This is a genomic window from Aliihoeflea aestuarii (genome assembly GCF_024105665.1).
In the GTDB taxonomy this organism is placed as follows: domain Bacteria; phylum Pseudomonadota; class Alphaproteobacteria; order Rhizobiales; family Rhizobiaceae; genus Aliihoeflea; species Aliihoeflea aestuarii.
The window spans coordinates 1-42,921 of sequence record NZ_JAAAMK010000015.1 but is presented as its reverse complement, the minus strand read 5'-3'; the positions used below and the strand labels follow the sequence as shown (position 1 = coordinate 42,921).

Annotated in this window: 48 protein-coding genes; 27 read left to right on the top strand and 21 right to left on the bottom strand. The window is 62.8% G+C overall.

Going from position 1 to position 42,921, the window contains the following annotated elements:
• Positions 1-338 precede the first annotated feature (338 nt).
• Both GTW25_RS19545 and GTW25_RS19540 read right to left on the bottom strand, forming a co-directional pair.
• A complete protein-coding gene (locus GTW25_RS19545) occupies positions 339-635 on the bottom strand; it encodes a hypothetical protein (RefSeq protein ID WP_252913964.1) in 297 nt (98 codons plus the stop codon).
• Positions 636-776: 141 nt separating this feature from the next.
• Positions 777-1,667 (bottom strand): branched-chain amino acid aminotransferase, encoded by an 891-nt coding sequence (locus GTW25_RS19540; RefSeq protein WP_252913963.1) that lies wholly within the window; start codon positions 1,665-1,667, stop codon positions 777-779.
• Positions 1,668-1,934: 267 nt separating this feature from the next.
• Here GTW25_RS19540 and GTW25_RS19535 point away from each other — a divergent pair, with 267 nt between their 5' ends.
• The 4 genes from GTW25_RS19535 to GTW25_RS19520 all read left to right on the top strand — a co-directional run bounded on the left by GTW25_RS19535 (position 1,935) and on the right by GTW25_RS19520 (position 5,140).
• Positions 1,935-2,468 carry a MarR family winged helix-turn-helix transcriptional regulator gene (locus tag GTW25_RS19535; RefSeq protein ID WP_252913962.1) on the top strand — a complete coding sequence of 178 codons (534 nt, stop codon included), beginning with the start codon at positions 1,935-1,937 and terminating at the stop codon, positions 2,466-2,468.
• 3 nt (positions 2,469-2,471) lie between these two features.
• Positions 2,472-3,203 (top strand): response regulator, encoded by a 732-nt coding sequence (locus GTW25_RS19530; RefSeq protein ID WP_372493256.1) that lies wholly within the window; start codon positions 2,472-2,474, stop codon positions 3,201-3,203.
• Positions 3,200-3,673 (top strand): Rid family hydrolase, encoded by a 474-nt coding sequence (locus tag GTW25_RS19525; RefSeq protein WP_252913960.1) that lies wholly within the window; start codon positions 3,200-3,202, stop codon positions 3,671-3,673. Before GTW25_RS19530 ends, GTW25_RS19525 begins: the two co-directional genes overlap by 4 nt.
• Positions 3,674-3,820: 147 nt before the next feature.
• Positions 3,821-5,140: an ATP-binding protein gene (locus GTW25_RS19520; RefSeq protein ID WP_252913966.1), complete on the top strand. Its 1,320-nt coding sequence runs from the start codon at positions 3,821-3,823 to the stop codon at positions 5,138-5,140.
• Between the two features lie 195 nt (positions 5,141-5,335).
• Here the strand turns inward: GTW25_RS19520 and GTW25_RS19515 are convergent, their stop codons facing one another.
• The 4 genes from GTW25_RS19515 to GTW25_RS19500 form a co-directional block, all read right to left on the bottom strand.
• Positions 5,336-5,695 carry a tRNA-binding protein gene (locus tag GTW25_RS19515; RefSeq protein ID WP_252913959.1) on the bottom strand — a complete coding sequence of 120 codons (360 nt, stop codon included), beginning with the start codon at positions 5,693-5,695 and terminating at the stop codon, positions 5,336-5,338.
• A gap of 5 nt (positions 5,696-5,700) precedes the next feature.
• Complete coding sequence (locus tag GTW25_RS19510) at positions 5,701-6,201, bottom strand: type III secretion system chaperone family protein (RefSeq protein ID WP_252913958.1); 501 nt, start codon at positions 6,199-6,201, stop codon at positions 5,701-5,703.
• A 359-nt stretch (positions 6,202-6,560) separates the two neighbouring features.
• Positions 6,561-6,833, bottom strand: a complete 273-nt coding sequence (locus GTW25_RS19505; RefSeq protein ID WP_252913957.1) for an accessory factor UbiK family protein — start codon at positions 6,831-6,833, stop codon at positions 6,561-6,563.
• 95 nt (positions 6,834-6,928) lie between these two features.
• On the bottom strand, positions 6,929-8,911 hold the full coding sequence (locus GTW25_RS19500) for an oleate hydratase (RefSeq protein WP_252913956.1): 1,983 nt from the start codon (positions 8,909-8,911) through the stop codon (positions 6,929-6,931).
• A gap of 194 nt (positions 8,912-9,105) precedes the next feature.
• Here GTW25_RS19500 and lgt point away from each other — a divergent pair, with 194 nt between their 5' ends.
• The 7 genes from lgt to GTW25_RS19465 all read left to right on the top strand — a co-directional run bounded on the left by lgt (position 9,106) and on the right by GTW25_RS19465 (position 15,557).
• The gene (gene lgt / locus GTW25_RS19495; protein ID WP_252913955.1) at positions 9,106-9,942 is read left to right on the top strand and encodes a prolipoprotein diacylglyceryl transferase; all 837 of its coding nucleotides are present in this window, start codon (positions 9,106-9,108) and stop codon (positions 9,940-9,942) included.
• Positions 9,939-11,012: a class I SAM-dependent methyltransferase gene (locus GTW25_RS19490; RefSeq protein WP_252913954.1), complete on the top strand. Its 1,074-nt coding sequence runs from the start codon at positions 9,939-9,941 to the stop codon at positions 11,010-11,012. The genes lgt and GTW25_RS19490 overlap by 4 nt, the downstream gene beginning before the upstream one ends.
• A gap of 93 nt (positions 11,013-11,105) precedes the next feature.
• Positions 11,106-11,900 carry a peptidoglycan editing factor PgeF gene (gene pgeF / locus GTW25_RS19485; RefSeq protein WP_252913953.1) on the top strand — a complete coding sequence of 265 codons (795 nt, stop codon included), beginning with the start codon at positions 11,106-11,108 and terminating at the stop codon, positions 11,898-11,900.
• Positions 11,901-11,903: 3 nt separating this feature from the next.
• Positions 11,904-13,055, top strand: coding sequence for a M24 family metallopeptidase (locus GTW25_RS19480; protein ID WP_252913952.1), 1,152 nt, complete (start codon positions 11,904-11,906; stop codon positions 13,053-13,055).
• 32 nt (positions 13,056-13,087) lie between these two features.
• Complete coding sequence (locus GTW25_RS19475) at positions 13,088-13,612, top strand: hypothetical protein (RefSeq protein ID WP_252913951.1); 525 nt, start codon at positions 13,088-13,090, stop codon at positions 13,610-13,612.
• A gap of 109 nt (positions 13,613-13,721) precedes the next feature.
• Entirely contained in the window at positions 13,722-14,654 is a 933-nt protein-coding gene (locus tag GTW25_RS19470) for a ribose-phosphate pyrophosphokinase (RefSeq protein WP_252913950.1), read from the top strand.
• A 102-nt stretch (positions 14,655-14,756) separates the two neighbouring features.
• On the top strand, positions 14,757-15,557 hold the full coding sequence (locus GTW25_RS19465; protein ID WP_308206275.1) for a glycosyltransferase family 8 protein: 801 nt from the start codon (positions 14,757-14,759) through the stop codon (positions 15,555-15,557).
• Here GTW25_RS19465 and chrA read toward each other — a convergent pair.
• Entirely contained in the window at positions 15,547-16,860 is a 1,314-nt protein-coding gene (gene chrA / locus GTW25_RS19460; RefSeq protein WP_252913949.1) for a chromate efflux transporter, read from the bottom strand. The two genes, GTW25_RS19465 and chrA, sit on opposite strands and share 11 nt — an antisense overlap.
• A 47-nt stretch (positions 16,861-16,907) precedes the next feature.
• Entirely contained in the window at positions 16,908-18,500 is a 1,593-nt protein-coding gene (locus GTW25_RS19455) for an ABC-F family ATP-binding cassette domain-containing protein (protein ID WP_252913948.1), read from the bottom strand.
• Positions 18,501-18,689: 189 nt separating this feature from the next.
• On the opposite strand from GTW25_RS19455, the gene GTW25_RS19450 reads away from it, so the two are divergent.
• Entirely contained in the window at positions 18,690-20,012 is a 1,323-nt protein-coding gene (locus tag GTW25_RS19450; protein WP_252913947.1) for an alpha/beta hydrolase family protein, read from the top strand.
• Between the two features lie 52 nt (positions 20,013-20,064).
• Here the strand turns inward: GTW25_RS19450 and GTW25_RS19445 are convergent, their stop codons facing one another.
• Positions 20,065-20,865, bottom strand: a complete 801-nt coding sequence (locus GTW25_RS19445) for an AraC family transcriptional regulator (RefSeq protein ID WP_252913946.1) — start codon at positions 20,863-20,865, stop codon at positions 20,065-20,067.
• A 91-nt stretch (positions 20,866-20,956) separates the two neighbouring features.
• Between GTW25_RS19445 and GTW25_RS19440 the strand changes: the two genes are divergently transcribed.
• The 11 genes from GTW25_RS19440 (at position 20,957) to GTW25_RS19390 (ending at position 30,282) form a co-directional block, all read left to right on the top strand.
• Positions 20,957-22,168, top strand: coding sequence for an MFS transporter (locus GTW25_RS19440; RefSeq protein ID WP_252913945.1), 1,212 nt, complete (start codon positions 20,957-20,959; stop codon positions 22,166-22,168).
• A 57-nt stretch (positions 22,169-22,225) separates the two neighbouring features.
• Entirely contained in the window at positions 22,226-23,338 is a 1,113-nt protein-coding gene (locus GTW25_RS19435; protein WP_443592674.1) for an LBF_2804 family protein, read from the top strand.
• Between the two features lie 25 nt (positions 23,339-23,363).
• Positions 23,364-24,233, top strand: coding sequence for an NAD-dependent epimerase/dehydratase family protein (locus GTW25_RS19430; RefSeq protein ID WP_252913943.1), 870 nt, complete (start codon positions 23,364-23,366; stop codon positions 24,231-24,233).
• Positions 24,234-24,313: 80 nt separating this feature from the next.
• Positions 24,314-24,793 carry a GNAT family N-acetyltransferase gene (locus GTW25_RS19425; RefSeq protein WP_252913942.1) on the top strand — a complete coding sequence of 160 codons (480 nt, stop codon included), beginning with the start codon at positions 24,314-24,316 and terminating at the stop codon, positions 24,791-24,793.
• 193 nt (positions 24,794-24,986) lie between these two features.
• Complete coding sequence (locus GTW25_RS19420; RefSeq protein ID WP_252913941.1) at positions 24,987-25,682, top strand: 50S ribosomal protein L25/general stress protein Ctc; 696 nt, start codon at positions 24,987-24,989, stop codon at positions 25,680-25,682.
• Between the two features lie 30 nt (positions 25,683-25,712).
• Positions 25,713-26,423, top strand: a complete 711-nt coding sequence (gene pth, locus GTW25_RS19415; protein ID WP_252913940.1) for an aminoacyl-tRNA hydrolase — start codon at positions 25,713-25,715, stop codon at positions 26,421-26,423.
• 107 nt (positions 26,424-26,530) lie between these two features.
• Complete coding sequence (locus tag GTW25_RS19410) at positions 26,531-27,133, top strand: exopolysaccharide biosynthesis protein (protein WP_252913939.1); 603 nt, start codon at positions 26,531-26,533, stop codon at positions 27,131-27,133.
• 74 nt (positions 27,134-27,207) lie between these two features.
• On the top strand, positions 27,208-28,311 hold the full coding sequence (gene ychF / locus GTW25_RS19405) for a redox-regulated ATPase YchF (RefSeq protein WP_252913938.1): 1,104 nt from the start codon (positions 27,208-27,210) through the stop codon (positions 28,309-28,311).
• Between the two features lie 9 nt (positions 28,312-28,320).
• Positions 28,321-29,286, top strand: coding sequence for a magnesium transporter CorA family protein (locus GTW25_RS19400; protein ID WP_252913937.1), 966 nt, complete (start codon positions 28,321-28,323; stop codon positions 29,284-29,286).
• A 64-nt stretch (positions 29,287-29,350) separates the two neighbouring features.
• A complete protein-coding gene (locus GTW25_RS19395; RefSeq protein WP_252913936.1) occupies positions 29,351-29,818 on the top strand; it encodes a MaoC family dehydratase in 468 nt (155 codons plus the stop codon).
• On the top strand, positions 29,815-30,282 hold the full coding sequence (locus tag GTW25_RS19390; protein ID WP_252913935.1) for a MaoC family dehydratase: 468 nt from the start codon (positions 29,815-29,817) through the stop codon (positions 30,280-30,282). The genes GTW25_RS19395 and GTW25_RS19390 overlap by 4 nt, the downstream gene beginning before the upstream one ends.
• Position 30,283: 1 nt before the next feature.
• On the opposite strand, the gene GTW25_RS19385 is transcribed toward GTW25_RS19390, so the two are convergent.
• The 11 genes from GTW25_RS19385 to GTW25_RS19335 all read right to left on the bottom strand — a co-directional run bounded on the left by GTW25_RS19385 (position 30,284) and on the right by GTW25_RS19335 (position 39,731).
• Complete coding sequence (locus tag GTW25_RS19385) at positions 30,284-30,910, bottom strand: FMN-binding negative transcriptional regulator (RefSeq protein ID WP_252913934.1); 627 nt, start codon at positions 30,908-30,910, stop codon at positions 30,284-30,286.
• Positions 30,911-30,980: 70 nt separating this feature from the next.
• Positions 30,981-31,490 (bottom strand): GNAT family N-acetyltransferase, encoded by a 510-nt coding sequence (locus GTW25_RS19380; protein ID WP_252913933.1) that lies wholly within the window; start codon positions 31,488-31,490, stop codon positions 30,981-30,983.
• A gap of 5 nt (positions 31,491-31,495) precedes the next feature.
• Positions 31,496-32,041: an adenine phosphoribosyltransferase gene (locus GTW25_RS19375; RefSeq protein WP_252913932.1), complete on the bottom strand. Its 546-nt coding sequence runs from the start codon at positions 32,039-32,041 to the stop codon at positions 31,496-31,498.
• A gap of 115 nt (positions 32,042-32,156) precedes the next feature.
• A complete protein-coding gene (locus GTW25_RS19370) occupies positions 32,157-32,981 on the bottom strand; it encodes a cytochrome c1 (protein ID WP_252913931.1) in 825 nt (274 codons plus the stop codon).
• A gap of 33 nt (positions 32,982-33,014) precedes the next feature.
• Positions 33,015-34,319 carry a cytochrome b gene (locus GTW25_RS19365; protein WP_252913930.1) on the bottom strand — a complete coding sequence of 435 codons (1,305 nt, stop codon included), beginning with the start codon at positions 34,317-34,319 and terminating at the stop codon, positions 33,015-33,017.
• Between the two features lie 21 nt (positions 34,320-34,340).
• Positions 34,341-34,904, bottom strand: coding sequence for a ubiquinol-cytochrome c reductase iron-sulfur subunit (gene petA, locus GTW25_RS19360; protein ID WP_252913929.1), 564 nt, complete (start codon positions 34,902-34,904; stop codon positions 34,341-34,343).
• A 216-nt stretch (positions 34,905-35,120) separates the two neighbouring features.
• On the bottom strand, positions 35,121-35,429 hold the full coding sequence (locus GTW25_RS19355) for a DUF6665 family protein (protein ID WP_252913928.1): 309 nt from the start codon (positions 35,427-35,429) through the stop codon (positions 35,121-35,123).
• 5 nt (positions 35,430-35,434) lie between these two features.
• On the bottom strand, positions 35,435-37,324 hold the full coding sequence (locus GTW25_RS19350) for an ABC transporter ATP-binding protein (protein WP_252913927.1): 1,890 nt from the start codon (positions 37,322-37,324) through the stop codon (positions 35,435-35,437).
• Positions 37,321-39,186: an ABC transporter ATP-binding protein gene (locus tag GTW25_RS19345; RefSeq protein ID WP_252913926.1), complete on the bottom strand. Its 1,866-nt coding sequence runs from the start codon at positions 39,184-39,186 to the stop codon at positions 37,321-37,323. Before GTW25_RS19345 ends, GTW25_RS19350 begins: the two co-directional genes overlap by 4 nt.
• A gap of 14 nt (positions 39,187-39,200) precedes the next feature.
• Positions 39,201-39,458 (bottom strand): hypothetical protein, encoded by a 258-nt coding sequence (locus GTW25_RS19340; RefSeq protein WP_252913925.1) that lies wholly within the window; start codon positions 39,456-39,458, stop codon positions 39,201-39,203.
• A 60-nt stretch (positions 39,459-39,518) separates the two neighbouring features.
• Positions 39,519-39,731 carry a hypothetical protein gene (locus tag GTW25_RS19335; RefSeq protein ID WP_252913924.1) on the bottom strand — a complete coding sequence of 71 codons (213 nt, stop codon included), beginning with the start codon at positions 39,729-39,731 and terminating at the stop codon, positions 39,519-39,521.
• Positions 39,732-39,827: 96 nt separating this feature from the next.
• On the opposite strand from GTW25_RS19335, the gene soxR reads away from it, so the two are divergent.
• Together soxR and GTW25_RS19325 are read left to right on the top strand one after the other, a co-directional pair.
• Positions 39,828-40,274, top strand: a complete 447-nt coding sequence (soxR, locus tag GTW25_RS19330) for a redox-sensitive transcriptional activator SoxR (RefSeq protein ID WP_252913923.1) — start codon at positions 39,828-39,830, stop codon at positions 40,272-40,274.
• Positions 40,271-40,759 carry a tRNA (cytidine(34)-2'-O)-methyltransferase gene (locus GTW25_RS19325; RefSeq protein WP_252913922.1) on the top strand — a complete coding sequence of 163 codons (489 nt, stop codon included), beginning with the start codon at positions 40,271-40,273 and terminating at the stop codon, positions 40,757-40,759. Before soxR ends, GTW25_RS19325 begins: the two co-directional genes overlap by 4 nt.
• Positions 40,760-40,939: 180 nt before the next feature.
• Here the strand turns inward: GTW25_RS19325 and GTW25_RS19320 are convergent, their stop codons facing one another.
• Complete coding sequence (locus GTW25_RS19320; RefSeq protein ID WP_252913921.1) at positions 40,940-41,197, bottom strand: hypothetical protein; 258 nt, start codon at positions 41,195-41,197, stop codon at positions 40,940-40,942.
• 115 nt (positions 41,198-41,312) lie between these two features.
• Between GTW25_RS19320 and GTW25_RS19315 the strand changes: the two genes are divergently transcribed.
• Positions 41,313-41,726, top strand: coding sequence for a (R)-mandelonitrile lyase (locus tag GTW25_RS19315; protein WP_252913920.1), 414 nt, complete (start codon positions 41,313-41,315; stop codon positions 41,724-41,726).
• A gap of 102 nt (positions 41,727-41,828) precedes the next feature.
• Positions 41,829-42,743, top strand: coding sequence for an oxygen-dependent coproporphyrinogen oxidase (gene hemF / locus GTW25_RS19310; RefSeq protein ID WP_252913919.1), 915 nt, complete (start codon positions 41,829-41,831; stop codon positions 42,741-42,743).
• The last annotated feature ends 178 nt before the right edge of the window (positions 42,744-42,921 follow it).

The following is a 42,921-nucleotide window of genomic DNA, read 5'->3' as shown; positions in this document are numbered from 1 at the left end:
GTTCAGGTTGACGGTGGCAATGCGGGAAGGGACCCGGCCAAGCCTCGGTCTCGCCAGCAGGCGGATCAGGATTCCGACGGTATCCTTCCCGCATTCACTCTACACCACCCCGAACACACAGGATTCCGGTGACGAGCACAGGAATGACGATGGCAAAGGCGATACTGCAATTCTCCGGCGTCGAGGTTGGCATAACCCTCGATGCCGTCATTCCTGTGCTCGCCTGCCCCCGTGCTTGTCGCGAGGGTCACAGGAACCCAGGCCTCACGGTCTCAACATCGCATCCGGCATCGACATGCGGGCCAACCGTTCCGGCCAATTCAAAGGGCGTTGACCCTCTAGCTGCGTCCTTTGAGGATCGCGCCGACGATGCCGGTCAGGATCGCGCCGCCGCCGGCGCCGCCGAGGGCGCTGCCCAGCAGGCCGCCCATGCCGCCCGTCGCGCCGCCAGCGGCAACATCCGCGCCACTGCCGAGTAGAGCCCCGAGCAACTGACCGCCCGCCACTCCGCCGATGGCGCCGCTGAGAATTTTGGGCAACTGGCCCATCGCCGCCTGCTTGAAGGCCGCACCGACCGCTTGTCCGCCGACCACGCCGGCGATTACCTGTATGAGGATTGGGAGAAGAGCTTCCACGTCATTTCCCTCCATACGTCCGGCACGAAACGCCGACACGAAGATGGAGCGCGCGAATCAAGGCAAAGTCAAAAGGACGACACGTCCCCCGCCAATAAAAGCGGGGGAAAAGCTACCTGTCGCGGAGTAGAGCGGGAACGCTTACTCGGCTGCGACGCGCTTTGGCTGTACTTCCGCCGCGTAGTCGTTCATCAGCGTGGCCGAAATTTCGCCCGGCGTGAAACGGTACGGCCCGACTTCCGAAACCGGTGTGACTTCCGCCGCCGTTCCGGTCAGGAAGCATTCCGAAAATCCGTCCAGTTCCTCCGGCATGATCACGCGCTCGTTGATCTTGAGGCCGCGCCGACGCGCAAGTTCGATCACTGTGCGGCGCGTAATGCCATCGAGGAAGCAGTCCGGCGTCGGCGTGTGCAACTCGCCATCCTTGACGAAGAAAACGTTCGCGCCGGTCGCCTCGGCGACCTGTCCGCGCCAGTCGAGCATCAGTGCGTCGGCATAGCCCTTCGCCTCGGCGGCGTGCTTGGAGAGCGTGCAGATCATATAGAGACCGGCGGCCTTGGACTTCGACGGCGCGGTGCGCGGATCGGGCCGGCGATATTCGGCCAGATCGAGGCGGATGCCCTTGAGCTTCTGCTCGGGATCGAAATAGCTCGGCCACTGCCAGATCGCGATCGCGCAATTGATGCGGTTCGACTGCGCCGACACGCCCATCATTTCCGATCCGCGCCATGCGATCGGTCGGACATAGGCGTCGGAAAAGCCCTGCTTGACCAAGAGTTCACGGCACGCACCATCGATCTCCGCAACCGAATAGGGAATCTTGAAGCCTAGGAGCCGTGCGGATTCGTGCAGGCGCTCGGTGTGCTCGGTCAGCTTGAAAATCTCGCCGCCATAGGCGCGCTCACCCTCGAATACGGCGCTCGCATAGTGCAGACCGTGCGTCAGAACATGCACCTTGGCATCCGCCCATTTGACGAATTCGCCGTTCATCCAGATATGGCCGTCCAGTTGGTCGAAAGGAACGGATGCCATGAAAACCTCCCGCGGGCCGGCGGCCCTTTCGGTCTAGAGCTGAAATCGCAGTCCTTGGCTGCACTTCTGCCAGAATGATCCGATGCCGGGGCAAAATGAAGGAAATTCCGTGGAAATCCGCTCTCACTTGCCTTTTCGTTCGTCAATTGGCGAAAAGATTGGCAAAAGTTACAAGCCCGTGCAATTTATGTCAACAAAGCTGACATAAATTTTGCACTGGGTTACGCTCGACGCGACGAAAACCAATGCCGCATGGAAAACGATCTCATGAACGATGAACTCGAACAGGCGATCCGTACGCCGCTGACCGCCAACGACGGCATCGATTTTTCCCTGATCGAACTCTTCTTCTTCGCCTATCGCGACTTCACGTCCGATCCAGACCAGATATTGGAGACCTACGGCTTCGGCCGCGCGCATCATCGCGTGGTCCACTTCGTCAACCGGATGCCGGGCCTCACCGTGGCCGAACTTCTCGACGTGCTGAAGATCACCAAGCAGAGCCTTGCGCGCGTGCTCAAGCAGCTTATCGACATGGGATATGTCGTCCAGATCCAGGGGCTGCGGGACCGGCGGCAGCGCGAGCTTTATCCGACGTCGAAGGGGCGCGAACTGGCGCTGGCGCTGGCCGCGCCACAGTCCCGCCGCATCGCAGGCGCACTCGATGATCTTGAAGCGGACGATCGTGCCGTCATCGAAGCTTTCCTGAAGTCGATGGTCGACCCGCATCTGCGCCCGCAGATCGACAAGCTTCCCGGAAGCGTAAGCGGGCAGGATGGAAATGCCACGCGGACGAACTAGGTTATGGGCGGATTATCGAAGGAAACATCCATGAGCGAACCCTCTTCCATCCCCGACGACGACGCCCCGCATCTTCTCGTCGTCGACGACGACACGCGTATCCGAAACCTGTTGCAGCAATTCCTCGGCGAGAACGGCTTTCGCGTGACCGTTGCCGATTCGGCCGACGAGGCGCGGCGCAAGCTGGCGGGGCTCGATTTCGACTTGATCATTCTCGACGTGATGATGCCCGGCGAAACGGGCGTGGAACTGACGAAGTCGCTGCGCGAGGAAAAGGACGTTCCGATCCTCATGCTGACCGCGCTGTCCGAGACCGACAGCCGCGTCGAGGGCCTGGAAGCGGGTGCCGACGATTATCTGCCCAAGCCGTTCGACCCGCGCGAACTGATCCTGCGCGTCAACGCGATCCTGCGCCGCGGCGGCCCGCAGACGACGCCCAAGGTCGAGCAGATCGTGTTCGGACCCTACACATTCCAGATCACGAGGCGCGAGTTGAAGCGCGGCGGCGAGCTTTTGCGCCTTACCGACCGCGAACAGGAAATCCTCGTCATGTTCGCCGAGCGCGCGGGCGAGACGATCCCACGCTACGAACTGGTCGGCGACGGCTCCGAAGTGGGCGAGCGCACCATCGACGTGCAGATCAACCGCCTGCGCCGCAAGATCGAAAAGGACCCGTCGAACCCGATCTGGCTGCAGACCGTGCGCGGGGTCGGCTACAGGCTGAGCGTGGAATGACGCGGCGAACGATCGTTCCGGCCGCACTGCGCCCGGTATACGACCAGTGGCACTTCGCGCCCGCCGTCGTCGCGAACGGCTTCGTCTTCTGTTCGGGCATCGTGGGCACCAGCATCGACGGCGAAGCACCGGATCTTGCAGGTCCCGGCGCGCTTGCCGGAGCGAAACGATCCGCCGATGCGAATGCACCTTTGGCTGCGCTCGTCGCGGTCCGCGACCCGCAAGCCCAGTTCGCGACAGCCTTCGAGGCACTACGCGCGATCCTCGCCGAGGCAGGCGCGACGCTGGGCGACATCGTCGAACTGACGAGTTATCACGTCGATATCGGGACGCACATGGGCATTTTCATAAAGGTCCGCGATCTCTATCTCGCCGACCCCTACCCGGCCTGGACGGCGATCGGCGTATCCGAACTCATCGTACCCGGCGGACTGGTCGAACTGCGAGCGGTCGCGGCTGCGCCAAAGTGACGTTTGAGCTTGGCCGCGCCGTGGCCTAAAGTCGGCACCGAGACAGGGACCGGCATGGCAAGTTCTGACATTACCCAACAGACGAATGAGACGGCGGATCGCCCCGATCCGACCTTCAGGGAAAGCGCATCTTCCTTGTGGCGTCACATGTCCCGCCGTTTTGCGCGCTATATGCCCAAGCGCCTTTATGCGCGCTCGCTCATCATCGTCATCGCGCCGATGATCCTGTTTCAGTCGGTCGTCGCCTTCGTCTTCATGGAGCGTCACTGGCAGACGGTCACGCAGCGCCTGTCGGCAGCCGTCGTGCGAGACATCTCGGCCATCATCGACATGATCGAGACCTATCCGCCGGGCGACAATTACGCCAATGCGATCCGAATCGCGCAGGACCGGCTGGGCCTGAAGATCGACTTATTGCCACTCGACCCTCTGCCCGCACCGGGGCCGAAGCCGTGGTTCTCCATCCTCGACAATTCGCTGAGCCAGGAGATCAACCGGCAGATCAGCCGGCCCTTCTGGCTCGATACGGTCGGCAATTCCAACGTGGTCGAAATCCGCGTGCAATTGCAGGACAGGGTTCTGCGCGTTTTCGCACGGCGCAGCCAGGCCTATGCATCGAACACGCATATCTTCCTTTTGTGGATGGCCGGCACCTCGCTCGTGCTGCTTTCGATCTCGGTGGCCTTCCTGCGCAACCAGATCCGCCCGATCCTGCAACTGGCCGAGGCTGCCGAAAGCTTCGGCAAGGGACGACCGATGCCGACCGACTTTCGTCCGCGCGGGGCCGACGAGGTGCGCCGCGCCGGTACCGCCTTCATCCAGATGCGCGAGCGCATCGAGCGCCAGATCGAGCAGCGTACGACGATGCTGACCGGCGTCAGCCACGATCTGCGCACCATCCTGACACGCTTCAAGCTGCAACTCGCGCTTGCCGGATCGAAGATGGACACCGCCCCGATGGAACGGGACATCGACGATATGCAGTCGATGCTGGAAGGCTACCTCGCCTTCGCACGCGGCGACACTTCGGAAGAAACCGGCTTTTTCGACTTCGAGGAATTCCTTGAAAAGCTGGAGGCCGAAGCAAAGCTCAGGAAGCGCAAGCTCACCACCAAGCTGGTCGGCAGACCGTCGATCACCGTGCGCCCGATCGCGTTCTCACGCCTCATGAACAACATCGTCGGCAACGCTTTCCGCTATGCCAAAAAGGTCGAGGTGACGGCGACGCATTCGGCCGGCTCCCTGCGCATCGTCGTCGACGACAACGGACCGGGCATCCCTGAAGCGCGCCGCGAGGACGTGTTCAAGCCGTTCGTGCGTCTCGACGAAGCGCGCAATCAGGATGCGAGCGGCACCGGTCTCGGCCTGTCCATCGCCCGCGGCATCGCGCGCACGCATGGCGGCGACATCACGCTTACCGACAGCCCGCTCGGAGGATTGAGGGCGGTGATCCGACTGCCGGCGTAAGCGACCGGATGCTTTGCCTTACGATCAGCCGTAAAGGCCTGGATTCCTGTGACGAGCACAGGAATGACGGATGCTGTTATGTTCGTGCAAATCGCGAAGGCTGACGGTTGGCCTTAAACGTTGCGCCGTCATTCCTGTGCTCGTCACAGGAATCCAGGCCTCGACAGTTCGGCCAAGCGCAACGATCCCGAAAAATCAGAACAGCCGGCCGCCGTCAGGCACCCTCTTATCGATCGCACCCAGCACGACCTCGCCGTCCTCGTCGGGAAAACCCAGCGTCAGCACCTCGGACATGAATTTGCCGATCTGGCGCGGCGGGAAGTTGACAACCGCCATGACCTGCCGTCCGACGAGCTCGTCCGGTTCATAATGTTTGGTGATCTGCGCGGACGTCTTCCTGATGCCGATCTCGTCACCGAAATCGATGCGAAGCTTGAACGCGGGCTTGCGCGCCTCGGGAAAGGGCGCGGCCTCGATGATCGTGCCGACACGGATATCGACCTTGTCGAAATCGTCGAAAGTTATCTCGGGTTTGCGCTCGGTGCCGCTCGACATGGAACTCAGGCATTGCCCTTGGTTTCGAACAGCACGTTCGCCAGCGCATCCCTGGCGCTCGACCCGGACCAGACGACGAACTGGAACGCGGGAAAATAGCACTCGCAGGCTTCGAGCGCGGAGTGAAGCAGTACCTCGACCTGCTGGCTGGTCGGCTCCGCGCCGCCCGAAAGCAGCAGCGACTGGCGGAACATGATCGCGCCTTCCTGCTCCCAAAGATCGAAATGGCCGAACAGCATCTGCTCGTTGATCAGCGACAGGAGCCGCATGACTTCCAGCGTGCGGTTTTCCGGCACCTTGATGTCGAACGCGCAAGCCAGATGAAGCGCCTCGAAATCCTCCATCCAGGAGAACGAGACGTGGTAATCCGTCCAGCTTCCGGCCACCGAGATCGCGATCTCATCCGATCCCGTGCGCTCGAACGACCATTCGTTGGTGTTCGCGACATGCTCGATCACATCCACCGGATGCAGATCGCGGGCGATATCGAGTTCAAGAAGGCTCATCAAAATCTTTGCTTTCCCGTTCTGCCCCGCCGCGCGTCGCGCCGCCGGAACCCGCCCCAAAGCGGACTGAAATCTCATGTTCGGCCGGACGATTCACACCCGCCCCGCCGCCTGCGCGTGACCGCAGCGCTCGAAGGCGCTTCCGAATCATGCTGTAGATTCAGTCTATTGAAGCCGAGTCCCGTGAACAGCCCCTTTCGGGTTCAGGGCCAGAGCAAGATGTGGATAGTCGGCGGGAGGCAAAAATGAAGGAAGGCTTAAGCGATTCACGGAAAAGGTGTTTTCAGGCTTTGCGCCTGTGGAGAACCACGCCCGCAATCCTTGTGCGAAACTTGCGCCACCGTGACGCAAGGGCAATTTCAGACCGCAGGATCGGACGGCTTGTCGCCGAAACGCGCTTCGAGCGCCTCGATTCGCGCGGCGAGCTTTTCGTTTTCGGCCCGCGCTTTCAGCGCCATTTCGCGTACCGCCTCGAATTCTTCGCGCTGGACGAGGTCCATCGAATTCAGGATTCGTTCGGCTTGGCCGCGAAATGCCGTCTCGAATTCACGGCGCACGCCCTGCGCGGCGCCTGCCGCATCCGTCATAAGCTTGGCGAATTCATCCAGAATGCGATTAGGGCCGGTCGACATGATCTCAACTCCGCTCGAATGTTTGGTTTGAGGTAGTCGCCGCCCGGCCCGATTGCAAGCGCAAGCGATATGCTCGTCAGACCGACAAGGTCATCTCAGCCGCCCGTTTTTCGGCGGCCGAAATTTTCACGGACTTTTTCCATCCAGTCGAAGACACGGCCGACCGCTTGCTCACCGCCGCCCAGCCAGCCCGACAATTCGCTTTGCGCCTTGTCGCGCCCGGAACCGTCTCGCTCGGGAAGCGGCGGCAGGATATGCGCGAAATAGGTATTGTCGAGAAGCCGGTGGAGAAGGCGCTCGCCCGGAAACGGCTCCTCATTGTTGAGCGCCCGTGCAGCCTTGAGAAGCGTTCTGATATCGTATTGAACGGGGCTGATGTCCGGCACCTGTTTGCGAAGGCCAAGCAGAGTGTAGACGCCTACGCGCGCGGTCCGGATCGAACTGTCCATCGTGAAGATGATGTCGTTCGACGTTTCCACGAACTGCCCCATCAAAGCCAGATTGGTGCAGCCCGCCGGCACGACATGCGGCCGGTCGCCCGCCGCACGCGGCATGAACATCGCGGTGATGTAGGGCATGAGCGCAAGACGCGCCTTGGTGTTGGCGACAACGGCGTCGACCTGATCCTCGATACCGAGGTGGTAGCAAAGTTCGGCGATGATTTCCCGCCCGGTGCAGGCCGGCATCGGCTTCTTCACATGGTTTCCGTCCTTGTCCATCAGCAGTGCGTAGACCCATACGACGAGAACGTCGCCCGGCTGATCCGGGAAGTGCGGCTGGCGGTTGCAGGTGAAACTGAGGACCCAGTTTGAATCCGTGAACGTTATGATGCCGCCGGTCGCGGTCTTGCCCGAATAGGGATCGTTCACCGACAATTCCTTCAGCCTGTCCACGAATGGCGAGGGCTTGCAAGTGAGCGTGACCGACTCCCACATCGACTTTTCGGTGTCGCCGTAGAATTTTTCCGGTTTACCGAAGACCGGCGATTTCTTCGCCAGATTCTTCCACAGCATCCAATCGCTCGCCTCGCCGGGTTCGTGGCGACCGCGCTCAAGCTTCGGAGCCGTTTCCATATCGCCATAGGCAGTGCCTTCGGTCATCGAGCCGGTCAGGGCGAAAACGACGTCATGCGCCCCGACGGCGATCACTTCGTCCTTGCCGTCGATATTGGCCCGGATACCCGTAACCGTTCGCGTATCGCCCTCGGTGCTGAAATCGAGATCGTGGGCGCGGGTGCCGAACCGAACCTTGACACCCTTTTTCTTCAGATGCTCGACCAGCGGCCGCACGAAGCTGTCATATTGATTGTATTTCGGGAAGATCAGGGCCGACATGTCCGTGAGCCCATCGAGAGCGTCAAGGAAGCGGTGCATGTAGAGCTTCATTTCGAGCAGGCTTTGCCAGTTCTCGAAGGCGAACATGGAGCGCCACAGATACCAGAAATTGGTTTCGAGGAATCCGGCGCTGAAATATTGCTCGATGGTGATGTCGTCGAGTTCTTCCTTGCGCTTCAAGAGCAGCTTGATGAGTTCCCATTGCTGCGAACGCGACAGACCCAGCGTCGAGAAATCGCGAATCTGGCCCTGCTTGTGCATCAGACGGGCTTTTGAATAGTTCGGGTCGTTGTCGTTGACGAGCCGATACTCGTCGAGGACGCTGTAGCCCTCGGGCAGTTCCAGCGCCTGAACGTCCTGGAACATGTCCCACAGATTGTCGTAATTCCAGTTCATCTCCCGGCCACCCCGGATGATGTAGCCGTCATCGGGATTGCCCGCGCCGTCAAGCGAGCCGCCCTCGATGTTCATCGCATCGAGAATGGTGATGTCCTTGCCGTCCATGCCGCCATCGCGGATCATGTAGAACGCTGCTGCAAGGCCGGCGATGCCGCTGCCGATAATCCACGCCTTGCGGCCCTCGACCTTGTTTTCGATCACGGGACGATTGCGCATATAGGCGCCCATCATGTCCGGCGGCGGCAGGGTGTTTTCGGGCCGGTGATGCCAGTAGCCGGAGGTGGTGTCGTTCTCGACGTTGAAAGGTTTACGATCGTCAGAGAAGGAAGATTTCGCGCTGGTCATGCAAATTCACCTTTCGAGCAATTTTCCCCACCACAACATTTGCAAGCAACTCACCAGATTTCTACTGTCGTTTTCGTGACAGCGTTAAAAATTCTTGGCGAACATCCTGGCGAAAACGCACCGCATGATCTTCGCCTTGACCGGCGCGACACCCCCGCGCCATATGTGCCGACGCATCCACCGGGGAGCATCTCTTGCCCGACTATCTCGCCTTGCCGATTTCCGCCCTCGCCTTTCCGAACATCGACCCGGTCATCGTCCAGGTCGGGCCGCTGGCGATCCACTGGTACGGGCTGGGCTATGTCGTCGGCATCCTGTTCGCCTGGTGGTATGCCCGCCGCCTGATCGCGACGCCCGATCTGTGGCCGAACGACACCGCGCCGATCAAGCCGGTCGACATCGACGATTTCCTGATCTGGGCGGCGGCGGGTGTCGTTCTCGGCGGGCGGATCGGCTACATGCTGTTCTACGACTTCGCGCGCTATGCCGCCAATCCGCTCGAGGCGCTGGCGATCTGGCAGGGCGGCATGTCCTTCCATGGCGGGCTGGCCGGTGTCACCATCGCCATGATCCTCTTCGCGCGACGCAGGGGTTTTTCCACCTTCAGCCTGTTCGACGTAATCGCCGCAGGTGCGCCGGTCGGCCTTGGGCTGGTGCGCGTGACGAACTTCATCAATTCCGAACTCTGGGGTCGTCCAACCGACGTGCCGTGGGCCGTCGTGTTTCCCAATGGCGGGCCGTTCGCGCGTCATCCGAGCCAGATCTACGAAGCGATTCTCGAAGGGCTGGTGCTGTTCGTCGTTCTCTTCGTGCTTATTCATAAGGGCAAGGCGCTGAAGCGGCCGGGCACCGTCGCGGGCGTATTCATCGCCGGCTATGGCCTGTCGCGCATCATCGTGGAGTTCTTCCGCGAGCCGGACGCCCATATCGGGTATCTCGCGGGCAACTGGCTGACGATGGGCATGGTGCTTTCGGTGCCGCTCGTTCTCGTCGGACTGTGGGCGATCCTGCGGGCGCGCAAGGCCGCGTGAGCCTCGAGCGCCGCATCGCGGAATTGATCGCCGAAACGGGACCGATCCCCGTTTCGCAATTCATGGCCATGTGCCTGTTCGATCCGACCGACGGTTATTACACGACACGCGAGCCGTTCGGCGCAAAGGGTGATTTCATCACCGCGCCGGAAATCAGCCAGATGTTCGGCGAACTGGTCGCCATATGGCTCTACGCGGCGTGGCAGGCGCAGGGCGCGCCGAGCAATGTGGTCCTTGCCGAGATCGGTCCGGGACGCGGCACGCTTATGCGCGACATGAAGCGCACATGGGCGCGGCTGCCGGGCGCGGGCGACGTGCGGACGGCGCTGATCGAAACCAGCCCACGCCTCACCGCGATCCAGAAGGAGACGCTGGGCGAAACTTCGGCGAAATGGCATCGTGACATGGCCGAACTGCCGGACGCACCGCTCCTCATCGTCGGCAACGAATTGTTCGACGCCGTGCCGATCCGCCAGTTCGTCAGGACGGCGCAAGGCTGGCGCGAGCGCTGCATCGGGCTTGGCGAGAACGGCGATCTTGCTTTCGTCGCGGGTGCAGGAACCATCGAGGCCGATCTGCTGCCACCGGACGCGGCTGAGGCGAAAGACGGCGCGATCTTCGAGGTTGCGCCGGCACGCACGGCGTTGATGCAAGGTATTTGCGAACGAATCGCCGCACAAGGTGGAGCCGGGCTTTTCATCGACTATGGGCACCTTGCTCCCGGAATCGGCGACACGTTGCAGGCCATGCGCGCGCATTCCCATGTCGAGATGCTTGCAAATCCCGGACAGGCCGACCTGACGAGCCATGTGGATTTCGCGGCGCTCGCGCTCACCGCGAAGGCCGCAGGGCTCGAAGCGCGCGCGACGACGCAGGGTGAATTCCTGATCGGGATGGGGCTTCTCGAGCGGGCCGGCCAACTGGGAGCGGGCGGCAACGATGCCTTGCGCGAACGGCTGAGCGGCGAGGTCGAGCGGCTGGCAGGCCCCGACCAGATGGGGGCGCTGTTCAAGGTGTTGATGGTGAGCAGAGACCTGCAAGGATTGCCGCCGGCTTCGGCTGCCGATTGACACCACCCCCGCCCTCCCCCACCATCGCGCGCGATTTGCGGGTATGACGAGGATGGGTCGCCTGTAAGCGACTGCCAGCAAAAAGGTTTCTGGATGCTCGATTCAACGCGACCGGACCCGGTACGGTCCGATCTTATGGACGAACTCGCCCCAAACGGAATCCGGCATGGTTTCTTCACCAGACGAGGCGGCGTTTCGCAAGGCATCTATGCCGGCCTGAATGTCGGCTATGGCTCGTCGGACGACCGTGAGGCCGTGAAGGAAAATCGCAGCCGCGCTGCAAGATGGCTGAACGTTTCGGACGACCGACTCGCGACGGTGCATCAGGTTCATTCGGCCGATGTCGAGATCGTCGATGCCGCCCTGCCCGTCGATGAACGCCCGAAGGCGGATGCGCTCGTCACGGCCACGCCGGGGCTCGCGATCGCCATCCTGACGGCCGATTGCGGGCCGATTCTCTTCGCGGACGGTCAGGCGCGGGTGATCGGCGCGGCCCATGCCGGCTGGAAGGGCGCGCTCCATGGGATCGCCGAAAACACCGTCGCCGCCATGGAAAGCCTGGGCGCGAAGCGCGAGAACATCCACGCCGTTCTCGGCCCCGCGATCAGCGCGGCGAACTACGAGGTTGGCCCCGAATTCATCGTGCGCTTCATTGAGGCGGACCTTGCGAATGACGTCTATTTCAAGTCGTCGGGCAAGGACGGCCATGCGCTTTTCGATCTGAACCGATATACGCTCGACCGGCTGGCGCGTGCGGGCGTTGCGGTTGACCATGCCGCGCGCTGCACCTATGCGGAGCCGGACAATTTCTATTCCTATCGGCGGACGACACACAGGCAGGAGCCGGATTACGGCCGCCAATTGTCCGCTATCGTCCTGGAGACCTGAAGAATGGCGCTGCATTTCGACAGAACCGAATTCGATTCCCGGCGCGACCGCCTCGTGATCGAAATGGCCGACCGCAAGCTCGATGCCATCGTCCTGTTCGCGCAGGAAAGCATGTACTGGCTGACCGGTTACGACACGTTCGGCTTCTGTTTCTTCCAGTCGCTGGTGGTCAAGGCCGACGGTTCCATGGTGCTTTTGACACGCTCGGCTGACATGCGGCAGGCAAAACACACCTCGATCATCGAGAACGTGATCCTGTGGACCGACCGCGACAAGGCCGATCCGACGGTCGATCTGCGCAATCTTCTCAACGATCTAGACCTACTCGGTTGCCGCATCGGCGTCGAATATGACACGCACGGGCTGACCGGCCACAATGCGCGCCTGCTGGACGAGCAGTTGAAGACATTTGGCAAGATCGAGGACGCATCCGATCTCGTCTCGCGCCTGCGCCTGTTCAAGAGCGCGGCGGAAATCAAGAAGGCGGAGCGCGCGGCCGCACTATCGGACGAAGCCTTCGAGGCGGCACTTCCACTGATCAAGCAGGGCGGCGACGAAGGCGCGATCCTGGCCGCCATGCAGGGCGCGATCTTTGCCGGTGGCGGCGACTATCCGGCCAACGAGTTCATCATCGGCTCGGGCGCCGACGCGCTTTTGTGCCGCTACAAGTCCGGCCGGCGCAAACTGACCAAGAACGACCAGCTTACGCTCGAATGGTCGGGCGTCTTCGCGCATTACCACGCGCCGATGATGCGCACCGTTCTCGTCGGCAAAGCGACCAAGCGCCACCAGGAACTCTACGAGGCCGCGCATGAGGCGCTGACGGCCGTGGAGCGGGCCATGGTGCCCGGCCAGACCTTCGGCGACGTGTTCGATGCCCACGCGAAAGTCATGGAAGCGCATGGCCTGACGCGGCATAGGCTCAACGCCTGCGGCTACTCCGTCGGCGCGCGGTTCACGCCGTCCTGGATGGACAAGCAGATGTTCTTTGCAGGCAATCCGGAGCCGATCGCACCCGACATGACGCTGTTCGCACACATGATCATCATGGATTCGGATTCGGAAACGGCGATGACGCTCGGCCGCACGTATCTGACGACCGACGGCGCGCCGCGTTCCTTGTCGCGGCTCGATCTCGACTTGATCGTCCAATGATTGCATAATCGCGCGGCGATACGGGGGCGGCGATGAAGCTTTGGCAGGTGATCGGGATCGTTGGTGCGTCGGCGCTGGCCGGCTGCACGAACACGACCGCGGTGCAGCCAACCGCCCTTACCAGCATGCAGCAACGGGCGGTCGATGCCGCAACACCTGGCGGCCAGCAGACGGCGGCATTGACGCCGGCAAGCAATCCGCAACTCACCATCACGCCGGGCGTCGGCGCGCCCGACACGGCCATGGCGCCGCTCAATGCGCGCCTCGTCTCCCGCGCGCGCGAACTCGGCATTCCGCTCGCCGCCTCGCCGACCGGCGAGGGGCTGACGATGAAGGGGTACTTCTCCGCCTTCACCGAAGGCGCGCAGACGACGGTGATCTATGTCTGGGACGTGATCGACGCCAGCGGAAACCGGCTGACGCGCATTCAGGGACAGGAACGCGCCCCACGCGTTACGGGCGAAGGCTGGGCAAGCGTCGAGCCGCAGGTGATGGACCGCATCGCGGACCAGACGATCGACGCCTATGCCTCCTGGCTTCTCGCACGCGCCGGTTGAAACCCACCGACAAGGCGCGAAAGCCACAATTGAATCGCCCCCAAAGGGTTGCAATCGCGCCGCTTGCCGGTAAAAGGCCGGTCAAATCCTTTGCCGGGGACATCTCTGCATGAAGCTTTTCGCGGGTAATTCAAACCGGGTGCTGGCCGAGGCCGTCGCCCGCTACCTGAACATTCCGCTCGGAAAAGCGAGCGTGCGCCGTTTCGCCGATCAGGAAATCTTCGTCGAGATCCAGGAAAACGTGCGCGGCGAGGATGTCTTCATCCTCCAGTCGACCTCCTATCCGGCAAACGATCACCTGATGGAAATGCTCATCATGATCGACGCGTTCCGCCGCTCGTCGGCGCGGCGAATTACGGCCGTGATCCCCTATTTCGGCTACGCGCGGCAGGATCGCCGCGCCTCGGGCCGCACGCCGATCTCGGCCAAGCTCGTCGCCAACATGATCACCCGCGCCGGCGTCGACCGCATCCTGACGCTCGACCTGCACGCAGGGCAGATTCAGGGCTTCTTCGATATCCCGACCGACAATCTCTTCGCTGTGCCGGTTCTGGCGCGCGACGTGAAGGCGAATTATTCGCTGCCCAACACGATGGTCGTCTCGCCCGATGTCGGCGGCGTCGTGCGTGCCCGCGCGCTCGCCAAGCGCATCGATTCCATGCTCGCCATCGTCGACAAGCGCCGCGACCGCCCCGGCGAATCCGAGGTGATGAACATCATCGGTTCGGTCGAGGGCAAGGACTGCCTGCTGATCGACGACATCGTCGATTCGGGCGGCACGCTGTGCAATGCGGCCGACGCGCTGCTCGCCAACGGCGCGACCAGCGTGACTGCCTACATCACCCACGGCGTGCTTTCGGGAGGCGCTGCGGCGCGCATCACCGGCTCGGCGCTGAAGGAACTGGTGATCACCGATTCGATCCAGCCGACTTCAGCCGTCGAGGCCGCGCACAACATCCGCGTCGTCTCCATCGCGGATCTGATCGGCGAAGCCATCTCGCGCACGGCATCGGAAGAGTCGGTTTCGAGCCTGTTCGACTAACGACGCACCGGATATTTCAGGCTCTGGTGCCGCTTCCACGCAGCCTTGAACCGCTTTAGAGTGAAGCTGTTCAACTGGGGGAGCCACGCGCGGCTTGAACGAATGATGCATGTCGTCTGCGCAGCCGATCGTGCGTTTCTTCGCCATGTACCGGTCATGTTGTCTTCGCTGACAGCCCATAGCTCGACGCCTTTGCGGGTCTCGGTTGTCGGGATGGACTGGAATGATCGTGACAAGAGGTGTATCGAAGCCGCCCTTCCCGATCTGGCGATCGAATTTCTCAGTCCACCCCTCTCGGTCCTCGAGGGCCTGTCGCACAAGGCGATGCTGTCGCCGATGGCCTATGCACGGATTCTCATGGCGGAACTGGTGGACAGCGACCGGTTCCTCTATCTCGATATCGATATGATCGTTCGCTCGGACGTCGCCGAGCTTTGGGCGACTGAACTCGGTTCGTCCCCGGCAGCCGCCGTCTTCCACGACGACAAGCTCAATTCCGGCCTGCTGCTCGTCAATGCCCGCGTCTGGCGGGAGCGCGAGCTGACCGCGCAGATTCTTGAATGGGCGCGCGTTCATCGACCGCGTGAAGCCGATCAGGAATCGATCGAAGCGGTGATCGGGCCTGAAATCCAAAGGCTCGATCCGCGCTGGAACCGGCTTGTCGACCCGTTCTGGAGCGCGCAGGCGCTGGCCACGCCCCAGTACCGGGAGAATGCGAGAATTCTTCACTTCATCACCGGCTTCAAGCCCTGGAATTTGGGGCGTTGGTTCTTGTCCAAAGCCTATGTGGACGAGTGGAGACGGTTCCGAAAGCCGACCGGTCTGCCGGTGATCTGGGCCTACGAGATCAAGACATTGCTCTGGCAGATACAGATGCTTTTCCGGCTTTGGCTTAAACGCTGAACAGCAATAGCCACGCCAGTCCGGCGGCGCTGGCTGCGGCCAGCACTGCGATCAGATTGACGCGCAGCGCAAGAAGCGCGACCGCCGCACCGGCGGCGATGATGGCGGCGGCGGGATCGAAGCTTGCCGGGTCGGGCAGGAGCAGACGAAACGGACCTGTCTCGACTTCGTCCAGCGTGCCGAAGAGCACATGCAGGCCGAACCATACCGCCAGATTGGCGATGACGCCGACGACGGCGGCCGTGACGGCCGAAAGCGCGGCGGCAAGCCGTTTCGACTGCCGGATCGTCTCGACATAGGGGGCGCCGGCGAAGATGAAGAGGAACGACGGTGCGAAGGTGAACCAAAGCGCGACCAGTGCGCCGGCAAGCCCGCCCGCCACCGGATCGAAGCCGGACAGGCGCGCGCCGCCAAGAAAGCCCACGAAGGCCAGGACGAGAACGAGCGGACCGGGCGTGGTCTCGGCGAGGCCGAGCCCCGTCAGCATCTCGTCGGGGCGCAGCCAGCCATAGATTTCGACCGCCTGCTGGGCGACATAGGCAAGCACGGCATAGGCGCCACCGAAGGTGACGGTCGCCATCGCCGAGAAGAACAGCGCTTCCTGCGCGAAGACGTTTTCCCGGCCCACCGCGACGACGATCAGCGCCAGAGGCGCGAGCCAGATGCCGAGCCACAAAAGCGTGGTGCGCGCGAACCGCGCGGCATCGGGTCGTGCATGGTCCGGCAACGGCCCGAGTGTGGCTTCGTCGTCCACCTGCACTTTGCCCGAAAAGAACATGGCGCCGATCAGCGCGGCGGCCAGGATGACGATCGGAAACGGAATCTGCAAAAGCGCAATGGCAACGAACGCCATCACCGCGACCACGACCTTCCCCGTCCCCTTGAGTGCCCGGCGGGATACTTTGACGAGCGCGTCCAAAACGATGGCGATCACTGCCGCCTTCAGCCCGAAGACGAGGCCCTGGACGACCGTCACCTCGCCGGCAAGGAAATAGACGATCGATAGCGCGACGATGAGAACCGCGCCGGGAAGGAGGAAAAGCAGCCCGGCCAGAAGGCCGCCTGCGGTGCCGCGCAGGAGCCAGCCGGCATAGGTTGCAAGCTGCATCGCCTCCGGCCCCGGCAGGACCATGCAATAATTCAGCGCATGCAGGAACCGCGCCTCCTCCAGCCAGCCGCGCTCCTCGACCAGTTCGCGGTGCATCAGCGCGATCTGCCCGGCCGGTCCACCAAAGGACAACAGCCCGATCTTGCCGAATACCCGGAAAAGCTCGTGAAGCGATGGCTGCAGATGGGTGGTCAAGAAAACGCCCTCATGTTCCGCCTGCGTAGCCGAGCACAGATGACGGTTCAATGACGAAGCCGGCCGTTCTCCAGAACGAGTTCGCGTTCCACCCCGATCGCATCAAGAAAATCGCGATCGTGGCTGACGACGAGAAGCGCACCGATGAAGTCCCGAAGCCCGTCTTCGACCGCAGCGATCGAATCGAGGTCGAGATGATTGGTCGGCTCGTCGAGGATCAGAAGTTCGGGCGCGCTCGCCCCGCCCGCCGAACAGGCAAGCCCCGCGCGAAGGCGTTCGCCGCCGCTCAAATTGGCGGCGCGCATCAATGCGTCGTCGGCGCGGAACGCATAGCGCGCAAGCGCCGTGCGGGCGTCATGTTCGGTGGCGTGCGGATTGAGGCGCACGAAATTGTCGAGGATCGACAGCGACGGATCGAGGATCGAGACGTGTTGGTCGAGCATCACCATGCGGTCAGTGCGGTGGACCGCTCCGAAGATCGGCGCAAGATCACCCGCGATGACGGCGAGCAATGTCGACTTGCCCGAACCGTTCGGCCCTGTCAGTGCGATCCTTTCCGGCCCGACGATGGAAAAGCCGATCCCGTGGATGATTGGCGTATTGCCGAAGCCGGCAGTGATGCCGTCAAGAGACAGGATGGTGCGGCCGCCGTGAACGCCGGCCTCGACTATGCCGGCGGCGAATGGCGTCGTCCTCTCGATGCGCGAACGGGCATCGCTGAGCGAGTCGGCGGACTCGGCTTTCAGCCTGTCGCCCAATCGCCTGCCGCGCCCGGCCGTGCCCTCAGCGCGCTGCTTGCGCGCGTCGAGCAGGATCTTTGGGTCCGAACTGCCGCGCCGCGACCGTCTTCCGCCCGCGTCGCGCCGCTCCTGTCGCTCGCGGATGATTTGCGCCTTGCGTTCGGCCTGACGCATCCGCTGCTCGGCGCTTTGCAGATTCGCGTCAGCGGCGGCGCGCTCGGCATCGCGCGCGGCGCGATAATCGTCATAATTGCCGCCATATAGGCGCGCACCGAGCGTCGAAAGCTCGACGATCCGGTCCACGCGGCGCAGCAACTCGCGGTCATGGCTGACGACGACGGCACCGCCGCGCCATTTGCCCAGAAGATCGAGAACGAGTTGGCGGCCCTCCGAGTCGAGATTGTTGGTCGGCTCGTCGAGCAGGATAAAGTCCGGCCGGTCGAAGACGAGCGCGGCAAGCCCTGCGCGCGTCCGCTGGCCGCCGCTGAGTTCACCGATCGGCGTTGCAGGATCGATGCCGGTCAAGCCGAAACTTGCAAGCGCAGCGTCAAGCCGCGCCGGCAACTCCCAGTCGATCCCGGCAAGCTCGTCCATGTCCGCCGCACCCGCGACGGCCCGGTCGATCGCAGCCAGTTGTTCACCGACACCGAAAAGGGACGCGAGCGTACCACCGGCCTCGCCGACATTTTGCGGGAGGGCGCGCACGACGCCGTGGCACGAAACGGAACCCGAATACGGAATGACATCACGGGCCAGGATCGCCAACAGCGCCGACTTGCCGACGCCGTTGCGACCGACGAAGCCGGTGCGCTCGGCACCGAAGGACAGATCGAGATTTTCGAAAAGCGTGCGCCCGTCAGGAAGACGATATGAAAGGGCATGGACGGAAAGCGAAGGCATGGAACACCGGGCGAACAGTTGCGAAGCGGGCGAGTGGGGCGCGCGTCGTGTCGTTCATCGGTGAGACCGTCCTGTTGAAGTTTCCGTTCTGTCCGCCAGATAGGCCGGAGCGAGGATGTGTTCAAGCCGTGCCCGTCATATGCCTGTTGGAGTTGGCGGGCAGGCTGGTCAGAAAGCTGGGTGAGGATCATGCGAAAAATGTTTGCGATGGCATTCGTGATGGCGCTTTCAGGTGGCGCAGCGCTCGCGCAGGAACCAGCACCCGAAGGGTACAACCGGATCGACTTGATCCGGCCCGATGCGCCGGAACTCAGCGCGCATGGAGACCTGCCGATCGGCGTGCGCACGATCGAGGCGACCAATCCGGACCAGCTCGACATCGTCGACATGGCCGCCGGCGGCGAGCCGCGCTACGACCGCACGCTGACGCTGGAAGTCTGGTATCCGGCCGCCGAGGGCACTGGCGACCAAGGCACCTACAGCACGTTTTTGCGTGACGGCGAGACGGAGGTGACGCTGACCGGCCGCGGCGTGCGCGACGCGGAACCGGCGGCAGGTGGCCCCTACCCGCTCGTCATCATCTCTCATGGCTATCCGGGAAACCGATTCCTTATGAGTCACCTGGCTGAAAATCTTGCGACGAAAGGTTATGTGGTCGCGGCGATCGACCATAAGGATTCGACCTATAACGACCAGGCCGCATTCGGCTCCACACTGATCAACCGCCCGCTCGACCAGCTTTTCGCGCTGGATGAAATCGAACGCCTGAGCGGGGCGGACGGCGACTTCCTGTCGGGTCTGGTCGACACGCAGAACACCGGCCTGATCGGTTACTCCATGGGCGGTTACGGCGCGGTCATCACGGCGGGCGGCGGCGTGACGGAAGCAGCGGTCGGCTATCCGAACCTGACCCCGCCCGGAACGCTCGCCATCCATCAGGCCGGTTCGGACGAACTCACGGCGCGCGCCGACGAACGCATCAAGGCCGTCGTCGCGATTGCGCCATGGGGCCGCCAGCGCGGTTTCTGGGATGCGGCCGGCATGGAAGGCATCACCACGCCGATCTTCTATATGGCCGGTTCCGTAGACGACGTCTCCGGCTACGCGGATGGGGTGAAGGCGCTCTACGACGAGACGGTGAATGCCGAGCGCTATCTGCTGACCTTCGAGAACGCCAACCATAATGCGGCAGCGCCGATCCCGGCACCTGCCGAAAGCTGGGCGATATCGGATAAGCTTGGCTATGCGCCCTTCGATCACTACGCCGATCCGGTCTGGGACACGGTTCGCATGAACAATATCGCCCAGCATTTCGTGACGGCGTTTTTCGGCGAGCATGTGAAGGGCGACGAGGCGATGGGGGACTATCTCGACCTTGTCGAGAACGCGTCGGACGGCCTGATCGCGCGCGACGACGCGGGTGAACCCACGCAAGAGCACACTTACTGGAAAGGCTTTGCCGACCGCACCGCCGCCGGCCTTTCGCTGATGCAAGCCGCACCCGGACCATGATGCCGAAAAGTGGGAACCGGTTTTCGGGCAACATCATGGTCCAACTGCATGATCAGGCGGCGGCGCGGAAATAGGCGCGCGGCGCCGTGCCGAGCATGCGTGAAAACATGGTGGTGAAGGCAGGCACGCTGTCATAGCCGAGATCGAGGGCGACCGTCGTCACGCTTTCGCCCTCGGCAAGGCGCGGCAACGCGGCGAACACGCAGGCCTGCTGGCGCCATAGGCCGAGGTTCACACCCGTCTGGCGCTGGAAAAAGCGGGTGAAGGAGCGCCGGCTCATGCCGAGCGCGGACGCCCATTCGTCGATTGCGATGGCATGGGCGGGCTGCGCCAGAAACGCGCGGCAGAGCGCCAGAAGCCGCCGGTCGGACGGAAGCGGCAGCGCAAGCGGGCGTTGCGGCAGACGCGCGATCTCCTCCACCAGAAGCCCCATCGCGAGTTCGTTGCGGCGCGAGCCTGTGGCAGCAATGTCCGCTTCGACCGCGACGGCGACGAGTGCGCGCATCAGGTCGGTCATCGCGAGCACGGCGAGATCGCGCGGTGCTTCACCCGCCGCTTCGGGTCGCAGATAGACCGAGCGCATGGCAACCGCCCCCATCATCTCGACCGAATGCGCCATGCCCACCGGAATCCACATCGCATGTTCGGGTGGGACCATCCAGCGACCGGCCGCGCTCGATACCAGAACGACGCCGCTGCGTGCGTAAAGAAGCTGCGCACGCTCATGGCTGTGCGAGGGCACGACGTGCCCGTCCGCATAATGCGAGGCGCGCCCCACGACGATCGCCTCGGCGTCGTCGAGCAGGTCGAGGCTCCTGCGCCATTCGGGATCGATCTCGGCATAAGGTGGCATGATTTTTGGCCCGTTCGCGTAAGAACTCGACCAAACCACGTAAGCGGCCACCAGGCAAGCGCCCTATAAGGCGGCAACAGGAGCCTGATCAGTGACCGACACGACCGCACAACCCGTTCGCATACCCGTCGAAACGACGACCTTCACCGTGATTTTCGCGGTCTCGTTCTGTCACATGCTGAACGACGTGATGCAGTCGCTGCTCGCCGCGCTCTATCCGATGCTGAAGGACGATTACGGCCTCGCCTTCTGGCAGATCGGTCTTTTGACGATGGCGTTTCAGGTAACCGCCTCGCTGCTCCAGCCGCTGGTGGGATTCTATACGGACAAGAACCCCAAGCCCTATTCGCTCGCCTTCGGCATGGGGTCGACATTCGTCGGCCTTCTGCTGCTGGCGTTCGGCGACCGATATTCGATCCTTCTTCTGGGCGCCTGCCTGATCGGCATCGGCTCGGCGATCTTCCATCCGGAAGCCTCGCGGGTGGCGCGCATGGCATCGGGCGGGCGATTTGGTCTCGCGCAATCGCTCTTTCAGGTCGGCGGCAATTTCGGCACCGCGATCGGCCCGCTGCTCGCCGCCTTCATCGTCGTCCCGCGCGGCCAGACGAGCGTCGCCTGGTTCTGCGCGGCGGCTCTTCTCGGCATGATCATCCTCCAGCAGGTTGGAAGCTGGTACAATCGCTACACCGCTGCGCGAAAGGGCGCGAGCCGGGCGATTCCCGCCGTCAACCTGCCGCGCAGCAAGGTGGTGATCGCCCTCGTCGTTCTGGCGCTGCTCGTCTTCACCAAGAACATCTACACCGCCTCGTTCACAAGCTACTACACGTTCTACGCGATGGAACGTTTCGACGTGACGGTGCAGCAATCGCAGATGATGCTGTTCCTGTTCCTCGGCGCGATCGCGCTCGGCACGGTTCTGGGTGGCCCGTTCGGCGACCGCTTCGGCTCGAAGGCGGTGATCTGGTTTTCGATCCTGGGCATCCTGCCGTTCACCGTCGCCCTGCCCTTCGTCGGCTTCACCGCGACGCTGGTGCTGACCTTCATCATCGGCGTCATGCTCGCCTCGGCCTTCCCGGCGATCGTGGTCTTCGCTCAGGAACTCGTGCCGGGTCGGGTCGGCATGATCGCCGGCATCTTCTTCGGCTTCGCCTTCGGCATGGGCGGCATCGCGGCGGCAGTGCTCGGCGTAGTGGCGGACGCGAAGGGCATCGAGTTCGTCTACCTGATCTGCGCGTTCCTGCCCTTCCTCGGCCTGCTCACGATCTTCCTGCCAAACATGCGCGAATTGCGCGCGGAAGCTTGACGGGAACCGGATCGCGCTGACACGCTTTCCCTTCACCAAGGACGAGCGGAGGGGAAAATCGCAGATCCCGTCGACCATTACGCGCCGGAACTGAACGCGCTCGAAAAGCGCGCGCGCGACTATCTGTCGAGCGCGCCGGCCGGCTCCGGCAAGCTTCCGCTGACCAAGGCCGATCTGGACAGGCTCGCCGCGATCCGCAATCGCGCCGTCATCCTCGCGACGATTTCGGGCACCATTTCCGGCCTGATCATCGGCGGGGGCGAAATCTGGATCAGACTTGGCTTCCTGGGCGGCAACGACGATCGCTCACTGTTGGACGACCCTTGGCTCTGGGCCGCGTTCTACGCAATCGTCGGGCTGATCACGGTCGTCGAAATCGTCTTTCTCTACTGGAATGCGCTAAGCGCCATCACGAAGATCGGCGACGTGATCGGCCTTGCGATGAAGGGCAAGCCGGCGTCCGGGCTGATCGCGACGGGGCTTGCCCGCTCGGCGCTCGAAATCCCGAACCCGCACCGCAAGATCTACGGCATCGACCCCTATGCCGATCTGCCGCGTTGGCGGCTGTTGCTGTGGAACCTCGCCTACAAGGCCAAGGTCGGCGTGACGAGCTTCGTGCTGCGCATCCTGCTCCGGCGTGTTTTCGCGCGCGCGATCCTGCGCGGCTACGTACCGCTGCTCGCCGTGCCGCTCTATGCGGTCTGGAACGCGTGGATCACATGGGCGGTGATGCGCGAGGCGCGGTTGCGCGCGCTCGGGCCTTACGGCGTCGACCAGATCGTCGAAAAGGCCGGCGAGCGCAACGACGAGCCATGGCGAACCGCGCTTCTCCACGCCACCGGTGAGATGGTGAGGCGCAGCGGAGATTCGCACCCGACCTACGTGCTCCTTCTTGCCCGCCTTCTCGAAAAGCTGGACCGGGACCGCGACGAGATCGAGGTGAACTGGGAGACCGCGCGCCAGGAGGCCCGTGCGCTCGACGGCGATGGCCGCATGGCGCTCGCCGACATTGTCGCATGCGTCGCCGTGCTGGCCGGTCAGCCTGCGAAAGCGCAGATGGAATTGTTGTGCGAACTGGACGAGATCGCCGGTCGCCCGCATGAAGGCGAGCGGATTGCAAAATTGCGCGGCGCGCTGATCGACGGCCAGCCTTTCAGCGAGTGTAAATGAACCAGATCGGCCTGGGGTATGACGGATGAGGGTCCTGATTATCGGCGGCACGCGATTCATCGGCGCCCATGTCGCCCGGCAACTCTCCGAAAAAGGCGCCGCGCTTACGGCCTTTCATCGCGGTCGCAGCAGCAACGCCATCCTTCCCGAAATGGAGCATATGCTGGATTCACGCGCGGAGTATCCGATCGTGCATTTCCCCGAAGAACTGCGCCGTGACTGGGATGTCGTCGTCCATATGGTCGCCATGGGGCAGGCTGACGCGCAAGCAGCCATAGAAACCTTCGAGGGTCGCACCGGACGGCTCATCCTGATCTCCAGTTGCGACGTCTATCGTGCCTATGGGCGCCTGACGAAAACCGAACCGGGCGCGGCCGAGCCCCTACCGCTCGATGAGGATGCGCCGTTGCGCTCGGTGCTCTATCCCTATCGTGGCATGGAAGAACAACTTGGCGCTTACGCGCATGACTACGAGAAGATCCTTGCCGAGAACGCCCTACGCGCCGCCGGCCTCGACTGGACGATCCTGCGGCTGCCGAAGGTCTACGGCCCGGAGGACAACGGCGATCTCGCGACAGTTTACAACTTCGCCACCGTGCCGGTCTGGAAGTGGACGCATGGCCATGTGACCAATGTCGCTGCGGCGATCGCACACGCGGCCACGCATCCGGCGGCGCGCAACGAGGTGTTCAATGTCGGAGAGGAAGCGACCCCCTCGATGGGCGAGCGGCTCGCGCTTCTTCCCGAAAGAAAGGACGCACCGCCCGAGCCGCCGCCCTTCGATTACGGCCAATCTCTCGTGCTCGACACCACCCGCATTCGCCGAATGCTGGGCTATGCGGACATCGTCGACGAGACGCAAGCCATGCGCAGGAGCGCCGAAGCGGCAGCGTGAGACGGCCTGCGAGCGGCAGTCGTTCCACCTTGCCGCGAAAAGACGGCCATGCGAAATTCCGCGCTGCATAGAGGGGCGACATGGACATTCACGTAAGGCCGGCAGTCGAAGGCGATATCGCGGCAATGGCCGAACTGATCAACGAAATTATCGCAATCGGCGGCACCACCGCGCATAAAACGCCGTTCACGCCGAAGCGGATGCGCGATCACTATTTCGCCCCGGCTTGCGGCATCAGTTGCTTCGTCGCGACCAGCGGCGATGCGATTGTCGGCTTCCAGGCACTCGAACGCTGCGACCCCGAATGGGACGGCGCGGGCCGACTGCCGGCGGATTGGGCTACGGTCGCGAGCTTCGTACGCGCGGGCCTGCAAGGTGGCGGGGTCGGCGGCAAATTGTTCGCGGCCACGAAGGCGGCAGCGCGTGATGCGGGCATAACCGCTATCGATGCGACGATCCGGCTGGAAAATACGGGCGGCCGGACATTTTACGGGAAAATGGGTTTCGTCGATTATCGCGTGGACGATCAGGTCGTCTCCAAGCGCTTCGACGTGGCATGAGCCTGAATGCGACGTAGGCGGCGAACCTTGCACCCCTTGCTCACTTCGTCTATAGCGTCGCCACCCGCGTAGACACCCTTGGAGGCAACGCGGGCGATGGCCGCCGGAGCTGTTAGGCACGGGCGGCTTTCGACGTTTGCGGCACCGGCTTCGCCACCGTCGCAGGCGCTCCAGAAACCTGAAAGGAAATGCCATGAGCCACGAGAGCTACACGCTCGAGGCCGAAGCGCGCGAAACGGTCGGTAAGGGGTCCGCCCGAGCATTGCGCCGCGCAGGCCGCGTACCTGCCGTCATCTACGGCGACAAGCAAGACCCCGTTTCGATCTCGCTCCCCTACAAAGAGCTGTTCATGAAGATTCATGGCGGCGGCTTCAAGACGACCGTTGCCACGGTCAAGGTCGGATCGAAATCGTACCAGGTCCTGCCGAAGGATTACCAGCTCGACCCCGTCAAGGACTTCCCGATGCACGTCGACTTCCTGCGGGTGTCGAAGCGCACGGTCGTGACCGTCAACGTCCCTGTCCACTTCCTGAACGAGGAAGCATCGCCCGGCATCAAACGCGGCGGCGTCCTCAACATCGTTCGCCACGACGTCGAAGTGCATTGCCGCGCCGACAACATCCCCGAGGCGTTCGAGTTCGACCTGACCGGTCTGGAAATCGGCGATTCGATCCACATCTCGGCAATCGAGCTGCCCGATGGCGTCGAGCCGACCATCACCGACCGCGACTTCACGGTTGCCACGATCGCTGCCCCGGCCGTCCTGACGGCTGAGGAAGAGGCCGGCACGACCGAGGAAACCGACGCAGAAGCCGTCGAGGTCGAGAACGGAGCCGAGCCCGAAGGCGACGACGCCGATGGCGAAGCCGAGGAAAAGAAGGGCGAGTAATCGTCCGGCACGGTCCGGGAGCGTTTGGACATGCGTATCATTGCAGGTCTTGGCAATCCCGGATCGAAATACGAGAACAACCGGCACAATGTCGGGTTCATGGCGGCGGACGCAATTGCCCGCCGCCATTCCTTTTCACCCTGGACGAAGAAATTCCAGGCGCTGATCTCGAGCGGCATGCTCGGGGCTGAAAAGGTCCTGCTGATCAAGCCGCAGACCTTCATGAATCTCTCCGGCCAGTCGGTCGGCGAGGCAATGCGCTTTTATAAGGTCGACATTTCCGACCTGATCGTGCTCTACGACGAACTGGACCTCTCGCCGGGCAAGGTGCGCATCAAGACCGGTGGCGGCCATGGCGGTCACAACGGCATCAAGTCCATCGACGCGCATTGCGGCAAGGATTACCGGCGCGTGCGGATCGGCATCGGCCATCCGGGCGTGAAGGAAATGGTGACGAACCATGTGCTCGGTGATTTCGCCAAAGCCGACCGCGACTGGCTCGACCCGTTGCTCGATGCTTTCGGCGACCACGCCGAACTGCTCGCCAAGGGCGACGATGCCGGCTTCATGAACAAAGCGGCGCTAAGCGTTCAGGGGAAGTCGGCCGCGCCTGCAAAGGAGGCACCGAAGCCGAAGGCGCAAAGCCATATCAGGCAGGCGCGCGGATCGCAGCCGCAGGTGAAAGTGCCGGAGACCGGCCCGATGGCCGCGATGCTGAAGAAGCTTTTCGGCAAGGGTTGAACGGCCGGCCCGTTTCTCCCTCTTCGCAGGGGAAATTTAAACTCGTTTTCAGCCTCGTGACGAACATTCCCGGAACCGATCCGCCACTCGCAGCTTTTGCAAGCATCATGACCAAGGCCGACATGCTCGAAGAACGCAACCTAAACTCCATGGAGGCCGTGGTCGACCTCATGGCGGAGGTCGGCAGCGAGGACCGTGTATGCGTCGGTGATATCGTCGACGACATCGACGGCGATGCGTTTGCACCTCTGATGCTTTTTCCGGCCCTGTTGGCGGTCACGCCTGCAAGCGGCATTCCCGGCATGACCGCAACCTGCGGGCTGATCATCGCACTTGTCGCGGTGCAGATCGTTCTGCGCCGAAAGGCGGTGTGGCTTCCCGGATTCCTGCGCCGTCGCTCGATCTCGCGCGCCCGTCTGCAAACGGCCCGCGACTGGCTGGCCAAACCTGCGCGCGCAATCGACAAGGTGACGGGAAAGCGGCTCGCCTTTCTCGTCCGCCCGCCTTTCGACATCGGCGCAGCGCTGATCTGCATGTGCATCGGCCTCACAATGCCGTTCATGGAATTCGTTCCCTTTTCGGGAACGATGGCAGGGATTGCAGTGTCGCTGATCGCATTGGCGCTCGTCACCGAGGACGGGGTGCTGGCGGTGCTCGGCACGGGCTTTCTGGCGACGGTCAGCTATATCGGCTGGAGCGCGGTGACGTAAGCCACCCTTGACCTTCGCCCACCCAACGCCCATAGCCCTGCCAACGAGAACTGCTCAACAGGACTGGCACCTCCATGGGTTTCAAATGCGGCATCGTCGGCTTGCCAAATGTCGGCAAATCGACGCTCTTCAACGCGCTGACGAAGACGGCAGCGGCGCAGGCGGCGAACTATCCCTTCTGCACGATCGAACCGAACACCGGTGAAGTCGCCGTGCCCGATCCACGCCTGAAGGCGATTTCCGGCATCGCGAAGTCGAAGGAGATCATCCCGACCCGCATTTCCTTCGTGGACATTGCCGGCCTCGTGCGCGGTGCGTCGAAAGGCGAAGGGCTCGGCAACCAGTTCCTCGCCAATATCCGCGAGGTGGACGCGATCGTCCACGTTCTGCGCTGCTTCGAGGATGACGACATCACCCATGTCGAAGGCAAGATCGATCCCGTCGCCGACGCCGATACGGTCGAGACCGAACTGATGCTCTCGGACCTCGAAAGCCTCGAGCGCCGCACGCTCCAGTTCCGCAAACGCGCATCCTCGAAAGACAAGGAAGCGCTGACCGTCCTGCCGATGATGGAAGAGGCGCTGAAGCTTCTCCAGGACGGCAAGCCCGTGCGCATGCTCCTGAAGGGTATTGCCACCGAGGATCTGCTGATCCTGCAGGGCCTGAACCTGTTGACGTCGAAACCGGTGCTCTATGTCTGCAACGTCGCCGAAGGCGACGCCGCAAGCGGCAATGAACACACGCAGGCTGTCGCCGAAATGGCGAAGGCGCAGGGCGCGCATACGGTGGTCATTTCCGCCGCAATCGAGGCGGAAGTCGCCCAGCTTTCCGACGCAGACGCCGCCGAATTTCTCGGCGATCTGGGGCTCGACGAGCCGGGCCTCGACAAGCTGATCCGCGCTGGATACGAGCTTCTCGACCTGATCACATATTTCACCGCCGGGCCGAAGGAGACGCGCGCCTGGACCGTCGCCAAGGGCTCCAAGGCCCCGCAGGCGGCAGGCGTGATCCACACCGATTTCGAGCGTGGCTTCATCCGCGCGCAGACGATTGCGTATAATGATTATGTCGCGCTCGGCGGCGAGGCGGCGGCCAAGGAAGCCGGCAAGGCCCGCGACGAAGGCAAGGAATATGTCGTTCAGGACGGCGATGTCCTGCTCTTCAAGTTCAATACCTGACGGGATGCCATGATCCGCGCCTACGCCCTTCGCGATGGTCTGCTCGTGCCGGTCGAATCGGAGGGCGAGACGCGCGATGCGACGGTGTGGATCGATATGATCGCGCCCACCGATGCCGAAGAAACGCTGGTCGAGGACTGGCTCTGCATCGACGTGCCGACGCGCGACGAGATGGGCGAGATCGAAACCTCCTCGCGCCTCTATGCGGAAAACGGGGCCATCTTCATGACGGCCATCGTAACCGCCAACACCGAGCGCGAGCGGCCGCTCACCGGGCCTGTCACGTTCATCCTCGTCGGCGGAAAGCTGATCACGCTTCGCTATATCGAGCCATCGAGCTTCGCGCGCTTTTCCGAACGTGCCGCGCGCGTCAAACTCGGCTGCGAAAACGCCACCGGCATCCTCTTCGCCCTGCTCGAAGAAATCGTCGGGCGCGCGGCCGACGTACTCGAAAATGTCGGCGGCGACATCGGCGAGCTCTCGGAGCGTATATTTCACCCGGCCGCCGCCAAGGCATCGCGCCGCGACCGCGACTTCCAGGCGATCCTGCGCCGCCTCGGGCGCAAGGAAGAATTGCTCGCAAGCCTCCAGGAAAGCTTCCACACGCTGCAGCGCATCGTCAGCTACCACACCCATATCGTCGGGACCGAGAAAGCGTCGCGCAATCGCTCGCGCTCGCTGGCCCGCGATCTCACCGCGCTGTCGGACTATGCCGAGCGGCTGTCGAACAAGATCACGTTCCTGCTCGATGCGACGCTCGGCATGATTTCGATCGAGCAGAACACGATCATCAAGATCGTGTCGGTCGCTGCGACCATCTTCCTGCCACCGACGCTGGTCGCCTCGATCTATGGCATGAATTTCGAAATCATGCCCGAACTGGCGTGGCCCTATGGCTATCCGGCGGCGATACTCATCATGGTCGCCGCCGCTGCCCTGCCCTTCTGGTATATCAAGAAGAAGGGGTGGCTTTAGACGCGCGCCTTGCATGGCCGCGCAGTATTGGCCAGATTTCGCGCGAAACGGATTGGGTTGAACTATGAGCGAAAAGCGCTGGGCGTTCGAGGACTTCACCATCGGACTCGAGATCGAATTGCCTGAAAAGACGGTCACGGCCGACGAGATCGTCGATTTCGCATCGCAGTTCGATGCCCAGCCCATGCATCTCGACGAGGAAGCTGGCAAGGCGTCGATCCTCGGCGGGCTTGCGGCATCCGGCTGGCACACCTGCGCGATGTTCATGCGTATGATGTGCGACGCCTTTTTGCTCGACTCCACGTCGCAGGGCGCGCCGGGGGTCGACTATGTGCGCTGGAAGAAGCCGGTTCTGGCGGGCGACACGCTTTCGGGCGTCAGCAAGGTCGTCGCTGCCCGCGTATCCGCCAAGCGCCCCAATCTCGGCTTCGTCACGGTCGAGCACCGCATCCGCAACCAGAATGGCGAAACGGTCTGCGAGCTTGCCAATACCGGTATGTTTCTCTTGCGCAATCCGGGAGCTGCCGCATGACGCTGGACGACTATCTGCGGATCAGCGAGACGATCACGCTCGGCGCGCATATTTTCACCGCCGACGAGATCAAGGCCTTCGCCGCGAAATATGATCCTCAGCGCTTTCACCTCGATGAACGCGAGGCCGAGGCGAGCGTGTTCGGAAAATTGTGCGCGTCGGGCTGGCATACCTGCGCCATGTGGATGCGCTACAATCTCGAAAAGCGGCAGGACATGCTCGGCGAATGGACGGGAGACGGCCCTGCCCCGGTCTTCGGCCCTTCCCCCGGCTTCCAGAACCTGAAATGGCTGAAACCGGTCTATGCCGGCGAGACGATCACGTTCACGCGCACGGCGAAGGCGCATCGGCCCGTCGCCTCCCGCCCCGGCTGGCATTTGATGACGATCGATTGCGAGGCGTTTGATTCGACTGGCGACAAGGTGCTGACGTTCGAAAGCGCGGTGCTGTTGCAGGCTGGCTGATCTACCCCTGCCCGACGAGCGCACCCAGGATACGGTCGCTTTCGCGCGAGCTTTCCGAAAGCCCCGACGCCACGCCTTCCCGAACGGCTTCCGGTCTATTCTGGCTGAGCTTGCGTTTGCCCTCGACCCGGGCAACGGGCATGCGCAGACCGACGATGCCGCGAAGCTGCGCGGCAACGAACCGCTCGGGCGCGTCCGAGACCGCCCACTCTTCGCTTCGCCCTTTCTCATGATGCTCGGTGAGTCGCGTGACGACGCCCAAAAGACGCTCCGGATCGTCGAAAAACTCGACGGCGCCATAGGCATGGACGGCGACATAGTTCCAGGTCGGCACGACCTTTCCATGCTCTCGTTTCGACCGATACCAGGACGGTGTCACATAGGCGTCCGGGCCGGAAAAGATCGCGAGCGCCTCGCCGGACGGTTCGAGCGTCCATTGGCGATTGGCCTTGGCGAGATGCCCGTAGAGCGTCCCGAACGGCCCCTCTGCGGTATCGAGAAAGAGAGGCAGCGGCGTAGCGATCAAGCCTTCCGCCGTAGAGGTGACGAAAGTCGCGAGTCCCGCTTCGCCGATGATGGCACGCAGAATGTCCGGGTCGTCTTCGCGAAAGGCTGGCGGCGTGTACATTCCCACAGATTATCAGCGATGGCGGCGCGAAACAGACGTTTCTGCGCCAAATGATTGGTCCAGACGTATCTCAATCAATCCGGCGCATCATCAGCACTTCGTCCATGGCGACCCCGTCCACAATGGTGGCCGCGGGAATGCAACCGATCACCGTATAGCCCTCGCGCTCATAGAGACGCCGGGCTGGTTCGTTCTGCGAATTGACGCCGAGTTCGAGCTGACCGATGCCTTGTGCCCGCGCGTGGCGTGTCAGAACGTCAAGAAGCCGTTTCGCAAATCCTGCGCCACGCATGACTTCGCGCACATAGACCATCACGACCGTCGCGCGGTGCCGCGCATTGGATGAGCGCTCCCGGACATAGCCCATCAGCGCGACCGGCTCCGCACCGTCGAGCACCGCAAAGGCCGGATTGTCGGTCAGTCGCCGAAGCCATTCGCCATCGTCGAAACGCGCCCAGTCCTCGAACGTGCTTGCAAACGCGGTCGGATTCAGGCGCAACGCCTCCAGTCGGATGCGTCGGAACGCGTCGACATCGTCAGGTCCGAGGCGGCGAATGATGATGTCATCCGTCGAGGACATGCCCATCAATGCCCCTCGAACGCCACCAGCGTCCTGACCGGCACGTCAAGCGCCTCGAGCTTCGCACGCCCGCCGAGGTCCGGCAGGTCGATGACGAAACAAGCGGCGACGATCTCGGCACCCATCTGGCGCAGAAGCTTGACGGCGCCTTCGGCCGTGCCGCCCGTCGCGATCAGGTCGTCGACGAGGATGACTTTGTCGCCGGGTGCGACGGCATCCTTGTGCATTTCCATCTCGTCGATCCCGTATTCCAGCGAATAGGCGACGCGGACGGTCTCATAAGGCAGCTTGCCCTTCTTGCGAATGGGCACGAAGCCGGCAGACGTCTGGTGCGCGATCGCGCCGCCGAGAATGAAGCCACGCGCTTCGATGCCGGCGATCTTGTCGATCTTCGAGCCGGCATAGGGATGGACGAGTTCGTCCACGGAACGACGAAAGGCGCGCGCATCGCCGAGCAGCGTGGTGATGTCGCGAAACAGGATGCCGGGCTTGGGATAGTCGGGAATGGTGCGGATCGCCGCTACGAGCGTTTCCTGAAGTGTCTGAGCCATCATCATCGCTTTCCGTCTGCTTGCACGATTGGTAGGGGCATTCATGCGCCGGGGAAAGAGCGCCAAGAAAAAGGGCGCCGCTGGGGCGCCCTCGTTTCGTGCGATCGTCCTGTCGTCAGTGCGCGCCCGCCCAGACCTTGCGCTTGGTGAGATACATAAGCCCCGCAAAGCCGACGAGGAACAGCATAACGACGAAACCCATGCGCTTGCGCTGTTCCAGATGCGGCTCCGCCGTCCACATCAGGAAGGCGGTGACGTCATGTGCATATTGCTCGACCGTCTCGGGCGTGCCGTCATCATAGCTGATCAGGCCTTCCTGAAGCGGCGGCGCCATCGACAGCGACGTACCGGCAAGGAAATGCGGGTTGTAATAGGTGCCGGGCTGCTGCTCGTAGCCTTCCGGCGCATCTTCGTAGCCGGTGAGCAGATTGTAGACGTAGTCCGGCCCGCTCTCGGCATATTGCGTGAAGATGTCGAACACGAAGGTCGGGAAGCCGCGCTCGACGGCGCGCGCCTTGGCGATCAGCGACAGGTCCGGCGGGGCGGCACCGTTGTTGGATGCAGCGGCTGCCTGCGGGTTCGGGAACGGGTCCGGGAAATAGTCCGACGGAATGGCGGCGCGCATGAACATTTCGCCATCGGCATCCGGACCGTCCTGGATTTCGAATTCGGCTGCCAGCGCGCGAACCTGAGCGTCGGAATAGCCCAGATCTTCCAGCGTGCGGAAGGCGACGCGCTCGAGGCCGTGGCAGGCCGCACAGCCTTCGCGGTAGACCTTGAGGCCGCGCTGCAATTCGCCGCGATCATAGGTGCCGAACGGGCCTGCAAAGCTCCAGTCCTGCTCGACCGGCTTGATGAGCGGATATTCCGCCGCATTCGCCCCGACCGTCACGCCGGCAACCAGCCCGAATGCGGCAATCACCTTGAGAACAGTTTTCATTGTCACTTCAGTCCTTTCGAGCCGGCAAGCGGTTCAGCCTTTGGTTTCCGGCGACGCATTCGCGCCAGCGGGCTGGACGGACGCCGTCCCCTTTTTCTTGCCGAGCACGGCTTCGGTGATCGAGTTTGGCAGCCGCTTCGGCGTCTCGATCAGGCCGAGGACCGGCATCACGATCAGGAAGAACCCGAAGTAGAACACCGTCGAAACCTGCATCGCGGGGATGTACCAGCCTTCCGCCGGACGCGAGCCGAGCCAGCCGAGGAAGATCGAGTTGATCACGAAAAGCCAGAAGGCGAGCTTGTACCACGGGCGATAGACGGCCGAGCGGACGCGCGAGGTATCGAGCCACGGCACGAAGAACAGGACCGCGATGGCGCCGAACATGGCGAGCACGCCGCCGAGCTTGGAATCGATCGGCCCGATGTCGAAAGTGATGGCGCGCAGGATCGCGTAGAAAGGCAGGAAGTACCATTCGGGAACGATGTGCGACGGCGTCTTCAGCGCATCCGCCGGGATATAGTTGTCGGCATGGCCCAGATAGTTCGGGATGTAGAAGACGAAATACGCGAACATGATGAAGAACAGGATCATCGCGAACGCGTCCTTGATGGTCGCGTAAGGCGTGAAGGGAAGCGTGTCCGTCTTCTGCTTGACCTCGATGCCCGTCGGGTTGGTCTGACCCGTGACGTGCAGCGCCCATACGTGCAGGACGACGACGCCCGCGATCATGAACGGCAGCAGGTAATGCAGCGAGAAGAAGCGGTTGAGCGTCGGATTGTCGACCGCAAAGCCGCCGAGCAGAAGCTGTTGCACCCATTCGCCGACGAGCGGGATGGCGGTGAAGAAGCCGGTGATGACGGTCGCGCCCCAGAAGGACATCTGGCCCCAGGGAAGCACGTAGCCCATGAAAGCGGTCGCCATCATCAGGAGGTAGATGATCACGCCGAGGATCCACAGAAGCTCGCGCGGCGCCTTGTAGGAGCCGTAATAAAGGCCGCGTGCGATGTGCAGATAGACCGCGATGAAGAACATCGACGCGCCGTTGGCGTGAAGATAGCGCATCAGCCAGCCGGAATTGACGTCGCGCATGATCTTCTCGACCGAGTCGAACGCGTAGTCGACATGCGCCGAATAGTGCATCGCGAGGACGACGCCGGTGACGATCTGCACCACCAGCATGATCGAGAGAATACCGCCGAACGTGTAGGCGTAGTTCAGGTTCCGGGGAACCGGATAGGAAACGAAGCTGTCATGCACCAGCCGCGGCAGCGGCATACGTGTATCGATCCAGCGCCCGATGCCGGTCTTCGGCGTGTAGGTAGAGTGTCCACCGCTCATGTCTTGATCTTCTCTCTTGCCTTAGCCGATTCTGATGACGGTATCGGAGATGAATTCGAGTACCGGAACCGGAAGGTTCGTCGGCGCCGGACCCGTGCGAATGCGTCCGGCCGTGTCGTAGTGTGAGCCGTGGCAGGGGCAGAACCATCCGCCGAAGTCGCCGGCCTGGCCGAGCGGCACGCAGCCCAGATGCGTGCACGAGCCGATCATGACGATCCAGTTTTCGCGCCCTTCGCCGGCCGAGCGGGCGAGATCCGTCGCCGGCTCTGCATCGGGAAGATTGTCGTTGCGCGCGACGGGATCCTTGAGCTGCGAAAGCTCGACGGCCTGCGCCTCCTCGACTTCCTGATCGGTTCGGTTGCGCACGAAGATCGGCTTGCCGCGCCACTGCGCGGTGACCGACATGCCCGCCTCGATCTGCGAGATGTCGATGTCGATCGTGGCCAGCGCCAGCGTCGAGGCATCCGGGCGCATCTGGTCGATGAAGGGCCACACGGCGCCACCTACGGCGACGACGCCTGCCATGCCTGTTGCGATGTAGAGGAAGTCGCGGCGGGTCGGCTCGGTCGTATCGTTCACGCTCACGGGACTATGATCCTTATTGCCTCAATTCGACCGCAGGAAACCGTGATATCTGCTTCATCCGAACCGTCTTGCGCCATTGGCCGACGATACCGGAGGATTCCCCAGTCATTTGGCGAAGGTTTCTATGCGCGCCTCGGACGATTGTCCAGCCGTTACAAGGTGTGAGGGCAGATTGTCGCGGGACCCTGTTGATAGCCGAAACCGCGGCGCGGCATGTCATCGTGCGCCGAGCCGCGCCAGCACTTCATCCGGAATGGCATAGTCCTTGATCGCATCGTGATGGCGGCGCAGCCCGACCAGTTCGCGCTGGATGAAATAGGCATGGACGGCATCGGCCGCCGCCTTGCGCAGCACGATTCGCGCCTCGTCGCGGCATTCATGGGCCTTGAGCGCAGCGAGCGTCTCGGCGACGCGGCGGCCGGCACGGCCGAGCGACGTCGCCATCTCGCCGGCAAGCTCGTGATCGAGCGTGTCGAGGCCGGTCTGGAGCCGCCTGCCGCCCTGCCCCGGAAGCCGAAGCGCCATGACGCCTACTCCGCCGCCAGGCTGTCGGCGAGGAAGCCGCCCGACTGGCGCTTCCACAATTGCGCATAAAGGCCGCCGCGCGCGATCAATTCGTCATGCGTGCCCTCCTCCACGATCCGTCCCTTGTCGAGCACGACGAGCCGGTCGAGCGCGGCGATGGTCGACAGGCGATGTGCGACCGCGATGACCGTCTTCCCCTCCATCAGGCGGTAGAGATTGTCCTGGATCGCGGCCTCGACCTCCGAATCGAGCGCCGAGGTCGCCTCGTCGAGCAGCAGGATCGGCGCATCCTTCAGCATCATCCGGGCGATCGCGATGCGCTGGCGCTGGCCGCCCGACAGCTTCACGCCCCGTTCGCCGACATGTGCCTCATAGCCTTCCCGCCCCTTCGGATCGGACACGTCCGCGATGAAATCATGCGCGGCGGCGCCCCGCGCGCCTTCGATCACGTCGGCGTCGGACGCATCGGGACGGCCATAGGAAATGTTGTCGCGGATCGAACGGTGCATCAGCATCGGGTCCTGCGCGACGACGCCGAACTGCGCGCGGAGCGACGCCTGCGTCATCGTGCGGATGTCGTGCCCGTCGAGAAGGATGCGTCCGCCCTCCACGTCGAAGAGCCGCAGCATCAGGTTGATCAGCGTGGTCTTGCCCGCACCGGACGGACCGACCAGCGCGACTTTCTCACCTGGACGGATATGCAGGTCGAGGCCGTCGATGATCCCCCCGCTTTCCTTGCCGTAGTGGAACGACACGTTCTCGAAGCGGATGTCGCCCGTCGCGCGAGAGATCGCCACGGCGTCCGGCCGATCGGTCAGCGCAGGCTCGACCGAGATCGTGCCGGTCGCATCCTGCACGGTTGCGTAATTGCGGATCAGGCCGTTGATGTTGAACATCATGTAACCCGACATCTGATTGAGACGGTAGGCAAGGCCCATCGCCGCTGCGATCGCGCCGGTCGTCGTGTTGCCGGCCATCCAGCTTTGCAGCGCGAGCAGGAAGATGGCCGCCATCATGAAGCCGTTGATGATGGCGACGGCCGCACGCACGCGGGTGATGGAGCGCGTCAGCTTCTTCACCGCGCGCAGGTAGTTTCCCATGCCCTCGCGCACATAGGAATGCTCGCGCCCGCCATTGTCGAACAGCTTGACGGCGAGAATGTTGGTGAAGGCGTCGACGAGCCGGCCGTTCACGATCGAGCGTTCGTCGGCCGTGCGCTTGCCGGCGGCACGCAAAGGCGGCAGGAGCTTCCAGCCGGCGACGCCATAGGCCGCCAGCCAGAGACCGAGCACCGCCAGCATCCAAGGATCGACGGCGAACATGATCGTCGCCGCGAGCACGAGGAAGGTGGCGAAACCCCAGACCGTCTGGAGCGAGGAGATGATGAAATCGCCCGTCGCTTCCGACCCTTGCGTGATCTTGGTCGCGATGCGGCCGGCGAAATCGTTCTGGAAGAAGGTGTAAGGCTGCTCGATCACGCGCAGGAACGCCTGCCAGCGCACGCGCTGATAGAAATTCGGCGCGATCACCTGCTCTTCCACCACCGTCTGGAAGATGAGCGCGGCGGCCCGTGCGACGAGGATCAGAAGAAGGTAGGCGAGGATCGCCCAGCCGTAATCGGCGATCAAGGTCGCCGGCGCTGCGGTATCCAGGATGTCGATGATCCGTCCGAGCGCCCAGTAGAGCCCGGCATCGACTGCACCCGCCACGCCGCCCGCGATCAGGAGCAGCGCGAAAGACCATGGCGCCTGCCGCGCGAAGAAGACGATGAAGTCGAAGGCTTCGCGCGGCAGCACCTTGCGCGGCGTATCGGCGAACGGATCGATGACGTCCTCGACCCGCCGCCAGGCGCGCTCGGTGATACGGTTTTGCTTGCCTTCGATCTTCTCGCTCATTCCGCGGCGATGTCCTTCACATCCTGCTCGGCATCGTCCGGCAGAAGGAACCCGCCCGACTGACGGTTCCAAAGATCGGCATAAAGGCCGCCCTTGGCGATCAAATCGTCGTGCTTGCCGTCTTCGATGACGTGACCCTTGTCCATGACGATCAGGCGATCCATCGCCGCGATGGTCGACAGGCGGTGCGCGATGGCGATCACGGTCTTGCCCTCCATCAGGCGATAGAGATTTTCCTGGATCGCGGCCTCCACTTCCGAATCGAGCGCGGACGTCGCCTCGTCGAGGATCAGGATCGGCGCATCCTTCAGCATGACGCGAGCGATGGCGATGCGCTGACGCTGGCCGCCGGACAGTTTCACGCCGCGCTCGCCGACATGGGCGTCGAAGCCCTTGCGACCTTCCGGATCAGAAAGGCCCGCGATGAAGTCGAGCGTCTCGGCCCGCTTTGCCGCTTCCAGCATCATCTCCTCGCTTGCGTCGGGGCGGCCGTAAAGGATGTTCTCGCGCACCGAGCGGTGCAGGAGCGAGGTGTCCTGGGTGACCACGCCGATATGGGCGCGCAGGCTCTCCTGCGTGACGTCTGCAAGGGTCTGACCGTCGATCATGAGGCGGCCGCCTTCGATGTCGTAGAAGCGCAAAAGCAGGTTGACGAGCGTCGACTTGCCCGCGCCCGAGCGACCGACGACGCCGACCTTCTCGCCCGGCCGGATGGTCAGGTCGAGCTCTTCCAGAACGCCCTTGTTCTTGCCGTAGTGGAAGCGGACCTTGTCGAAGACGATCTCGCCCTTCGGCACGACGAGTTCAGCCGCATCCGGCTTGTCCTCGACGACACGCGGCAGCGAGATCGACGAGATGCCGTCCTGCACCGTGCCGACATTCTCGAACAGCGCGGTCAGTTCCCACATGATCCACTGAGACATGCCCCAAAGACGCAGCACGAGCCCGAGCGCCACCGCGATCGCACCGACCGAAATGGCATCGAGCTGCCACAGCCAGATGCCAAGACCGCCGATTGTGACGAGGCAGAGCGAGTTCAGGATGTAGAGCAGGCCGTAAAGACCCGTCACCAGTCGCATCTGGCGATAGACGGTGTCGAGGAACCCGCCCATGCTTTCCTTGGCATAGGTCGCCTCGCGGCGTGCATGGCTGAAGAGCTTCACGGTCTGGATGTTGGTGTAGCTGTCGACGACACGGCCCGTCATCACCGAGCGCGCGTCGGCCTGGTCTTCTGCGACGCGGCCAAGGCGCGGCACGAAGTAGGTCATCAACACGACATAGCAGACCACCCACCCGGCGAGCGGCAGCGCCAGCCGCCAGTCGGCGGACGCGACGATGAACAGCATGCCGAGGAAATAGACGACGACGTAGTTGAGCACGTCGAAGGTCTTGATCACCGTCTCGCGCACGGCGAGCGCCGTCTGCATCAGCTTGGTCGCGATGCGGCCGGCGAACTCGTCCTGATAGAAGGTCATCGACTGCTTGAGCAGATAGCGATGCACCTGCCAGCGGATGCGCATGGGATAGTTGCCGAACAGCGTCTGCTGCTGGAGAAGCGAGTGGAACCATACCATGGTCGGCAGGCCGACGAGCACGATCGCGGCCATGCCGGCAAGCTTCCAGCCTTCGTCGGCAAGGAAGGTCTCGCGGTCCTGCGCGGAAAGCCAGTCGACGATGTTGCCCAGGAAGGAGAACATCCAGACCTCGGCGATCGCGATCCCCGCCATGAGGATCGCGGCCGGGATCAGATATGGCCAGGCATCCTTCGTGTAATGAAGGCAGAAGGCGAGAAGCGTCTTCGGCGGCTCGAGCGGCTCTTCATGCGGAAAGGGATCAAGGCGGGATTCAAACCAGCGGAACATCGGTCTATCTCGTTTCACAGTCGCGCACGGCAATCGGGACGAACCCCGTCCGGCGCGCTCAATATTTTCGGGTCGAAAAGAGCCTCGCAGGACGAAGCCTGTTCCGCGAGGCTGATATAGGGTGCCCGTTCGACGCTTCCCATCGAACCGCCGGCTGCCGACACCGCAAGCGCGAACACTGCGACGACAAGAAACGCAGCCAGCCCACCGAAGAAATCGGCAGCCGGATCAGGCGGAAGCGGCCTGGGCCGCGGATAAAAATGGTCAAACATCGGTCGGAATCCTTCAAAGTCCGGGCGAACCGGCGGATTTCGAGATGCGTACCTAAAGTGTCAGGAAGGAACCGATCCGAAAGCCGCCGTCAGGCGATCACGCCTGCTGGGTTTCGCAGGCGGGAGAAGGGAAGAACCATCAAAATGTTCATCGCTGCCTCCAGCTTTCGGATTGAAAAGGGAATGGGCGTATAACCCGATTCTGACCGTATGGCCACCCCCTTTCCCTACCGTGAACTCCATGCCCCAGAATTTTTCCTGCCGGTCGAGCATGTTTCGTCTCCGCTCTTGTCATTCGATCGGCCGGCACGCTACAAGTTCAAGTGAACTTTAAGTCAACAGGCATCTGGAAGTTTTTTGGCTGCATCGATGCTCACCATCACCGAGGTCGCGCGACGGGCGGGTATCGCCTCGTCCGCCTTGCGCTATTACGAGGAACGCGGGCTGATCGCCTCGCAGCGCGCCGGTTCCGGCCATCGCCGCTACGCCCGTGCGGTGCTTCGCCGCCTGGCCTTCATCACCTTCGCGCAGCGCATCGGCCTGACTTTGGACGAGATCGGCGGCGAGCTTGAAAAGCTTCCGCAGGACCGCGTGCCCGGCCGGAAGGACTGGGAGCGGCTTTCATCGACATGGCGCGACCGGATCGACCTGCGGATCGCCGAGCTCGAACGCCTGCGCGACAGTTTGAGCGAATGCATCGGCTGCGGCTGCCTGTCGCTGAACCATTGCAAGCTCTCAAACCCGCTGGATCGTGCGGGCCGCAACGGCCCCGGTCCGCGCTACTGGATCGGCGACGAAACGGAGAGCGCCGCATGAGCCGTTTGCGCATCGCGCTCTACCAGCCCGACATCGCCGGCAATACCGGCACGATCCTCAGGCTCGCCGCCTGCCTCGACATCGAGGTGCACATTATAGAGCCGGCCGGCTTCGACCTGTCAGACAGGAATTTGAAACGCGCCGGTATGGACTACCTCGACATGGCGGCGCTGACCCGCCATGTCGACTGGCAGTCGTTCGAGACATGGCGCAGCCACGAAGATGCACGACTGGTGCTTTTGACGACGAAAACCGACGAAGCCTATACGGATTTTTCCTACCGGAACGGCGACGTGCTGCTTTTCGGACGCGAATCGGCTGGAGTCCCGCATGCGGTACATGATGCGGCCGATTATCGATTGACGATCCCGATGCGCGAAGGCGCGCGCAGCCTCAATCTGGCGATGAGCGTGGCGATGGTCGCCGGCGAAGCCGTGCGGCGGACGGGTGGCTTTTCCGGCGGCGAACGTATTGCGAACGGATAGGGCGAGGCCTGGATTCCTGTGACGAGCACAGGAATGACGGTCGCATAGAGTTCCTGCAAACCCGAAACAGTAGACGCTTGCATTAACCGAACTGCCGTCATTCCTGTGCTCGTCACAGGAATGACGGCCTCACCGGCCAATGACGAACGCAAGCGATGACGAATAACCGAGCATTCTGTTTCAATCCGCCGTCGGCAGCCTACGGATCGTAAACTCGATGATGTCGTCGGGCCGCTCGGCCCAGCTTTCGATTTCGGTCCAATAGGCCTGCTTGGGCCAGCGGTCGAACCATTCGCGCGCCTTTTCACGCGCATCGGTGCGCGGCAGGCGGAAGGTTTCGCGCAGAAACCCGTCGCGCGGATGGGCTTCGCCTTCCGCACGATGCTTATTCAGGCTGCGCCTCAATCCTTCCAGAGGTGGTCTGGCCGGAACCCGCACGAAAGAACTCCTTGACCCCAACGGCAAACAGATTAGAGATTTCAAACAGGAAGACAATAAGAATATTCTAAGAAACTGATTTTGCTATTAAATTTTTGACAATCAGGAGTGCGCCATGAACATTTTCCGATCTGGCCACAAACCGTCCGTTCGCGGGCCGGCGGACTGGTTTACCGGGACGGTCCGGATCGATGCGCTCTTCAACCCTTCCGCTCCCGACCGCGTCCAGGGTGCTAGCGTGACGTTCGAACCGGGTGCGCGGACGGCATGGCACACGCACCCGCTCGGGCAGACACTGGTGGTGACGACAGGCGTCGGCCGGGTGCAGCGCTGGGATGGCCCCGTGGAGGAAATCCGCCCCGGCGACGTGGTATGGTTCGCGCCGGACGAGAAGCACTGGCATGGTGCCGCGCCCGAAACGGCGATGACGCATCTGGCGATCCAGGAGGTTCGGGACGGTAAGGTGGTCGACTGGATGGAGCACGTCACGGACGAACAGTACACGGTCACACCAACTTCGCTCCCATAAATCTAAAGCGCTTGAAAATGGCGGACAGATGATGGATCAGGGCCGCAGCTTACGAGTTAATTGTCCAGCCCTGCGGCCACCGCAGCCTTCATGGAGACCTGAATGGAGCGCCCCGACATTCCTGCCGGCCTGCCCGACGACATCGAGACGAAGAAGGCGACCGCGAAGGCCTGGTTCGAGGAATTGCGCGACAGGATCTGCGCCGGTTTCGAGGCGATCGAGGACGATCTGTCCGGCCCGCACGCCTCATGGGCGCCCGGAAGGTTCGAGAAGACGGAGTGGCTGCGCGAGGACGGCAAGGGGGGCGGCGGCGTCATGTCGATGCTGCGCGGGCGCGTCTTCGAAAAGGCGGGCGTCCATACCTCTACCGTCCATGGCGAGTTCTCGCCCGAATTCCGCAAGCAGATTCCCGGCGCAGAGGAAGACCCGCGCTTCTGGGCAAGCGGCATCTCGCTGATCGCCCATCCGCACAATCCGAACGTGCCGGCCGTTCATCTGAACACGCGCATGATCGTCACCTCGCGCCAATGGTTCGGCGGCGGCGCGGATCTGACGCCCGTCCTCGACCGGCGGCGCACGCAGGACGATCCCGACACGCTCGCCTTCCACAAGGCGATGAAGTTCGTGTGCGACAAGCACAAGGCCGTCGCCGATTACGACCGGCTGAAAGCATGGTGCGAGGAGTACTTCTTCCTGCCGCACCGGGGCGAGGCGCGCGGCGTCGGCGGCATCTTCTACGACTGGCTGAAGACGTCGGACGACGCAGGCGGCTGGGATGCCGATCTGCGCTTTTCGCAGGATGTCGGCCGTGCTTTCCTGGTCGTCTACAACCACATCGTCCGCAAGAATTTCAACGAAAACTGGACGGATGCCGACCGCGAAGAACAATTGATCCGCCGCGGCCGCTACGTCGAATTCAACTTGCTCTACGATCGCGGCACGATCTTCGGCCTGAAGACCGGCGGCAATGTGGATTCGATCCTGTCGTCCATGCCGCCCGAGGCGAAGTGGCCGTAGGCGGTCAGTGACGCTGCGGATCACGCTGCAGGGTCGCACCCTTGACCGAGTTCGAGGCCTGGCAACTGTGTTTTCAGGCGTATTGTTTTTGTTCGCGTTGCATTGCGTTGAGGACGGTGAGGAGTTTCCTTGCGACGGCGATGATGGCGAGTTTCTTGGAGCCGGATCTCGCGGCGAT

Bases quoted from the DNA above. Each gene is read 5' to 3' on its own strand.
- GTW25_RS19540 (WP_252913963.1), bottom strand. From the start codon at position 1,667: ATGGCATCCGTTCCTTTCGACCAACTGGACGGCCATATCTGGATGAAC.
- GTW25_RS19535 (WP_252913962.1), top strand. From the start codon at position 1,935: ATGAACGATGAACTCGAACAGGCGATCCGTACGCCGCTGACCGCCAAC.
- GTW25_RS19530 (WP_372493256.1), top strand. From the start codon at position 2,472: ATGGGCGGATTATCGAAGGAAACATCCATGAGCGAACCCTCTTCCATC.
- GTW25_RS19525 (WP_252913960.1), top strand. From the start codon at position 3,200: ATGACGCGGCGAACGATCGTTCCGGCCGCACTGCGCCCGGTATACGAC.
- GTW25_RS19520 (WP_252913966.1), top strand. From the start codon at position 3,821: ATGTCCCGCCGTTTTGCGCGCTATATGCCCAAGCGCCTTTATGCGCGC.
- GTW25_RS19515 (WP_252913959.1), bottom strand. From the start codon at position 5,695: ATGTCGAGCGGCACCGAGCGCAAACCCGAGATAACTTTCGACGATTTC.
- GTW25_RS19510 (WP_252913958.1), bottom strand. From the start codon at position 6,201: ATGAGCCTTCTTGAACTCGATATCGCCCGCGATCTGCATCCGGTGGAT.
- GTW25_RS19505 (WP_252913957.1), bottom strand. From the start codon at position 6,833: ATGTCGACCGGCCCTAATCGCATTCTGGATGAATTCGCCAAGCTTATG.
- GTW25_RS19500 (WP_252913956.1), bottom strand. From the start codon at position 8,911: ATGACCAGCGCGAAATCTTCCTTCTCTGACGATCGTAAACCTTTCAAC.
- pgeF (WP_252913953.1), top strand. From the start codon at position 11,106: ATGCTCGATTCAACGCGACCGGACCCGGTACGGTCCGATCTTATGGAC.
- GTW25_RS19480 (WP_252913952.1), top strand. From the start codon at position 11,904: ATGGCGCTGCATTTCGACAGAACCGAATTCGATTCCCGGCGCGACCGC.
- GTW25_RS19475 (WP_252913951.1), top strand. From the start codon at position 13,088: ATGAAGCTTTGGCAGGTGATCGGGATCGTTGGTGCGTCGGCGCTGGCC.
- GTW25_RS19470 (WP_252913950.1), top strand. From the start codon at position 13,722: ATGAAGCTTTTCGCGGGTAATTCAAACCGGGTGCTGGCCGAGGCCGTC.
- GTW25_RS19465 (WP_308206275.1), top strand. From the start codon at position 14,757: ATGATGCATGTCGTCTGCGCAGCCGATCGTGCGTTTCTTCGCCATGTA.
- GTW25_RS19455 (WP_252913948.1), bottom strand. From the start codon at position 18,500: ATGCCTTCGCTTTCCGTCCATGCCCTTTCATATCGTCTTCCTGACGGG.
- GTW25_RS19450 (WP_252913947.1), top strand. From the start codon at position 18,690: ATGCGAAAAATGTTTGCGATGGCATTCGTGATGGCGCTTTCAGGTGGC.
- GTW25_RS19445 (WP_252913946.1), bottom strand. From the start codon at position 20,865: ATGCCACCTTATGCCGAGATCGATCCCGAATGGCGCAGGAGCCTCGAC.
- GTW25_RS19430 (WP_252913943.1), top strand. From the start codon at position 23,364: ATGAGGGTCCTGATTATCGGCGGCACGCGATTCATCGGCGCCCATGTC.
- GTW25_RS19425 (WP_252913942.1), top strand. From the start codon at position 24,314: ATGGACATTCACGTAAGGCCGGCAGTCGAAGGCGATATCGCGGCAATG.
- GTW25_RS19420 (WP_252913941.1), top strand. From the start codon at position 24,987: ATGAGCCACGAGAGCTACACGCTCGAGGCCGAAGCGCGCGAAACGGTC.
- pth (WP_252913940.1), top strand. From the start codon at position 25,713: ATGCGTATCATTGCAGGTCTTGGCAATCCCGGATCGAAATACGAGAAC.
- GTW25_RS19410 (WP_252913939.1), top strand. From the start codon at position 26,531: ATGACCAAGGCCGACATGCTCGAAGAACGCAACCTAAACTCCATGGAG.
- ychF (WP_252913938.1), top strand. From the start codon at position 27,208: ATGGGTTTCAAATGCGGCATCGTCGGCTTGCCAAATGTCGGCAAATCG.
- GTW25_RS19400 (WP_252913937.1), top strand. From the start codon at position 28,321: ATGATCCGCGCCTACGCCCTTCGCGATGGTCTGCTCGTGCCGGTCGAA.
- GTW25_RS19395 (WP_252913936.1), top strand. From the start codon at position 29,351: ATGAGCGAAAAGCGCTGGGCGTTCGAGGACTTCACCATCGGACTCGAG.
- GTW25_RS19390 (WP_252913935.1), top strand. From the start codon at position 29,815: ATGACGCTGGACGACTATCTGCGGATCAGCGAGACGATCACGCTCGGC.
- GTW25_RS19385 (WP_252913934.1), bottom strand. From the start codon at position 30,910: ATGTACACGCCGCCAGCCTTTCGCGAAGACGACCCGGACATTCTGCGT.
- GTW25_RS19380 (WP_252913933.1), bottom strand. From the start codon at position 31,490: ATGTCCTCGACGGATGACATCATCATTCGCCGCCTCGGACCTGACGAT.
- GTW25_RS19375 (WP_252913932.1), bottom strand. From the start codon at position 32,041: ATGGCTCAGACACTTCAGGAAACGCTCGTAGCGGCGATCCGCACCATT.
- GTW25_RS19370 (WP_252913931.1), bottom strand. From the start codon at position 32,981: ATGAAAACTGTTCTCAAGGTGATTGCCGCATTCGGGCTGGTTGCCGGC.
- GTW25_RS19365 (WP_252913930.1), bottom strand. From the start codon at position 34,319: ATGAGCGGTGGACACTCTACCTACACGCCGAAGACCGGCATCGGGCGC.
- GTW25_RS19355 (WP_252913928.1), bottom strand. From the start codon at position 35,429: ATGGCGCTTCGGCTTCCGGGGCAGGGCGGCAGGCGGCTCCAGACCGGC.
- GTW25_RS19350 (WP_252913927.1), bottom strand. From the start codon at position 37,324: ATGAGCGAGAAGATCGAAGGCAAGCAAAACCGTATCACCGAGCGCGCC.
- GTW25_RS19345 (WP_252913926.1), bottom strand. From the start codon at position 39,186: ATGTTCCGCTGGTTTGAATCCCGCCTTGATCCCTTTCCGCATGAAGAG.
- GTW25_RS19340 (WP_252913925.1), bottom strand. From the start codon at position 39,458: ATGTTTGACCATTTTTATCCGCGGCCCAGGCCGCTTCCGCCTGATCCG.
- GTW25_RS19335 (WP_252913924.1), bottom strand. From the start codon at position 39,731: ATGCTCGACCGGCAGGAAAAATTCTGGGGCATGGAGTTCACGGTAGGG.
- soxR (WP_252913923.1), top strand. From the start codon at position 39,828: ATGCTCACCATCACCGAGGTCGCGCGACGGGCGGGTATCGCCTCGTCC.
- GTW25_RS19325 (WP_252913922.1), top strand. From the start codon at position 40,271: ATGAGCCGTTTGCGCATCGCGCTCTACCAGCCCGACATCGCCGGCAAT.
- GTW25_RS19315 (WP_252913920.1), top strand. From the start codon at position 41,313: ATGAACATTTTCCGATCTGGCCACAAACCGTCCGTTCGCGGGCCGGCG.
- hemF (WP_252913919.1), top strand. From the start codon at position 41,829: ATGGAGCGCCCCGACATTCCTGCCGGCCTGCCCGACGACATCGAGACG.